General features: G+C 71.0%; 58 protein-coding genes and 1 tRNA gene (1 of these 59 running past the window's edge). 33 read left to right on the top strand and 26 right to left on the bottom strand.

Features of this window, described 5'->3' with window-relative positions; translation table 11 throughout:
- Positions 1–130 precede the first annotated feature (130 nt).
- The gene (locus ACWDEX_RS28315; RefSeq protein ID WP_450467057.1) at positions 131–406 is read left to right on the top strand and encodes a type II toxin-antitoxin system Phd/YefM family antitoxin; all 276 of its coding nucleotides are present in this window, start codon (positions 131–133) and stop codon (positions 404–406) included.
- Between the two features lie 522 nt (positions 407–928).
- Positions 929–2527: an alpha/beta hydrolase gene (locus ACWDEX_RS28320; RefSeq protein WP_450467058.1), complete on the top strand. Its 1599-nt coding sequence runs from the start codon at positions 929–931 to the stop codon at positions 2525–2527.
- A gap of 168 nt (positions 2528–2695) precedes the next feature.
- Here the strand turns inward: ACWDEX_RS28320 and ACWDEX_RS28325 are convergent, their stop codons facing one another.
- From ACWDEX_RS28325 to ACWDEX_RS28340, 4 genes are all read right to left on the bottom strand, one after another.
- The gene (locus tag ACWDEX_RS28325) at positions 2696–2824 is read right to left on the bottom strand and encodes a hypothetical protein (RefSeq protein WP_450467060.1); all 129 of its coding nucleotides are present in this window, start codon (positions 2822–2824) and stop codon (positions 2696–2698) included.
- 355 nt (positions 2825–3179) lie between these two features.
- Positions 3180–4400, bottom strand: a complete 1221-nt coding sequence (rocD, locus tag ACWDEX_RS28330; RefSeq protein ID WP_450467062.1) for an ornithine--oxo-acid transaminase — start codon at positions 4398–4400, stop codon at positions 3180–3182.
- Complete coding sequence (gene ddaH, locus ACWDEX_RS28335; protein WP_450467063.1) at positions 4397–5209, bottom strand: dimethylargininase; 813 nt, start codon at positions 5207–5209, stop codon at positions 4397–4399. Before ddaH ends, rocD begins: the two co-directional genes overlap by 4 nt.
- 123 nt (positions 5210–5332) lie before the next feature.
- Positions 5333–5848, bottom strand: a complete 516-nt coding sequence (locus ACWDEX_RS28340) for an Lrp/AsnC family transcriptional regulator (RefSeq protein WP_450467064.1) — start codon at positions 5846–5848, stop codon at positions 5333–5335.
- A gap of 100 nt (positions 5849–5948) precedes the next feature.
- Here ACWDEX_RS28340 and ACWDEX_RS28345 point away from each other — a divergent pair, with 100 nt between their 5' ends.
- From ACWDEX_RS28345 to ACWDEX_RS28360, 4 genes are read left to right on the top strand one after another with little or no spacing between them, the layout of a single operon-like run.
- Complete coding sequence (locus ACWDEX_RS28345) at positions 5949–6707, top strand: LytR/AlgR family response regulator transcription factor (RefSeq protein ID WP_450467065.1); 759 nt, start codon at positions 5949–5951, stop codon at positions 6705–6707.
- Positions 6708–6712: 5 nt separating this feature from the next.
- Entirely contained in the window at positions 6713–7069 is a 357-nt protein-coding gene (locus ACWDEX_RS28350) for a hypothetical protein (protein WP_450467066.1), read from the top strand.
- Positions 7070–7078: 9 nt separating this feature from the next.
- Positions 7079–8791, top strand: a complete 1713-nt coding sequence (locus ACWDEX_RS28355) for a sodium/solute symporter (protein ID WP_450467067.1) — start codon at positions 7079–7081, stop codon at positions 8789–8791.
- Positions 8788–9993 carry a sensor histidine kinase gene (locus ACWDEX_RS28360; RefSeq protein ID WP_450467068.1) on the top strand — a complete coding sequence of 402 codons (1206 nt, stop codon included), beginning with the start codon at positions 8788–8790 and terminating at the stop codon, positions 9991–9993. The genes ACWDEX_RS28355 and ACWDEX_RS28360 overlap by 4 nt, the downstream gene beginning before the upstream one ends.
- Positions 9994–9996: 3 nt before the next feature.
- Here ACWDEX_RS28360 and ACWDEX_RS28365 read toward each other — a convergent pair whose 3' ends face one another.
- From ACWDEX_RS28365 to ACWDEX_RS28385, 5 genes are all read right to left on the bottom strand, one after another.
- Positions 9997–10155: a hypothetical protein gene (locus ACWDEX_RS28365; protein WP_450467069.1), complete on the bottom strand. Its 159-nt coding sequence runs from the start codon at positions 10153–10155 to the stop codon at positions 9997–9999.
- 159 nt (positions 10156–10314) lie between these two features.
- A complete protein-coding gene (locus ACWDEX_RS28370) occupies positions 10315–11274 on the bottom strand; it encodes a cytochrome c oxidase assembly protein (protein ID WP_450467071.1) in 960 nt (319 codons plus the stop codon).
- 199 nt (positions 11275–11473) lie between these two features.
- Entirely contained in the window at positions 11474–12499 is a 1026-nt protein-coding gene (locus ACWDEX_RS28375) for a 6-phosphofructokinase (protein ID WP_450467073.1), read from the bottom strand.
- 277 nt (positions 12500–12776) lie between these two features.
- Positions 12777–13505, bottom strand: a complete 729-nt coding sequence (locus ACWDEX_RS28380; RefSeq protein WP_450467074.1) for a type 1 glutamine amidotransferase — start codon at positions 13503–13505, stop codon at positions 12777–12779.
- Between the two features lie 29 nt (positions 13506–13534).
- The gene (locus ACWDEX_RS28385; protein WP_450467075.1) at positions 13535–14773 is read right to left on the bottom strand and encodes a MurT ligase domain-containing protein; all 1239 of its coding nucleotides are present in this window, start codon (positions 14771–14773) and stop codon (positions 13535–13537) included.
- 142 nt (positions 14774–14915) lie between these two features.
- Between ACWDEX_RS28385 and def the strand changes: the two genes are divergently transcribed.
- Positions 14916–15473, top strand: coding sequence for a peptide deformylase (gene def / locus ACWDEX_RS28390; RefSeq protein ID WP_450467076.1), 558 nt, complete (start codon positions 14916–14918; stop codon positions 15471–15473).
- A 29-nt stretch (positions 15474–15502) separates the two neighbouring features.
- On the opposite strand, the gene ACWDEX_RS28395 is transcribed toward def, so the two are convergent.
- Complete coding sequence (locus ACWDEX_RS28395) at positions 15503–16147, bottom strand: TetR family transcriptional regulator (RefSeq protein WP_450467078.1); 645 nt, start codon at positions 16145–16147, stop codon at positions 15503–15505.
- Positions 16148–16337: 190 nt separating this feature from the next.
- Between ACWDEX_RS28395 and ACWDEX_RS28400 the strand changes: the two genes are divergently transcribed.
- Positions 16338–17564, top strand: a complete 1227-nt coding sequence (locus tag ACWDEX_RS28400) for an acyl-CoA dehydrogenase family protein (protein WP_450467079.1) — start codon at positions 16338–16340, stop codon at positions 17562–17564.
- A gap of 19 nt (positions 17565–17583) precedes the next feature.
- Here the strand turns inward: ACWDEX_RS28400 and ACWDEX_RS28405 are convergent, their stop codons facing one another.
- The 6 genes from ACWDEX_RS28405 to ACWDEX_RS28430 form a co-directional block, all read right to left on the bottom strand.
- Positions 17584–18123: a cupin domain-containing protein gene (locus ACWDEX_RS28405; protein ID WP_450467081.1), complete on the bottom strand. Its 540-nt coding sequence runs from the start codon at positions 18121–18123 to the stop codon at positions 17584–17586.
- A gap of 11 nt (positions 18124–18134) precedes the next feature.
- The gene (locus ACWDEX_RS28410; protein WP_450467166.1) at positions 18135–19259 is read right to left on the bottom strand and encodes a type III polyketide synthase; all 1125 of its coding nucleotides are present in this window, start codon (positions 19257–19259) and stop codon (positions 18135–18137) included.
- A gap of 282 nt (positions 19260–19541) precedes the next feature.
- Complete coding sequence (locus ACWDEX_RS28415; RefSeq protein ID WP_071366487.1) at positions 19542–19772, bottom strand: DUF6213 family protein; 231 nt, start codon at positions 19770–19772, stop codon at positions 19542–19544.
- Positions 19773–19798: 26 nt separating this feature from the next.
- Positions 19799–21184 carry an NADP-dependent succinic semialdehyde dehydrogenase gene (locus ACWDEX_RS28420; RefSeq protein WP_450467082.1) on the bottom strand — a complete coding sequence of 462 codons (1386 nt, stop codon included), beginning with the start codon at positions 21182–21184 and terminating at the stop codon, positions 19799–19801.
- 104 nt (positions 21185–21288) lie between these two features.
- Positions 21289–21759, bottom strand: a complete 471-nt coding sequence (locus ACWDEX_RS28425) for an NUDIX domain-containing protein (RefSeq protein ID WP_450467084.1) — start codon at positions 21757–21759, stop codon at positions 21289–21291.
- Positions 21756–23294 carry an ATP-dependent DNA ligase gene (locus ACWDEX_RS28430; protein WP_450467085.1) on the bottom strand — a complete coding sequence of 513 codons (1539 nt, stop codon included), beginning with the start codon at positions 23292–23294 and terminating at the stop codon, positions 21756–21758. The genes ACWDEX_RS28425 and ACWDEX_RS28430 overlap by 4 nt, the downstream gene beginning before the upstream one ends.
- Before the next feature lie 214 nt (positions 23295–23508).
- Between ACWDEX_RS28430 and ACWDEX_RS28435 the strand changes: the two genes are divergently transcribed.
- The 4 genes from ACWDEX_RS28435 to ACWDEX_RS28450 all read left to right on the top strand — a co-directional run bounded on the left by ACWDEX_RS28435 (position 23509) and on the right by ACWDEX_RS28450 (position 26446).
- A complete protein-coding gene (locus ACWDEX_RS28435; protein ID WP_450467086.1) occupies positions 23509–23685 on the top strand; it encodes a hypothetical protein in 177 nt (58 codons plus the stop codon).
- Positions 23682–24899, top strand: coding sequence for an acyl-CoA dehydrogenase family protein (locus tag ACWDEX_RS28440; RefSeq protein WP_450467087.1), 1218 nt, complete (start codon positions 23682–23684; stop codon positions 24897–24899). The genes ACWDEX_RS28435 and ACWDEX_RS28440 overlap by 4 nt, the downstream gene beginning before the upstream one ends.
- Positions 24896–25993, top strand: coding sequence for an acyl-CoA dehydrogenase family protein (locus tag ACWDEX_RS28445; RefSeq protein WP_450467089.1), 1098 nt, complete (start codon positions 24896–24898; stop codon positions 25991–25993). The genes ACWDEX_RS28440 and ACWDEX_RS28445 overlap by 4 nt, the downstream gene beginning before the upstream one ends.
- 258 nt (positions 25994–26251) lie before the next feature.
- Positions 26252–26446, top strand: a complete 195-nt coding sequence (locus tag ACWDEX_RS28450) for a hypothetical protein (RefSeq protein ID WP_450467090.1) — start codon at positions 26252–26254, stop codon at positions 26444–26446.
- A 3-nt stretch (positions 26447–26449) separates the two neighbouring features.
- Here the strand turns inward: ACWDEX_RS28450 and ACWDEX_RS28455 are convergent, their stop codons facing one another.
- A complete protein-coding gene (locus ACWDEX_RS28455) occupies positions 26450–27679 on the bottom strand; it encodes a phosphodiester glycosidase family protein (RefSeq protein WP_450467091.1) in 1230 nt (409 codons plus the stop codon).
- Positions 27680–28040: 361 nt separating this feature from the next.
- On the opposite strand from ACWDEX_RS28455, the gene ACWDEX_RS28460 reads away from it, so the two are divergent.
- Both ACWDEX_RS28460 and ACWDEX_RS28465 read left to right on the top strand, forming a co-directional pair.
- A tRNA-Pro gene (locus ACWDEX_RS28460) sits at positions 28041–28114 on the top strand.
- Positions 28115–28491: 377 nt separating this feature from the next.
- Positions 28492–28617 (top strand): hypothetical protein, encoded by a 126-nt coding sequence (locus ACWDEX_RS28465; protein ID WP_450467092.1) that lies wholly within the window; start codon positions 28492–28494, stop codon positions 28615–28617.
- A 114-nt stretch (positions 28618–28731) separates the two neighbouring features.
- Here the strand turns inward: ACWDEX_RS28465 and ACWDEX_RS28470 are convergent, their stop codons facing one another.
- Positions 28732–29712 carry an amidohydrolase family protein gene (locus ACWDEX_RS28470; RefSeq protein WP_450467094.1) on the bottom strand — a complete coding sequence of 327 codons (981 nt, stop codon included), beginning with the start codon at positions 29710–29712 and terminating at the stop codon, positions 28732–28734.
- A 63-nt stretch (positions 29713–29775) separates the two neighbouring features.
- Here ACWDEX_RS28470 and ACWDEX_RS28475 point away from each other — a divergent pair, with 63 nt between their 5' ends.
- Positions 29776–30900: an MFS transporter gene (locus tag ACWDEX_RS28475; protein ID WP_450467095.1), complete on the top strand. Its 1125-nt coding sequence runs from the start codon at positions 29776–29778 to the stop codon at positions 30898–30900.
- A gap of 118 nt (positions 30901–31018) precedes the next feature.
- On the opposite strand, the gene ACWDEX_RS28480 is transcribed toward ACWDEX_RS28475, so the two are convergent.
- Positions 31019–31384 (bottom strand): MerR family transcriptional regulator, encoded by a 366-nt coding sequence (locus ACWDEX_RS28480; protein ID WP_450467096.1) that lies wholly within the window; start codon positions 31382–31384, stop codon positions 31019–31021.
- Positions 31385–31443: 59 nt separating this feature from the next.
- Here ACWDEX_RS28480 and ACWDEX_RS28485 point away from each other — a divergent pair, with 59 nt between their 5' ends.
- Positions 31444–32706, top strand: coding sequence for an MFS transporter (locus ACWDEX_RS28485; protein ID WP_450467097.1), 1263 nt, complete (start codon positions 31444–31446; stop codon positions 32704–32706).
- Between the two features lie 46 nt (positions 32707–32752).
- On the opposite strand, the gene ACWDEX_RS28490 is transcribed toward ACWDEX_RS28485, so the two are convergent.
- Together ACWDEX_RS28490 and ACWDEX_RS28495 are read right to left on the bottom strand one after the other, a co-directional pair.
- Complete coding sequence (locus ACWDEX_RS28490; RefSeq protein ID WP_450467099.1) at positions 32753–34342, bottom strand: acyl-CoA carboxylase subunit beta; 1590 nt, start codon at positions 34340–34342, stop codon at positions 32753–32755.
- 229 nt (positions 34343–34571) lie between these two features.
- The gene (locus ACWDEX_RS28495) at positions 34572–35366 is read right to left on the bottom strand and encodes an AfsR/SARP family transcriptional regulator (RefSeq protein WP_450467100.1); all 795 of its coding nucleotides are present in this window, start codon (positions 35364–35366) and stop codon (positions 34572–34574) included.
- Between the two features lie 314 nt (positions 35367–35680).
- Here ACWDEX_RS28495 and ACWDEX_RS28500 point away from each other — a divergent pair, with 314 nt between their 5' ends.
- From ACWDEX_RS28500 to ACWDEX_RS28515, 4 genes are all read left to right on the top strand, one after another.
- Complete coding sequence (locus ACWDEX_RS28500) at positions 35681–35860, top strand: hypothetical protein (RefSeq protein ID WP_450467101.1); 180 nt, start codon at positions 35681–35683, stop codon at positions 35858–35860.
- Positions 35857–38118 (top strand): TOMM precursor leader peptide-binding protein, encoded by a 2262-nt coding sequence (locus ACWDEX_RS28505; protein ID WP_450467102.1) that lies wholly within the window; start codon positions 35857–35859, stop codon positions 38116–38118. Before ACWDEX_RS28500 ends, ACWDEX_RS28505 begins: the two co-directional genes overlap by 4 nt.
- Before the next feature lie 192 nt (positions 38119–38310).
- Positions 38311–39552 (top strand): sensor histidine kinase, encoded by a 1242-nt coding sequence (locus ACWDEX_RS28510; RefSeq protein WP_450467103.1) that lies wholly within the window; start codon positions 38311–38313, stop codon positions 39550–39552.
- Positions 39553–39582: 30 nt separating this feature from the next.
- On the top strand, positions 39583–40191 hold the full coding sequence (locus ACWDEX_RS28515; protein ID WP_450467167.1) for a response regulator transcription factor: 609 nt from the start codon (positions 39583–39585) through the stop codon (positions 40189–40191).
- 99 nt (positions 40192–40290) lie between these two features.
- Here ACWDEX_RS28515 and ACWDEX_RS28520 read toward each other — a convergent pair whose 3' ends face one another.
- The 4 genes from ACWDEX_RS28520 to ACWDEX_RS28535 all read right to left on the bottom strand — a co-directional run bounded on the left by ACWDEX_RS28520 (position 40291) and on the right by ACWDEX_RS28535 (position 44479).
- Positions 40291–41526 carry an acyltransferase domain-containing protein gene (locus tag ACWDEX_RS28520; protein WP_450467104.1) on the bottom strand — a complete coding sequence of 412 codons (1236 nt, stop codon included), beginning with the start codon at positions 41524–41526 and terminating at the stop codon, positions 40291–40293.
- Between the two features lie 72 nt (positions 41527–41598).
- Entirely contained in the window at positions 41599–43344 is a 1746-nt protein-coding gene (locus tag ACWDEX_RS28525; protein ID WP_450467105.1) for a fatty acyl-AMP ligase, read from the bottom strand.
- Between the two features lie 125 nt (positions 43345–43469).
- Complete coding sequence (locus ACWDEX_RS28530) at positions 43470–43694, bottom strand: acyl-CoA carboxylase subunit epsilon (RefSeq protein WP_450467106.1); 225 nt, start codon at positions 43692–43694, stop codon at positions 43470–43472.
- Positions 43695–43855: 161 nt separating this feature from the next.
- Positions 43856–44479, bottom strand: coding sequence for a hypothetical protein (locus tag ACWDEX_RS28535; protein WP_450467107.1), 624 nt, complete (start codon positions 44477–44479; stop codon positions 43856–43858).
- Between the two features lie 197 nt (positions 44480–44676).
- On the opposite strand from ACWDEX_RS28535, the gene ACWDEX_RS28540 reads away from it, so the two are divergent.
- The 9 genes from ACWDEX_RS28540 to ACWDEX_RS28580 all read left to right on the top strand — a co-directional run bounded on the left by ACWDEX_RS28540 (position 44677) and on the right by ACWDEX_RS28580 (position 51273).
- On the top strand, positions 44677–44946 hold the full coding sequence (locus tag ACWDEX_RS28540) for a hypothetical protein (protein ID WP_450467109.1): 270 nt from the start codon (positions 44677–44679) through the stop codon (positions 44944–44946).
- Positions 44947–45001: 55 nt separating this feature from the next.
- Positions 45002–46723 (top strand): acyl-CoA dehydrogenase family protein, encoded by a 1722-nt coding sequence (locus ACWDEX_RS28545; RefSeq protein WP_450467111.1) that lies wholly within the window; start codon positions 45002–45004, stop codon positions 46721–46723.
- A gap of 19 nt (positions 46724–46742) precedes the next feature.
- Positions 46743–47582, top strand: a complete 840-nt coding sequence (locus ACWDEX_RS28550) for a 4'-phosphopantetheinyl transferase family protein (RefSeq protein WP_450467113.1) — start codon at positions 46743–46745, stop codon at positions 47580–47582.
- Between the two features lie 75 nt (positions 47583–47657).
- On the top strand, positions 47658–48434 hold the full coding sequence (locus ACWDEX_RS28555) for a thioesterase II family protein (RefSeq protein ID WP_450467114.1): 777 nt from the start codon (positions 47658–47660) through the stop codon (positions 48432–48434).
- A 28-nt stretch (positions 48435–48462) separates the two neighbouring features.
- Positions 48463–49293, top strand: a complete 831-nt coding sequence (locus ACWDEX_RS28560) for an AfsR/SARP family transcriptional regulator (RefSeq protein ID WP_450467116.1) — start codon at positions 48463–48465, stop codon at positions 49291–49293.
- 142 nt (positions 49294–49435) lie between these two features.
- Positions 49436–49696, top strand: coding sequence for an acyl carrier protein (locus tag ACWDEX_RS28565; RefSeq protein ID WP_450467169.1), 261 nt, complete (start codon positions 49436–49438; stop codon positions 49694–49696).
- Positions 49693–50433 carry an SDR family NAD(P)-dependent oxidoreductase gene (locus tag ACWDEX_RS28570; protein ID WP_450467118.1) on the top strand — a complete coding sequence of 247 codons (741 nt, stop codon included), beginning with the start codon at positions 49693–49695 and terminating at the stop codon, positions 50431–50433. Before ACWDEX_RS28565 ends, ACWDEX_RS28570 begins: the two co-directional genes overlap by 4 nt.
- Before the next feature lies 1 nt (position 50434).
- Positions 50435–50824 (top strand): SchA/CurD-like domain-containing protein, encoded by a 390-nt coding sequence (locus ACWDEX_RS28575; RefSeq protein ID WP_450467120.1) that lies wholly within the window; start codon positions 50435–50437, stop codon positions 50822–50824.
- Positions 50821–51273, top strand: coding sequence for an anthrone oxygenase family protein (locus ACWDEX_RS28580; protein ID WP_450467121.1), 453 nt, complete (start codon positions 50821–50823; stop codon positions 51271–51273). The genes ACWDEX_RS28575 and ACWDEX_RS28580 overlap by 4 nt, the downstream gene beginning before the upstream one ends.
- A gap of 98 nt (positions 51274–51371) precedes the next feature.
- Here the strand turns inward: ACWDEX_RS28580 and ACWDEX_RS28585 are convergent, their stop codons facing one another.
- Positions 51372–51755 (bottom strand): SchA/CurD-like domain-containing protein, encoded by a 384-nt coding sequence (locus tag ACWDEX_RS28585; protein ID WP_450467123.1) that lies wholly within the window; start codon positions 51753–51755, stop codon positions 51372–51374.
- Between the two features lie 175 nt (positions 51756–51930).
- Here ACWDEX_RS28585 and ACWDEX_RS28590 point away from each other — a divergent pair, with 175 nt between their 5' ends.
- The 4 genes in view from ACWDEX_RS28590 to ACWDEX_RS28605 are tightly spaced (at most 2 nt apart) and all read left to right on the top strand, a layout consistent with a single transcriptional unit that may run on beyond the window.
- The gene (locus tag ACWDEX_RS28590; protein ID WP_450467125.1) at positions 51931–52266 is read left to right on the top strand and encodes a TcmI family type II polyketide cyclase; all 336 of its coding nucleotides are present in this window, start codon (positions 51931–51933) and stop codon (positions 52264–52266) included.
- On the top strand, positions 52263–52700 hold the full coding sequence (locus tag ACWDEX_RS28595) for a cupin domain-containing protein (RefSeq protein ID WP_450467127.1): 438 nt from the start codon (positions 52263–52265) through the stop codon (positions 52698–52700). Before ACWDEX_RS28590 ends, ACWDEX_RS28595 begins: the two co-directional genes overlap by 4 nt.
- The gene (locus ACWDEX_RS28600; RefSeq protein WP_450467129.1) at positions 52697–53983 is read left to right on the top strand and encodes a beta-ketoacyl-[acyl-carrier-protein] synthase family protein; all 1287 of its coding nucleotides are present in this window, start codon (positions 52697–52699) and stop codon (positions 53981–53983) included. Before ACWDEX_RS28595 ends, ACWDEX_RS28600 begins: the two co-directional genes overlap by 4 nt.
- Before the next feature lie 2 nt (positions 53984–53985).
- Positions 53986–53999: the beginning of a ketosynthase chain-length factor gene (locus tag ACWDEX_RS28605; RefSeq protein WP_450467131.1), read on the top strand. 1207 nt of this gene lie beyond the right edge of the window; 14 of the gene's 1221 nt are visible here — the first part of the coding sequence; its start codon is at positions 53986–53988; the stop codon falls past the right edge of the window.

The raw sequence follows: 53999 nt of genomic DNA on the forward strand, positions 1-53999 counted from the left end.
GCCGCTCGCGGCGTTGCCGAAATGTCCTAGTAGCTCCGCTACGAGGACCTTCCGGCGCCTTGCGATCGACCGCACCGGACGCCGCTCCTTCACCCACTCCCCATTGCCCCCAGGTCGTAAGCTGGACGACATGGCCTACGAGATTCCGGTGACGCAAGCCAGGGCTGAGCTTGCCGATCTGATCAACCGTGTCGTGTACGGCGGCGAGCGTGTCGTCGTCACGCGGCACGGGAAGCCTCTCGTCGCCCTGGTCTCCGCCGCCGACCTCGAGCGGCTCGCCGAAGTCGACGCCACGGAGGAGCAGGTGATCAGCTCGGTCTCCAGCGTCCGCGAGGTGGCCCCGGTGCCGCGCGAGCGACACCGCTTCGGCATCGCCGCCGAGCACCGAGGACCCAACGCTTCCTGACCACGACGTTCGGGAGACCGGGCCCCGGTGCCATGCCCGGTCGGCAACTCGCGTCCTCCTGCGATGACGACCACCGCGCCGTCTGCGGTCCAGTCCTCGATGGCGTCCCGGGCGGTGGCCTCGTCGGCGTAGCGATGGATTTCGAACGCACCCTCGTACTGCGGGAGTTGCCGCTCCCGGCACGGGTCGTGAACACGACCGCCGATGGGTTCGCGGCGCGGATGGTCCAGTCCGGCGACACGCCCCCGAAGGTGCTTTCCAAAGGGGCTGCGGGCGTTGACGAACGTACGAGACCCCGAGGTCGGAGAATCGCGCTGAACCCCGAAGCAGTTGATCCCGACATGAGAACGGTGCTCCGGCGACTCGCCGTCGTACGACCTGGCATGGCCGGTCTCCGCACAGCGGGCGGCCGTTGTATGCCTATCAGATTGGTAAAGAAGCCAGGTCGCCCTCTGTTCCGGTGACCGCACAGCAGAAAGGATCCCCCTGTACCAATCGCAACGATGTGCGGGGAGGTCCCACTTGAGGGGCATCAGATCGACGAGACGGGCGACCGCGCTCGGTTCCGCGGGGGCGCTCGTCTTCGCCACGCTGATAGCCGGCGCCATGGCCGCGCCGTCGGCCGCCGCCGACGCGGGCCAAGGCCAGGACAGGGAGGCGCGCGGCACCGCGATCGCCGCCGAGCGGGCCGCCAAGGCCGGGATCGACTGGCAGGACTGTCCGGCCGGCTGGGGGCTGGCGAAGCCCATCCAGTGCGGCTGGGTCAACGTTCCGCTCGACTACGCCCACCCGGATGGCAAGCAGATCAAGCTCGCCGTCGACCGCATCGGGAACACGGGCACCCAGGAGGAGCGCCAGGGCGCCCTCGTCTACAACCCGGGCGGCCCCGGCGGCTCCGGGATGCGCTTCCCGACCCGGGTCACCAACAAGAGCGCCGTCTGGGCCAACGCGGCGAAGGCGTACGACTTCGTCGGCTTCGATCCGCGCGGTGTCGGCCACTCGACGCCCATCTCCTGTGTCGACCCCCAGGAGTTCGTGAAGGCGCCCAAGGCGGACCCGGTGCCCGACTCCGAGGCGGACAAGCTCGCCCAGCGCAAGCTCGCCCGTGAGTACGCCGAGGGCTGCCTCGAGCGCACCGGCCTCGCGATGCTCCAGCAGATGACCACGCCCAACACCGCGCGCGACCTGGACGTCATCCGTGCCGCGCTGGGCGAGAAGAAGCTCAACTACCTGGGCGTCTCCTACGGCACGTACCTCGGCGCCGTCTACGGCACCCTCTTCCCGGACCATGTGCGCCGCATGGTCGTCGACAGCGTGGTCAACCCCTCGCACGAGAAGATCTGGTACCAGGCCAACCTCGACCAGGACGTCGCCTTCAACGGCCGCTGGAAGGACTGGGAGAACTGGGTCGCGGCCAACGACGCCACCTTCCACCTGGGCACCACGCAAGCGGCGGTGGAGGCGAAGTGGCTCGAACTGCGTGCCACCGCGAAGAAGAACCCCATCGGCGGCATCGTCGGCCCGGCCGAGCTGATCAACTTCTTCCAGAGCGCGCCCTACTACGACTCCACGTGGGTGTCGATCGCCACCGTCTTCAGCAAGTACGTCGCCGGTGACACCCAGGCGCTCGTCGACGCCGCCGCGCCCGATCTGTCCGACACGGCCGGGAACGCCTCCGACGAGAACGGCAACGCCGTCTACACGGCCGTCGAGTGCACCGACGCCAAGTGGCCCACGAACTGGCAGAAGTGGGACCGGGACAACACCCGGCTGCACAAGGACTACCCGTTCATGACGTGGGCGAACGCCTGGATGAACCTGCCGTGCGCCACCTGGCCTGCCAAGCAGCAGACCCCGGTGAACGTGAAGACCGGCAAGGGCCTTCCGGCCGTCCTGATCGTGCAGTCCACCCGTGACGCCGCGACGCCGTTCGAGGGCGCGGTCGAACTGCACCAGCGCTTCCAGGGCTCCCGCCTGATCATCGAGAAGGACGCGGGCTCGCACGGCGTGACCGGTCTGGTCAACCCGTGCATCAACGACCGGGTGAACACCTACCTGCTGACCGGCAAGACGGACAGCGCCGACGTGACGTGCGCGCCGCACGCCACGCCGAAGCCGTAGGTAACCGGCAAGCAGGAAAGGGGCGGCCGGATGCCCGGCCGCCCCTTTCGCGTGCGTTCGGCCGACTGCTCCGCCCTGGCGAGCAAGGCCGCTTCCAGACAGGCGGCGTGCTCGGGCGTGGTGGTGCCGTCGGCTGTGGTCCGACAGGGGCCTTGCGGAGCTGCCCCCTCAAAGACGGTCGTCGTCTTCCGGTTCGGAAGGGGACTCGTCCGCCGGACGGCCGCGCTGCTGTTCCTCCTGCCGGTGCTGGCGTTCCTGTCGTGCCTGCTCCTGGGCGCCGAGGGTCTCCTCGGTCATGTCCCTGATATGGCCTGAGTCGTCCACAAAGCGATCACTTCTCCGGTCGATCATGTCGGCTCACTCCTCGATGACGGAGATGGGGCCGTTACGCCCCTGATCAGCGTGGCACGAGTCGCATTTCTGTGCATACCGGTCAGGTGGGTGCTGTGACGTGCGTCAGGCTCCGTCTGCGGAGGGCGCGACCGTCTCCGGTCTGCTCGCTCTCGTCTTCTTGCCCGGCGTGACGGGCAACGCGGTCGCCGACCGATGGACGGCTGACCACGAGGCCCTGCAAGGTGGAGCAGCCCCTCGGATGCCGACGGGCTCGGCATCCGGGGCCACCGGTCCGGACCGGCCCCGGATGCCGAGCCTCTCACGCAGCCAGCACCTTCTCCAGCGCCCCCAGCGCCGACCCCAGCTCCTCGCCCGTGACCGTCAACGGAGGCGCGAGGCGGACGGTGGAGCCGTGGGTGTCCTTGACCAGGACTCCCTCACGCATGAGGCGCTCGCTGATCTCGCGGCCCGTGCCGATCGCCGGGTCGATATCGACGCCCGCCCACAGCCCGCGCGCGCGGAAGTCCACGACGCCCTTGCCGACGAGCGCGGCGAGCCCGTCCCGCAGCACCACGCCCAACTCGGCCGCCGTGCGCTGGAACTCACCCGTCTCGAGAAGGCCGATGACAGCCGAACCGACCGCCGCCGCAAGGGGGTTGCCGCCGAACGTCGACCCGTGCTCGCCAGGCCGCAGCACACCCAGGACGTCCCGGCCCGCGACGACCGCGGACACCGGCACGATTCCGCCGCCGAGCGCCTTGCCGAGCAGCAGGACGTCCGGTACGACCGCTTCGTGTTCCACCGCCAGGGTCCTGCCCGTGCGGCCGAGGCCCGACTGGATCTCGTCCGCGATGAACAGGCATCCGGCGCGGCGGGTGAGGTCGCGGACACCGGTGAGATAGCCGTCGTCGGGGATGATCACGCCCGCCTCGCCCTGGATGGGCTCGATCAGCACGGCGGCCGTCGTCTCGTCGACGGCCGCCTCCAGCGCGGCGAGATCGTTGTAGGGGACGATCCGGAAGCCCGGGGTGAAGGGTCCGAAGCCCGAACGGGCCGTCTCGTCGGTCGAGAAGCTGACGATCGTCGTCGTACGGCCGTGGAAGTTATCGGCCGCCACCACGATCGTCGCCCGGTCGGCGGGCACGCCCTTGACCTCGTAAGCCCATTTACGGGCCACCTTGACGGCGCTCTCCACCGCCTCAGCGCCCGTGTTCATCGGCAGCACCATGTCCAGGCCCGTCAACTCGGCCAGGGATTCGGCGAATTCGGCCAGCTGGTCGTTGTGGAAGGCGCGGGAGGTCAGGGTCAGACGGTCGAGCTGACGGTGGGCCGCCTCGATCAGCACGGGGTTGCGGTGCCCGAAGTTGAGGGCCGAGTAGCCGGCGAGCATGTCGAGGTAGCGGCGGCCCTCCACATCCTCCACCCAGGTGCCCTCGGCGCGGGCGACGACCACGGGCAGCGGATGGTAGTTGTGTGCGAGAACCGGCTCCTCGGCACGGATCAGCTCGGCGGACGAACGGGTAACGACGGGTGCGGTCATGGACGGATCTCCTGGGTGCAGCACTTGATGCCGCCGCCGGCCTTGTGGAACTCGGAGAGGTCGACGGGGACGGGGACGTATCCGCGGAGTGCGAGCCGGTCGGCGAGGGCGGTCGCCGTCGGTGCGATGAAGACGTGCAGGCCGTCCGAGACGGAGTTGAGGCCGAAAGCCAGGGCGTCCTCGCGGGTGGCGAGTACGGCGTCCGGGTACAGCCGCGCCAGCACCTCGCGGCTCCCCGGAGAGAACGCCTCCGGGTAGTACACGATGTTGTCGTCGTCGAGGACGAACAGCGCCGTGTCCAGATGGTAGAAGTATGGGTCCACCAACTGGAGGCTGATCACCGGGACCCCGAAGAACTCCTGCACCTCGCGGTGCGCCTCCCACGTCGTACGGAAGCCGGTGCCGGCCAGCACGTACCGGCCGGTGGGGACCAGATCGCCCTCGCCCTCGCACACCGACTCGGGACGGTGGACGTCGAAGCCCGCCTCCTTGAACCAGGTGTCGTACGCGGTGGACTCCGGGCGGCGTTGCGGGGCGTGGAAGAGCGAGCCGAAGACCCGTCCCTGAAGGACGAGCGCGGAGTTGGCCGCGAACACCATGTCCGGGAGATCGGCCACCGGCTCCACGCTCTCCACGGTGTGGCCGTGGGCGCGGTATGCGTTGATCAGCGTCTGCCACTGGTTCTGGGCGAGATCGACGTCGACCCGGGTGTCGGGGTGCATCCAGGGATTGATCGCGTACTGCACGGCGAAGTGTCTGGGTTCACAGACGAGGAAGCGCCGCAAGCGCGGCACACGGCTTTCAGGCACAGAAAGGCTCCTCCACTTCCTGCGGTGTCGGTTGGGAATGACACCACGGTAGGAAGCGGAGGAGAGGGGCGACAAGCGGCGAAAGCTGCGTATGCGCGCAGGATCGCTGCGTTGTCGCCGAGGTCAGCGCACGTCTGCTGCGTCCCCCGGCGGGTCCTCCGGTGCGGGATGGCTGGCGCCCGCTTCCGGGCTCTCCGGGAGGAGATGGGTCAGCACCATGTAACTGACCGTCTTCCGGATGAACGGCTGGGTACGGATCCGCTCCAGCACCTCCTCGAAGTGCTCCACATCCGTCGCCCGCACGTGCAGCAACGCGTCCGCGTCGCCGGTCACCGTCATCGCCGCGGTGATCTCCGGGTGGTCGCGCACGACTTGCGCCAGCCGCCGGGGCGGCGCCGCGCCCTCGCAGTACACCTCGACGTACGCCTCCGTACGCCAACCCAGTGCCGACGGCTTCACCGTGGCCGTGAACCCGGTGATCACGCCGGTCTCGCGCAGTCGGTCAACGCGGCGCTTGACCGCGGTCGCGGACAGCCCGATCGTCGCGCCGATCTCCGCGAAACTACTCCTCGCGTTCGCCGTCAACGCTGTGATGATCTTGCGGTCGAGTTCGTCGAACGCGGTCGGCCTGCTGTTCATGCGGGCACTGTAACCACAGCCACGCCACCACCGTATCCAGCGAGAACGTCCATGCCCGACGCATGTCCAGACGTGCGGATTGCTCCTACACTCCACGTTCATGCTGCGCGCCCTTGCCGTCGACGACGAACGTCCCTCGCTCGAGGAACTCCTCTATCTGCTGAACGCGGACCCCCGGATCGGCAGTGCGGAGGGCGCGAGCGACGCGACCGAGGCGCTGCGCCGCATCAACCGCGCCCTGGAGTCCGGCCCCGACGGCCCCGACGCCATCGACGTCGTCTTCCTCGACATCCACATGCCCGGACTCGACGGACTGGAGATGGCCCGGCTGCTCACCGGCCTCGCCCGGCCGCCGCTGGTCGTGTTCGTCACCGCCCACGAGGGCTTCGCCGTACGGGCCTTCGACCTCAAGGCCGTCGACTACGTCCTCAAACCCGTGCGGCGCGAGCGGCTCGCGGAGGCCGTGCGCCGCGCCGCGCACCTGCGGGATGCCGCACCCCTGATCACCGTGCACGAGCCCGATCCCGACCACATCTGTGTCGAACTCGGCGGAGTGCGGCGGTTCGTGCCGGTCGAGGGCATCACGCATGTGGAGGCACAGGGCGACTACGCCCGCCTGCACACCCTCCAGGGCAGCCACCTCGTCCGGATCCCGCTGTCCACCCTGGAGGAGCGCTGGCGCTCACGCGGCTTCGTCCGCATCCACCGCCGCCACCTCGTCGCACTGCGCCACATCGATGAACTCCGCCTGGACACGGGTGCGGTGAGCGTCCTCATCGGCCCCGTCGAACTCCAGGTCAGCCGACGGCACGCCCGCGAACTGCGGGACCTGCTGATGCGCCGGACCGCGGGGCGGTGAGGTCGATGCCCCAGGACCCCAGCGAACGCCGTGTCGTCGTCACCGGGCCGCCCCGGCGCCCCCTCCATGCCTCCGGCTACTACCGGCCCCGTACCGAGATCGACGAACAGACCACGCTCGGCCACACCTACGTCCGCTCGCTGATGCGCAGCCAACTCAAGGCGGCACTGGCCGTGTTCGCCGTACTGGTGCTTCTGGTGGGGCCCCTGCCCCTGGTCTTCGCCACCACCCGGCACAGCGGCCTGCAATGGGCCGTCCTCGGCTTCTGCCTCTTTCCGCCGCTCGTCCTGCTCGCCCGCTGGTACGTACGCCGTGCCGAGCGCAACGAGCGGGACTTCGTCCGCCTCGTCGAGGACCGCTGAGGCGCGAGCATGAACCAGAACTACGCCGTTCCCGCGGTCGCTCTCGTCGTCCTGGCGACCGTCCTCGTCGGTGCCTTCGGCCTGCGCATATCCCGCACCACCTCCGACTTCTACGTCGCCTCCCGGACCGTCGGCCCCCGCCTGAACGCGGTCGCGATCAGCGGCGAGTACCTCTCCGGCGCCTCTTTCCTGGGCATCGCCGGCCTCGTCCTGGTCCAGGGCCCCGACATGCTCTGGTACCCGGTCGGCTACACCGCCGGCTATCTGGTCATACTCCTGTTCGTGGCCGCCCCGCTGCGCCGCTCGGGCGCCTACACCCTGCCCGACTTCGCCGAGGCCCGGCTGGCCTCGCAGCAGGTCCGACGGCTCGCCGGAGCCTTCGTCCTCGGCGTCGGCTGGCTCTACCTGCTGCCCCAACTCCAGGGCGCCGGGCTCACGCTGGCCGTGCTGACCGGGGCACCCGACCTGCTCGGCGGGATCATCGTCGCGGTCGTGGTGGTCGCGACCGTCGCCGCGGGCGGTATGCGCAGCATCACCTTCGTCCAGGCCTTCCAGTACTGGCTCAAGCTCACCGCCCTGCTCGTCCCCGCGCTCTTCCTGGTGCTGGCCTGGCAGGGCGACGGTGCGCCACGCCGGGCCTTCGCCGAGCCGGTGACCTTCCGCGAGCACCGCGTCGTACGGATCGACGACAGCCTCGACCTGACACTGGCCCGCCCGCTCGGCGTCACGGCGACGGGCACCATCGACGGCCGGCGGTACGCGGGAGGGCGCGTGAAGCTGGACGCCGGCACGCACCGCATCGAACGCGGCACCCGGCTGGCCTTCGCCCAGGGCGACCCCGTCCCCACCGCCGACCACGGCAGCAACGGCGGCATGTCGACCTCGCTGGTGTCCGGCCGCCGCGAACGCCCGCTGTACGCCACCTACGGACTGATCCTCGCCACCTTCCTCGGCACCATGGGCCTGCCGCACGTCGTGGTCCGCTTCTACACCAGCCCGCACGGTGTCGCCGCCCGCCGCACCACCGTTGTCGTGCTCGGTCTGATCGGCGCCTTCTACCTTCTGCCGCCGGTCTACGGGGCCCTGGGCCGGTTGTACGCCCCGGACCTCACCCTCGCCGGGGACGCCGACGCCGCCGTGCTGCTGCTGCCCCAGCGGATGATCGGAGGGCTCGGCGGGGACCTGCTCGGCGCGCTGGTCGCGGGTGGGGCCTTCGCCGCCTTCCTGTCCACGGCGTCGGGGTTGACCATGGCGGTGGCCGGTGTCCTCACGCAGGACGTGCTGCCGTCGCGGGGCGTCAGGCACTTCCGGCTCGGCACGCTGATGGCGATGGCGGTGCCGCTGGCGGCGAGCGTGCTCGTGGGCGGGCTACCGGTCGCCGACGCGGTGGGCCTCGCCTTCGCCGTGTCCGCGTCGTCGTTCTGCCCGCTGCTCGTGCTGGGCATCTGGTGGCGGCGGCTGACCCCGCCCGGGGCGGCGGCCGGGATGCTGGTCGGGGGCGGCTCGGCGTTCGTGGCGGTGGCGGCGACGATGGCGGGCTGTCCGGTCACCGGCACCCTGCACGCCCTGCTCGCCTGGCCCGCGCTCTGGTCGGTGCCGCTCGGGTTCCTGACCATGGTGCTGGTGTCCCTGGCCACGCCGGGGCGGGTGCCGGCCCGGACGGCGGCGATCCTGGCACGGTTCCACCTACCCGAGGAACTGCGGGCGGAGGTGAAGGCATGAGCGGGTTCCTCGCCGGCCTGTGCGTGGCCGTCCTCCCTCTGCTGGCGGCCGGTTTCTGGGCCGGCCGGCGCACCGCGCGCCCGGAGAGCCTCGGTGGGCTCGGCACCCCTGTCGAGCACGCCACCTTCCAGACCCTGCACACCGCCTCTCTGGCCGCACCCCCGCTGCGCGGCGGTCTCACCGAGGAGACGGCCCGCAAGTCCGCGCGGCGGCTGCGCACCCTGCTCGGTACGGACGCTCTGTGTCTCACGGATCGCGAGACCGTGCTGGCCTGGGACGGCGCGGGGGAGCACCATCGCGACGAAGTGCTGGAGCGGCTCGCCGGCCCATGGGAGACCGGCCGCGGCGAGGCCTTCCGCCTGCGCTGCGACGCACCGGACTGCCCGCTGCGCTGGGCCGTCGTCGCCCCGCTCACCGTCGACGACCGGGTGCACGGGGCGCTGGTGGCGTGCGCGCCCCGCGAGTCCGCCGTCCTCGTCCGGGCCGCGGGCGAGGTCGCCCGGTGGGTGTCGGTGCAACTGGAGCTGGCGGATCTCGACCGGTCCCGTACGCGGCTCATCGAGGCCGAGATCAAGGCGTTGCGCGCCCAGATCTCCCCGCACTTCATCTTCAACTCACTCGCAGTGATCGCCTCGTTCGTGCGCACCGACCCCGAGCACGCCCGGGAACTCCTGCTGGAGTTCGCGGACTTCACCCGCTACTCGTTCCGCAGGCACGGCGACTTCACCACGCTCGCCGACGAACTCCACGCCATCGACCACTACTTGGCGCTGGTGCGGGCCCGCTTCGGCGACCGGCTGTCGGTCACCCTGCAGATCGCGCCCGAGGTGCTGCCGGTCGCCCTGCCCTTCCTCTGCCTCCAGCCCCTCGTGGAGAACGCGGTCAAGCACGGCCTGGAGGGCACCGTCGACAAACGGCACATCAGCATCACCGCCCAGGACGCCGGCGCCGAGGCCCTGGTCGTCATCGAGGACGACGGCGCCGGAATGGACCCCGTGCTACTGCGCCGCATTCTTGCCGGAGAGGTCAGCCCGTCGGGCGGTATCGGCCTGTCGAACGTCGACGACCGGCTGCGCCAGGTCTACGGCGACAACCACGGGCTCGTCATCGAGACCGCGATGGGCGCGGGTATGAAGATCACCGTCCGGTTGCCGAAGTACCAGCCGGGAGTGCACTCGGCGGGACGGCTGCCCCGGGAGTGATCCTCAGGTGTCGCCGGAGACCACCATGCCGAGGGTGATCAGGCCGAGAACGGCCCAGCCGAACCACAACCAGCCGTTGCTGCCGAGCGCCACCGTGTAGGCCGTCACCGCGACGAGTCCACCGACGGTGAGGACCCCCATCGTCTTCGTTGAACCAGGCATCGCAACACCCTCCTCAGGGTTCGTTCCCCCATGGTGCCTGGTTCTGCGCACGGTGCACCGGACAAAACCAACATCCGGCGTAGACGGAAGGGGGCTGTCCGGCTCATCAGCCGGACAGCCCCCTTCAAGACCAACGGGATTTCAGCGGTGTCGCGGAACTCAGCGACCCTGTGCGTTGAGCGAGGCGAGATAGGCGTTGTACGCCTCGAGTTCCTTGTCGCCGTTGCGCTCCGCGGCCCGGTCCTTGCGCTTGGCCTGCCGCTCCTCGGAACTGCGCCACTGGAAGAGCAGCGCGAGCAGTACCAGCACGGAGGGGATCTCGCTGAACGCCCAGGCGATACCGCCCGCCGAGGACTGGTCCGAGAGGGCGTCGATGCCGAGCGAGGCGGGCGGGTGCATGTAGGTGCCCACCATCGGCGTGGACGCCATCATCAGGGCGATGCCGAAGAACGCGTGGAACGGCATGCCCGCGAACAGTTCCAGGATCCGCATCATGAAGCCGGGGCGGTGCGGTCCCGGGTCGACCCCCATGATCGGCCAGAAGAACACCACGCCGACGGCGAGGAAGTGCACCATCATCGCGATGTGCCCGGTCTTGGACTCCATCAGGAAGTCGAAGAGCGGGGTGAAGTACAGCCCGTACAGGCTGGCGATGAACATCGGGATCGTGAACCCCGGGTGGGTGATGAAGCGCATGTAGTGGCTGTGCAGCAGCATCAGCAGCAGTTCGCGCGGCCCCTTGCGGCCGCGGCCCGCGGTCGGCAGCGCGCGCAGCGCCAGGGTCGTCGGCGCGCCGAGCAGGATCAGGATCGGCGACAGCATGCTGATCACCATGTGCTGCACCATGTGCACGCTGAACATGACCATGCCGTAGTCGTTCAGCTTGGTGCACATGACGAGCATGATCGTCAGGACGCCGGTGACGAACCAGAGCGTGCGGCCCACCGGCCACTTGTCACCACGCCGGACCAGTCGTGTGACGCCCCAGAGGTACAGCCCGATCCCGAGGAGACAGGTGATGAGGAAGAACCAGTCCGTGGACCATTCCAGACCCCGCCCCAGCGTGAACGGCGGCAGATCCATGTTCATGCCGGGCATGCCGTGTCCGCTGTGATCCATCCGCCAGCTCCTGTTTCATGGGTTATGCGCTGTTTGTCCGCAGCAGAGTAGAACCGCCCCACCAGGGTAGAACCGCCCCCGGTCGCAGCTTCGACCGGGGGCGGTGTGGTACGTCCGTAAGGGATGCGGGGTCTGTGCGACAAGCCATGGACGACCACAGTGGGTGGAGCACCGGCGCTGCGGCGCTCTCACCGCTGTGTCACATGACGCACTCCGCCTCGGCGTACCGTTCCTGAGGAACCGTCTTCAGCGTCTGCACCGCCTGGGCCAGGGACACCATGACGATGTCGGTGCCGCGCAGCGCGGTCATCATGCCGAACTCGCCGCGGTGCACGGCCTCCACGGCGTGCCAGCCGAAGCGGGTGGCGAGGACGCGGTCGTACGCCGTCGGCGTGCCGCCGCGCTGGACGTGCCCGAGGATCACCGGACGGGCTTCCTTGCCGAGGCGCTGCTCCAGCTCCCGGGAGAGCTGGCGGGCGATGCCCGCGAAGCGCTCGTGGCCGTAGACGTCCTTGCCGCCCTCGTCGAAGTCCATCGTGCCCGGCCTCGGCTTGGCGCCCTCGGCGGCCACGACGATCGCGAACCGCTTGCCGGCCGCGAACCGTTCGCCGACGCGGGCGGTCAGCTCCTCGATGTCGAAGGGGCGTTCCGGCACGACGATCGCGTGGGCGCCGGCGGCCATGCCGGAGTGCAGCGCGATCCACCCGGTGTGGCGGCCCATGACCTCCACGATCAGCACGCGCTGGTGGGACTCGGCGGTGGTCTTCAGCCGGTCCAACGCCTCGGTGGCTACGCCCACGGCGGTGTCGAAGCCGAAGGTGACGTCCGTGACGGCGATGTCGTTGTCGATGGTCTTCGGCACGCCCACGATCGGAAGACCGCCGTCGGACAGCAGTCGGGCCGCCTTGAGTGTGCCTTCGCCGCCGATCGGGATGATCGCGTCCAGTCCCAGCTCCGCGACATGGGCCCTGGCCCGCTCCACGCCGTCCCGCAGATGCTCGGGACGGACCCGGGAGGAGCCGAGGACCGTGCCGCCGCGCGCCAGGATGCCGTTCACCGCGTCGAGGTCGAGCTTGAGGTAGTCGCACTCCAGAAGGCCCTTCCAGCCGTCCCGGAAGCCGATGACCTCGTCGCCGTGGTCGACGACGGCGCGGTGCACGACGGACCGGATGACGGCGTTCAGGCCGGGGCAGTCACCACCGGAGGTGAGGACACCAATGCGCATGGACCCAGATACCTTCTCCATGTGGGCCGGGTACCGGACCACGCTGTCCGGATCGATCCCCGCCACCCTAGGGCGGCAAGGGCGGGACCGCACCGTCCGTCCGTCTGCTGGACGCGCCCGCTCAGCTGTGCGGGCGCCCCGACAGACGGGCTAGGGTCTTTCGTTCGGGTCAGGCCGGGCTCGCGGGGTCTGGTGCCGCGCCTCGCCGCGTTGTCGTCGGTTGGCAGGGCTCCACCCTGCCGCCCTCCTCCGCCTTGCGATCCACGAACAAAAGACCCTAGGCGGGCTGCTGTGCGGCTGCGATGCGCTCGTCGCGCAGCGCCTCGTACCAGCGGTCGTCGACCGGCGGCAGTGCGTTGACGTCCAGCGCCAGCTTCAGCAGCAGGTCGGCGATCTGCGGGTTGCGGGCGAGGACGGGACCGTGCATGTACGTGCCGAAGACCGTGTCGTTGTACGCGCCCTCCGTGCCGTCTCCCGTGCCGTTGCCCCGGCCCTGCCGGACCTGCGCGAACGGGCGGGCGGTCGGACCGAGGTGGGTGACGCCCTGGTGGTTCTCGAAGCCGGTGAGCGGCGGCAGGCCCAGGCGCGGGTCGATGTCCCCGAGGACGTCGCCGACGCAACGCTCGCCCTCGCCGCGCACCGAGACCACGTCGAGCAGGCCGAGGCCCGGCTCGCGCTGCCCGAGGTCGTTGACGAACTCGTGGCCCAGGATCTGGTAGCCGGCGCAGACGGAGAACACGATCGCGCCGTTCTGCACGGCCTGGTACAGGTGCCCGTCGCGGCGCAGCCGCTCGGCGGCGAGCCGCTGCGGACGGTCCTCGCCGCCGCCGATCAGATAGATGTCGCCGGAGGTCGGGATCGGCTGGTCGCTGCGCACGTCGAGGCGGGCCACGTCGAGGCCGCGCTGCCGGGCCCGGCGCTCCACGACCAGCGCGTTGCCCTGGTCGCCGTAGGTGCTGAGCAGGTCGGGGTAGATCCACACCAACCGGAGGCTGCTGTCACTCATCGATGATCGTCCTTAGTTCGGTGCGGGGATCAGTTGCCGACGCGGCGTCGCAGGTCCTGGAACGCGGTGTAGTTCGCGATGACCTCGATCCGGCCCGGCGGAGCCTGCTGGACGGCCTGGTCGAGGTTCTCGCAGACCTGGAAGGACTGGTTCGCGACCTCCAGGCGCACGGCGAGGTCCAGCTTCCGGTCGCCGATGACGAAGATCGGGTGGCCGGTGAGCCGCGTGTAGTCGACGTCCCACAGCCAGGAGGTGTCGGTGCCGTCGGCGCCGCGCGCGTTCACGGAGAGGATCACGGGGGTCGGCGGCGGGTCGATCAGCGAGAAGGTCTCCAGCCAGCCGGCCGGGTTCTTCGCCAGCAACAGCCGCAGGTCGCGCTGCATGAACTGGACCACGTCGTAGCGCCCGGCCACCGCCTGCACCTGGTACATGCGCTCAAGGGCGACCTGCGGGGGAACGCCGAAGACGGCGGCGACGGCCGCGGAGCTGGCGGCGTTGGCCTTGTTGGCGCGGCCCGGCAGCTGGAGGTGGATCGGCCAGGCCGAGCCGTGCGGGTCGAGGACGTGGTCGCCGGACAGCGCCCAGCTCGGGGTCGGCCGGCGGAAGCCGCACTCGCCGCAGTACCAGTCGTCGCCCGGTCGCTGCATCACACCGCCGCAGGACGGGCAGGACCACGCGTCGTCCTTCCACATCTGACCGGCGGCGACCCAGACCACGTTGGGAGAGGCCGAGGCGGCCCACACGACCAGCGGGTCGTCGCAGTTGGCGACGATGACGGCCTTGCTGCCCGACAGACCCTCGCGCCAGTTCTCGGCGAGCATCCGGGTTTCGGCGGCGCGGTCGAGCTGGTCACGGGAGAGGTTGAGCAGCGCGATGCACTTCGGGTCGGTGTCCCGGGCGACCCCGGCGAGGTACTTCTCGTCGACCTCTATGACACCGAACTTGGCGTCCGAGCCGCCCGCCAGCGCCGAGGTGATACCGGCGGGCATGTTGGCGCCGAGAGCGTTGGAGACGACCGGACCCGCGGCGCGCAGCGCTTCCGCGATCAGGCGGGTGGTCGTGGTCTTGCCGTTGGTCGCCGAGACCAGGACGACGTCCAGGTGCTGGGCGAGCCGGGCGAGGAGATCGGGGTCGAGTTTGAGCGCCACTCGGCCGCCGATCACCGATCCGCTGCCGCGCCCCGCGGCGCGCGATGCCGCAGCGACCGCCTTGCCCGCGGTCACGGCGAGCTTGGCCCGCGGCGTCAGCGGGTCCGAGTTGCCTGCCATCAGTTCCCGATCCTCCTTGTTACGGCGCGCAGCCCTGTCCCGGCAACGTGCGAGCCTCAGCCTATCGAGATCCGGTCACACTCCCGAATCGCGGGACCGCCCCGGTGCCCGCGCGACATGCAAGGACCGTACCCTTGCCGCCATGCGACACCGCTCCATCCCGGGCGCCCGCGGGCGCGTCCGGCCCCTCACCCTGCTCGGCGATCGCGTGCTGCGTACGCCGTGCGCGGAGGTCACCGCCTTCGGCCCCGAACTGGCCCGGCTCGTCGAGGACATGTTCGCCACGATGTACGCCGCGCGGGGCGTGGGGCTGGCCGCCAACCAGATCGGGGAGCCGCTGCGGGTGTTCGTGTACGACTGTCCGGATGACGAGGACGTGCGTCATCTGGGACACGTGGTCAACCCGCGGCTCGTGGCGGCCGACGGTGTGGTGCTGCGCGGTCCGGAGGGGTGTCTGTCCCTGCCGGGTCTTGAGGCGGGAACCGAGCGCTACGACCAGGCGGTCGTCGAGGGCTTCACGGTGGACGGCGAACCGGTGCGGGTGCACGGCACGGGGTGGTTCGCCCGGTGCCTGCAGCACGAGTGCGACCACTTGGACGGGGGCCTTTATGTGGACAGGCTCGGCGGCCTGCGCCGGCGGAGGGTGATGCGGCAGGTGGCCAGGGCCTCCTGGAACCGCCGGGACGTCGCACCCCGGTAGTCCCCGGCCGGCCGGGGACTACCCGTGCGTCAGAACCCGGGGCCTCCCACGCGGTTCCCGGCGGCGGCCAGCCGTCCCCACAGCAGATCCGCCAGGCTCCGCACCAACTCCGCCCGTGAACAGGGCCGTTCGCCGAGCCACCAGTCACCGGCGGCGTGCATCATGCCGACGATGCCATGTCCCCACACGCGGGCGAGCCGGTGGCTGTCCGGGCCGAGGTCCACCCGTTCCTCGATGACCTGGGCCAGGTCCTCGCCCATGCGGCGCAGCAACGGAATGGAGTGTCTGCCCGTGTCGAAGCCCTGGTCGCTCTGGGAGCCGCCCTCCGCCGGATGCATCAGGAAGCGGTACACCTGCGGCCGTGCCTCGATCGCCGCCAGATAGGTGTCCAGCGTGGCCTCGACCCGCTCCCGTCGTTCGGCCGGGGCGTCCAGCGCCGCCCGCAGCGAGTCGAGCAGGGCGTCCGTGTGGCGCTTGGCGAGCGCGGCGTACAGCCCGCCCTTGTCGCCGAAGTGGCGGTAGAGGATCGGCTTGGTGATGCCCGCCTCGGCGGCGATGGCGTTCATCGAGGCGCCGGGACCGTCGCGCAGCACCACTCTGTCGGCGGCCTCCAGCAGCTCGCGCCGTCGGTGGTCGGCGGACCGCTGTTGATCGGTCCGCTGCCTGGTGTCCATGATCTCTCCCCACCTGCGCTGATCTGTGACGCCTGCGCAAACTAACACCGAAAGGCGGGTAGTCATCGAACGAGCTGCCGACCCCGCTCGTGGGCGCCTCACCGCCGGCTTGGGAGTTGACTTCTCCTACTGGCGAGTAACAGACTGCGAGTTACCGCAAGTAACATGCTAGCGCAGTGCTGGAGGGGACATGGCCGAGTTCACCATGGAGCTCAATGACGAACAGAAGGAGGTCCGGGACTGGCTGCACGGCTTCGCCGCCGATGTGATCCGCCCCGCCGCCGCCGAATGGGACGAGCGTGAGGAGACTCCCTGGCCGGTCATCCAGGAAGCCGCGAAGACCGGCATCTACTCCCTCGACTTCTACGCCCAGCAGTACTTCGACCCCACCGGCCTCGGCATACCGATGGCCATGGAGGAGCTGTTCTGGGGCGACGCCGGCATCGCCCTGTCGATCGTCGGCACCGGCCTCGCCGCCGTGGGCGTGCTCGCCAACGGCACCGAGGAGCAGATCGGCACCTGGATTCCCCAGATGTACGGCGACGCCAACGACGTCAAGGTGGCCGCGTTCTGCTCCTCCGAGCCCGACGCCGGTTCCGACGTCGCCTCGATGCGCACCCGTGCCGTGTACGACGAGGCCAAGGACGAGTGGGTCATCAACGGCACCAAGACCTGGGCGACGAACGGCGGCATCGCCAACGTCCACGTGGTCGTCGCGGTGGTCGACCCGGAGCTGGGCTCCAAGGGCCACGCCTCCTTCATCATCCCGCCGAACACGCCCGGCCTGTCCCAGGGCCAGAAGTTCAAGAAGCACGGCATCCGCGCCTCGCACACCGCCGAGGTGGTCCTCGACGGCGTCCGCCTCCCCGGCTCCTGTCTGCTCGGCGGCAAGGAGAAGCTGGACGAACGGCTGGCGCGCGCCCGCGAGAAGGCCAAGAAGGACGGCGAGCGCGTGAAGAACGCGGCGATGGCCACGTTCGAGGCGTCCCGTCCGGCGGTGGGCGCGATGGCCGTGGGTACCGCCCGGGCCGCGTACGAGGTGGCCCTGGACTACGCGAAGACGCGTGAGCAGTTCGGCCGACCGATCATCGACAACCAGGGCGTGGCCTTCCAGCTCGCGGACATGCGCACCCAGATCGACGCAGCCCGTCTGCTGGTGTGGCGCGCCTCCTGGATGGCGGTCAACGGCAAGCCGTTCACGGCGGCCGAGGGGTCGATGTCGAAGCTGTTCGCCAGTGAGACCGCGAAGAAGGTCACCGCGCAGGCGATCCAGATCCTCGGTGGCAACGGATACACCCGGGAGTACCCGGTGGAGCGGATGCACAGGGACGCGGCCATTTACACGATCTTCGAGGGGACGAGCGAGATCCAGCGGCTGGTGATTTCCCGGACTCTGTCGGGGATGCCGATCCGTTAGCGCCGTGGGGCGCCGGAGCTCACCGGTGCCTCAAAGGCGTCAGCTGTTCGATGTCGTACCGCCGCCGCAGCGCCTCGATCGCCTCGTGGTCCGGCGGACCCCCGTCGCGCAGGATCTCCAGCAACTCCTCGAAGTAACGCTCGTGATCCGGGGGCGGGGACGCCTGGAAGAACATCTTCGCGGGGGCCTCGGTGGGGTTCGCGAAGGCGTGCGGGCAGCCAGGGGGTACGACGATGACCGTGCCGGGCGTCGCGCGTACCACCCGGTTGCCCGTCCTCGACTCCCACTTCTGCCAGTGGTCGGGGGTCCGTACGCGCGGCTCGAAGGCGAGCACGTCCAGCTCGCCCTCGAGTATGTAGAACAACTCCTCGCTGCGCGTGTGCACATGGGCGCCGACGTCGAAGCCCGGCGGCACGAGCACCTCGAACGTGGACGAGATACGCGAGTGCGAGCCGGTCACCTTGAACGTCACGTGCTGGGCCGGTGTCTGCACGACGCGTCCGTGCCCCGGCGGCACGAGCAGGCCTTCGATGGCCGCCACGCCTTCCGTCGCCGTCATCAGTGGCTCACTCACTTCTTCGGCTTCGCGTTCTCGGAGCTCTGCCAGCGGCCCAGGGCCATCTCCGCGGTGATGCCCGGCCCGAAACCGGCCAGCAGCCCGCGCGAGGTGTCCTCGACACCGCCCGCCTCGAAGAGCCGGCGCAGCGCGTCCAGGACGACGGCGCTCGCGATGTTGCCGTACTCGGTGAGCGTGGCCCGGCTGAACCGGAAGGCCTCGTAGGGCACATCGAGGAACGTGCTCAGATCGTCGAGGATCCGCGGGCCACCGGCGTGGACGATGTAGAAATCCAGGTCGGAGGCGTCCCAGCCGTGGTGCCTCGCCAGTTCCTGAAGTGCCGGGGCGAGCGGTTCCATGGTGGTCGGCACCCGCTTGTCCAGGAGGAAGTGGAATCCGGTGGCGCGGACGTCGTACATGATCCACTCTTCGGTCTTGGGGATCAGGTACGAGCCGTTGAGTTCCAGCTTGACGCCGGTGCCGCCCTTGCCGCGGACGGCCGCGGCCGCGATGCCGTCACCGAACAGGCCGTTGGACAGCAGCGAGCCGACGCCCAGGTCGGTGGGCTGGTAGCACAGCGAGCAGAACTCGCAGGCCACGATGAGCGCGTTGGCGTCCGGGTAGGCGGTGCAGAAGTCGTGAGCCCGGTTGATGGCCGCGCCGCCCGCGGCGCAGCCCAACTGGGCTATCGGTATCTGCCGGGTGTCGGTGCCGAAGCCCATGGTGTTGATCAGCCACGCGGTCAGCGAGGGCATCATGAACCCGGTGCAGGACACGTAGATGATCACGTCGATGTCGGAGGCGAGCAGCTCGGCGTCGTCCAGCGCCCGCTGGACAACCGCGGGGACGCGGGCCTTGGCCTCGGCCTCATAGAGGTTGTTGCGCTCCTCGAAACCCGGGTGCTTCAGGGTTTCCTCGATGGGCTGCACGATGTGCCGGGTGCGGACCCCGGTGTTCTCGATCAGTCGCAGTGCCAGCGGGAGTTGGGGGTGGTCGGCGTGGCGGGAACGCGCGAGTTCGAGCGTCTCCTCCATCGTGATCACATGTTCCGGAACGGAAACCGCGGGTCTGCACAGAGTCGCCATGGGGCGCGCCTTCTTTCGCCTTGGCGAGGGACTCTCGTCCCCCGGCGGAAGGATGGGTCACCCCTACATCCGGGTGACCCACCCACGATCACCCCGCGGCGCCGGGATATCGCGTCGGATTACTCCACTCCAGCGATCGACGCAGAGTGAAGGTCAGGCACGAAGAGTGGCGGAGACGGGGCCGGGGGAGGCCCTGCGATGACGCGGAGCGTCAGAGAGCCGTTGGAGACGAGCACGGGGAAGTGCGCTCCTGGCCCGCACGGCGATCGGCTGCCCGACCTGAGCAGGCCCCGGCAGGGGCGCGCGGGACTGTCAGGCCCCAGCCGGCGCAACCGGCTAGCGCAGAGAGCTGTGCGCGATGCAGGCGACGTCGATCCGATCGGCGAGCTTCGCGAGCTCGATCGTGAGCGCGGCCACGGTGTCCTCGTCGAGCCCGTCCTCGCCGGCTTCCACCAGGCGCAGCCACCGGCCGCCCACCGTGCGCAGCAATTTGCTGACGTCGGCCGCCGCCACTTGCAACGTGCCGCGGTCGTCGACGATGAGCGGGAGGGTCACTTCGCGGTTCACAGGAGCGATCGTAGCCCGCGGAACGCTCACGCCCCGTGCCATACGGTGGTGATGTTGCAGAACTCCCGGATTCCGTGTCCGGACAGCTCGCGGCCGTAACCGGACCGCTTGACCCCGCCGAACGGGAACGCCGGATGGGACGCCGTCATCCCGTTGACGTACACGCCACCTGCCTCCACATCCTGTACGAAGCGGTCGACCTCAGTGCCGTTGTGCGTCCACACGTTGGAACTCAGCCCGAACGGCGCGTCGTTCGCGATCGCCACCGCCTCGTCGAGGTCCGCGGCCCGGTAGAGCGTGGCGACCGGACCGAACGCCTCCTCGTGGTGGATGCGCATCTGCGGGGTGACGTCGGCGAGAACGGTCGGCGGGTAGTACCAGCCGGGCCGGTCGGGACGCTCGCCCCCGCACAGTACCGTCGCGCCGTTCTCCACCGCGTCGGCGACGAGTTCCTCCAGATCGGCGCGCCCCTGCTTGCTGGAGAGCGGCCCGACGTCGGTCTCCTCATCCATCGGGTCACCGGTCTTCAGCGCCTTCATACCGGCCGTGAACCGCTCGGCGAACGCGTCGAACACATCCGTGTGAGCGATGAACCGCTTGGCGGCGATGCAGGACTGCCCGTTGTTCTGCACACGTGCCGTCACCGCTACCTCGGCGGCCCGGTCGAGGTCCGCGGACGGCATGACGACGAAGGGGTCGCTGCCGCCCAGTTCCAGGACCGTCTTCTTGACCTCGTCCCCGGCGACCGACGCGACGGCACGGCCGGCCGGTTCGCTGCCCGTGAGGGTGGCGGCTTTGACCCGGGGATCGCGCAGGACCTTCTCCACCGTGCCCGAGCCGACGAGCAGGGTCTGGAAGCAGCCCTCGGCGAAGCCCGCCCGGCGGAACAGGTCCTCCAGGTACAGCGCGGTCTGCGGGACGTTCGAGGCGTGCTTGAGCAGCCCCACGTTGCCCGCCATCAGCGCGGGCGCGGCGAACCGGACCACCTGCCACAGCGGGAAGTTCCAGGGCATCACGGCGAGCACCGGGCCGAGCGGCCGGTAGCGCACGATCACCCAGGAGGCGCCCGATTCCTTCACGTCCTGCTCGCCGGGTTCCTCGTCGGCCAGTAGTTCCTCGGCATGGTTGGCGTACCAGCGCATCGCCTTGGCGCACTTCGCGGCCTCCGCGCGGGCCTGCCGGACGGGTTTGCCCATTTCGGTGGTCATTGTCCGGGCGATGTCCCGCTCGTCCTCCTCGAGCAGGTCGGCGGCCCTGTGCATGCGCAGCGCCCGTTCGGCGAACGTGGTCGTGCGATGAGTACGAAAGGCGGTGTCGGCGGCGGCGAGCCTGCGCTCGATCTCCTCCGCGCTCAGGGCGTCATACGTCTTGAGTGTCTCGCCGGTCGCCGGGTTCACGGTGGCGATGGGCATGGCCGACCTCCTGGGAACGCGCTCTGCCTCGACCTTCCCGCGCCGCGGTAGCCACCGCAACGCGGAGGTGCTCCCGGTTCGCCTGCCGGGCGCTCCTTCGGCTCTCAGACCGAGTGCTCCGCGAGCTGGTCGAGAAACACCGCCTGCGCCTTCACGATGACATCGCGGGCCCGGTCGAGACCGATCCACTCCATGCGGTCCAGTTCGGGGAACTCCTGGACGCGCCCGGATCTCGGTGGCCACTCCATCGTGAACGTGCCGGGCTCGACCGACGCCGGGTCGAGGTCCGCCTCGACCGCCCAGGCCGTGACGATCTTGCCGCCCGTCTGTCGCACCTCGCCGAGCGGGACGGCTTTCCCCTCGGGCGGCGGCAGCCCCAGCTCTTCCCGGAACTCGCGGCGCGCGGCGTCCCACGCGGACTCGGCGGGGTCGTACTCGCCCTTGGGTATGGTCCACGCCCCGGCCTCCCGGCGGGCGAAGAACGGGCCGCCCATATGACCGAGGAGGACTTCCAGACCGTGTGCGGTATGCCGGAACAGCAGGAGCCCGGCGCTGCGCCTGTTCCGATCGCTCATGGCAGCAGCCCAGGGTGCGCGGCCAGTACCGTCTCCACGGAGTCGGCCTCCTGCGGCCGCTTGTCCTCCCGGTAGCGCACGACCCGGGCGAAGCGCAGGGTGACGCCGACCGGGTAGCGGCTGGACCGCTGCAGCCCGTCGTAAGCGATCTCGACCACGAGCGCGGGGCGTACGGTCACCACCCAGCCGTCGTCCTCGACGGCCAGCTCCTTCAGCCGCTCGGTCTGCCAGGCGAGCATGGCGTCCGTCATGCCCTTGAACGTCTTGCCGAGCATCACGAAGGAACCGTCCGGGGCGCGGGCACCGAGGTGCAGGTTGGAGAGCTTGCCGGTACGCCGGCCGTGGCCCCACTCGGCGGCCAGCACCACCAGGTCGAGGGTGTGCACAGGCTTGATCTTGAGCCAGGAGGCGCCGCGTCGGCCCGCGCTGTACGGGGCGTCGAGTGCCTTCACCACCACACCTTCGTGACCGCGGCGCAGGGTCTCGGCGAGGAAGGCCTCCGCGGCGGCCACCTCCCCGGGTCCCCGGACGAGTGCGCGCCGTACCCGCATCGGCTCGGGTACGAGCCGGGCCAGCTCGGCGTGGCGCTCCGTGAACGGCAGGTCCAGCAGGTCCCGGCCGTCAACGGACAGCGCGTCGAAGAAGACGGGGGAGACGGGGACGGCCGCGGCGGCCGTCGTCACGTCCACCCGGGAGCCGACGCGCCCGGAGGTCTCCTGGAACGAGCGCGGCCGCCCCTCCTCGCCCAGGGCGATGACCTCGCCGTCCAGGATGAACCGCTCACCCGACAGCCCCAGCGCCGCGGAGGTGAGTTCGGGCAGTCGGTCGGTGATGTCGTCGAGGGTGCGGGTGTGGACGTGGACGTCGTCGCCGTCCCGGTGCACCTGGACGCGGATGCCGTCCAGTTTCTCCTCGACGGCGCACGCGCCCAGCCTGCCGACGGCCTCGGCTACCGAGGACGCGGTCTGCGCGAGCATCGGCAGGACCGGTCGGCCGATCGTGAGCCGGAACCTGTCGAGGGCCGGCGGACCGTCCGCAAGCAGGACCCGTGCCACGGTCTGGAGCGATCCGGCGAGCATGACGGCCCGCCGTACGTCCGCCGCAGAAGCTCCGGCCGCCTCCGCCAGCCCCTCGACGGCCAGGGCGTCGAGCGCGCCCTGGCGCATCTCACCGGTGATCAGACCGAACAGGAACCGCTGCTCGTCCGCGGTGGCCGCCGCCAGCAACTCGCCCACCAGGCGCTTGCGTTCGGCCTGCGATCCGGCGCCGGTGACGGAACCGATCCGGGTCAGCCGGGCATCCACCTCGCGCACGGTGAGCGTGGGCTCCTCGGCGGGCGGAATTCGCTGGTCGAGAAGCCTCCACCCGATACCGAGCCGTCCCTGGGGCAGACGGCCCGCCAGATACGGGATGACGATCGGTACGTCGTCGGCGTCGGCGTCCCGGAACAGCTCACCGAGCAGCGCGATCTTCCGGGACCGCGCCGAGGAGGCGGCGACTTCCCGGGACACATGGGCGAGCCGGGTCAGCAGCATGCAGCCATGGTGCACCGGCCGCGGCCGCCATGCGCCCGGCGGCACCGGTGCGGGGGTGGCGGAGCACCTCGGACTGGCCCGCGGTGCGTGCGAATGCACGTTCGCGCGCGACCCGCCGGTGGATGACGTGCACGATGTGTTCCCGATTGGCAAGCGACCGCTTAGTATGCGATCGACTCCGGTCAGACGCAGCAGTCCCCCGTGGAGGCCCCGCATGCAGGCATGGCGCGTGTACGAGAACGGCGAGCCGAGCGAGGTGACGCGGCTCCGTGAGGCGGCACGGCCGACGCCCGGCGAGGCCCCGGCCGTGCTGAGGGCATGTACCGCCGCCATCGACTTCCTGGCCACGGGCCGGGTCACCGAGGTGCTGGAGCACGGAGCCGCGGTATGACCGAAGCCACCGAACTCCTGGTACGCACGCGGAAGTTGCTGGCCGCGCACCCTCCCGCCGGCACCGGCCGACTCGACTTCCTGAGGGCCCGCTTCGACGCCGGACTGGCCTGGGTGCACTACCCGGAGGGCCTCGGCGGACTCGGTGCCCCGCGCTCGCTCCAGGCCGTCGTCGACGCGGAACTGGAAGCCGCGGGCGCGCCCGACAACGATCCGCGACGCATCGGCATCGGACTCGGCATGGCCGCGCCGACGATCCTCCGCTTCGGCACCGAAGAGCAGAAGCGGCGCTACCTCAAGCCTCTGTGGACGGGCGAGGAAGTGTGGTGCCAGCTTTTCAGCGAGCCCGGTGCCGGATCCGATCTCGCGGCGCTCGGCACGCGGGCCGTCCGCGACGAGCAGGGCCCCTCGCGCTCGAGCGAAGCCGAGACCGGGGGAGGATGGGTGGTCAACGGCCAGAAGGTGTGGACGTCCAGCGCCCATCTGGCCCGCTGGGCCATCCTCATCGCCCGCACCGACCCGGACGTGCCCAAGCACCAGGGCATCACCTACTTCATCTGCGACATGACCGACCTCGGCGTCGAGGTCCGGTCGCTGCGGCAGATCACCGGCGAGGCCGAGTTCAACGAGGTCTTCCTCACCGACGTCCGCATCCCCGACAGCTGTCGCCTCGGCGAGGTCGGCGACGGCTGGCGGGTCGCACAGACCACCCTGATGAACGAGCGTGTGTCCATCGGCGGTATGCGTGTCCCCCGGGAAGGCGGCATGATCGGCCCGGTCGCGAAGACCTGGCGCGAGCGCCCCGACCTGCGCACCCACGACCTGCATCAGCGGCTGCTGGAGCTGTGGGTCCAGGCCGAGGTCGTCCGCCTCACCGGCGAACGGCTGCGCCAGCAACTCGTCGCGGGCCAGCCCGGTCCCGAAGGCTCCGGCATGAAGCTCGCGTTCGCCCGCCTCAACCAGGAGATCAGCGGTCTGGAGGTCGAAATCCTCGGTTCCGAAGGCCTGTTGTACGACGACTGGACCATGCGCCGCCCGGAACTGGTGGACTTCACCGGCCGTGAGGCCGGTTACCGCTACCTGCGCGCCAAGGGCAACAGCATCGAGGGCGGGACCAGCGAGGTCCTGCTGAACATCGTCGCAGAGCGGGTCCTGGGCCTGCCCGCCGAGCCACGCACCGACAAGGACATCCCCTGGAAGGACCTGGCCCGATGACGACGCAGCCCGATCTGCTGTACTCGGAGGAGGAAGAGGCGCTGCGCCGCGCCGTCCGGGATCTCCTCACGGACCACTGCGACCCGGCAGGCGTCATCGCGCGCATCGCCTCGAACGCCCCGCACGACCGGTCGCTGTGGAAGACGCTCGCGCAGAGCATGGGACTCGCCGGGCTGCTGGTGCCGGAGTCCCTGGGCGGCCAGGGCGCCTCACACCGTGAAGCCGCCGTCGTCCTGGAGGAGTTGGGGCGGGCCGTCGCTCCGGTGCCGTACCTCACGAGCGCCGTCGTCGCGACCGAGGCGCTGCTCGCCTGCGGCGGCGACGAGGCCGCCGGGCTCCTCGCGGAGCTGGCGTCCGGACGGACCGTGGGAGCACTCGCGGTCGGGCTCGCTGTCCGGCCCGGCGGTGCCTATCGCGTCGTACGCCATGAAGAGGGGTCGCTGTACGGCGAGTTGACTACCGTCGCGGACGCGGCCGTCGCCGACGTGCTGCTGGTCCCGGCGCGGGACGGCGGTCTGTACGCGGTGGACGCGGATGCGGCGACCATCATCCCGCAGGTTTCCCTGGACCTCACCAGGCCGCTCGCCACGGTCACCTTCGACGGGGCGGCCGGGCGCCTGCTGACGGATGACGCACAGACATCCGTACGACGGGCCCTGTGTGGCGGCGCCGGACTGCTCACCGCCGAGCAACTCGGAGTCGCCGAATGGTGTTTGACCCAGACCGTGCGCCATCTGAAAGAGCGCAGGCAGTTCAACCGGCCGCTCGGAGGCTTCCAGGCACTCAAGCACCGGCTCGCCGAGCTGTGGCTGGAGGTCGCCGGCCTGCGGGCCGCGGCGCGCAACGCCGCCGACGCGCTCGCCACCGGCAGTGAGGACATGGACATCGCGGTCGCCGTCGCCCAGGCGTACGCGGCACCCGTCGCCGTCCATGCCGCCGAGGAGGCAGTGCAACTGCACGGCGGTGTCGGTATGACGTGGGAGCACCCGGTTCATCTGTATCTGAAGCGGGCGAAGGCGGATTCGATCGCGTACGGAACCGCCGGCAGCCATCGCGCGACACTGGCCGAACTGGCCGATCTCCGCGCGCCCTGACACCTCCCTGACGGGGCCCGCCCTACTTGGGGCGGGCTTTTCGCGTGTGCCGACGACGAAGTGACCACATGCGGATCCTGGAATTGCCTACGCCGTAGGGGAATTGGTCCGCGTGGAAGGCCCGGTGGTTTCCCCGATATTCACGAGCGGTCGCAGAACCACACGTTCGGGGGACACGTCAGCCGCCCGGACCAACCCTCCACTACGCCACACTTGCGGCCGAAAGCCGCGAAGCGGGCGTGGTGGAGGAGGACGACGATGGCGATTTCCATCTCTATGGTGCTGCTACTCCTGGTTTTTGCGGTGATTTTCCTACGCAACGGCGCGTTGAAGATCTCGCACGCCATCATCTGCGTTCTGCTCGGCTTCTTCCTGGCCAGTTCGAGCATGGCCCCTCCCCTTCACGAGGGGCTGGCGGCGACGGCGGACCTCGTCAGTGGCCTGCGTCCCTGACCTTCAGGAGACGGAGAAGACCCCGATCCCGTTCGGGACCGGGCGTTCGACGCCCACGCTGGGGTGGTTGCGCACGGTTGCGGCGCTCGCTTTCGGGGCCCGGGTGACCAGCGTTGTGGAGCCGCCGCCGTCCAGGTTGAAACCGTCCGTGGCACCCAACTTGCGCAATACCCACGCTACTTCGGCGACGGTCAGGCCGCTGCGGTAACGGGCCGCGCCGTCGAGCGCGAGGAGCAGCAGACGATGGCCGCTGTCCTTGATGCCCACCGCGGTGCGTACGGCGGAGGTCGTGGCGTCGAGTCCGGGCAGTGGCGTGCCGTGCCGCAGTACGGGGAAGCCGCCGATGGCGAAGGTGTACGCGACCTGGGACCCGGCCGCCACCAGGCGGTGGCGCACCTGGACCCGCTCGCCCTTGAAGAGACGGCGCAACTGCCGCGCCCCCGACTCACGGCCCACGAGCACCGTGGTGCCTGCCGCGATGGGGCCGGCGCCGGGTCGGTTGGCCGTGGCGACGACCCGGCCGTTCCTGATCGTCACCTCGTAGGTGTCCTTGGTGCACCGCGCGGCCCTGCTGGTGTCGGTGCCGCAGGTGGCCCGCATCCGTGACGCACTGCCCCAGTCCGAGGTGTAGGCCCCGATCGAACCCTGCGGCAGCGCGTACTGGTTGAGCCCACCGAGCTTCAGCCGCCCCCGCAGCGTGCTCACGGAACCGGCCAGGGCCAGCCGGCCGAGCCGGGCCCTGTGATCCACGCCCACCCCGAGCACGTCCTTGGTGCTCGTACCGGGCGGCAGGGCGGGCCCGAACCGCTGACCGTCCGGGACGGCGGCCTTGAGTGTGCGCCCGTTGGCGACCGCGGGGCCGTCGGACGAACCGGTCGCCGCGACTCCCGGGTGCTGGGTCTCGGTGATGTCGAAGAAGTCACCGTTGATTCCCGCGACCGCGTTCTGAGCGTCGGCGAGCCGTGAGACGCTGGCCCGCGCCGCCATGGCCCCCGGATGCAACAGGCCGACCCGTACGCGCGGATTGCGCAGGTCGACGCTGAGCAGGTGCGCGCGGGTCACGCCCTTGGCCGCGAGGATGGTGAACTCGCTGTACTGGACGCCCGGTGCGATCGTTCTGGTGCTCTGCGCGCCACTGGCCGGTGCCGCTCCCATGAGGGCCGCGCCGGCCAGCACGCTCCATGCTGTAAGAGCCGTCAGTGCCGTTCTGAGCCGCCTGTCGCGACGTGTCATCGCTCCCCCTGATGCCTTGTCCACTTCCCCGGCGATCGGGGGAAGTGCAGCAGAACGCGAGGGTGCCGCGTGGTCTTATCGCCTCAAGGACGCGGGAACGGGTGAGGAAACGCACTCCTTCGAGTGCTTCTGAGGGAAGCTCTCGCGCAGCGGCCCGGGGTTGGTCGACGGCCACACCGCGATCCTGCCTCCGTCGCCCCGCTCGATGGCGCTGTGCGCCACCCGTGGTGCCTTCCCTGTGGTCGCGGGTCCGTACGCCTGGTGTCGTGCTGCGGTTCGGGGCCGTCATGCGTGTGGGTGCCGGGGTTCCGGTGCGGTAGTCTTTACCTGCGCGATCACGTGGAACACCGTGGGAGCGCATCGGGACGTGGCGCAGCTTGGTAGCGCACTTGACTGGGGGTCAAGGGGTCGCAGGTTCAAATCCTGTCGTCCCGACTCGTAAGAGTCGCAGGTCAGGGGCCGTTTCGGAGGCATCCGAAATGGCCCCTTGCTTTTCCCGGGGACCATTTGGGGACCAGCGCCGGCTGTGCGGACCGTCTCTCTCCGCTGAGGTGGACCTTACTGGTCTGCGGCGGCAGCAGTTCCTGCCCGGAGGCTGAGCCTGCCGCCGGGCCCGGCAACCGGAGCCGGGCTCACCCGAAAAGCGGTGCTGGCGCGGCCTCGCCCGCCAGGATTCGCCACGTGGTCACCCGCAGGCACCCGCCTACTGTCAAGTCCGTCTGTTGGTCGGCTACTGACCGTCTCCAGGGTGCGAGCCTCGTGCAGGTCCACAACTCGTTCAGTGCGGGCTTCGTCGCGGAGATGCCGTCCAGGTGCAGCGAGAGCACCTCGCCCGGCCGCAACCCGCCGTCCAGCGTCAGCACCGCAGCCCGGCGCCCGGCACTCGCCCGCTGCGATACCCGCACGCCCTCGACCAGGACGACCGTGGCGACGAGTGATTCCAGGCCGTCACGGGCGCGAGCTGGATGGGACGGCTTCGGCCCAGCCTGCAGGACGGCCAGGTCAGGGAAGTGGCCCCTTTCCCGGGCCGTTCCCGGACGGCTTTCCCCTGCTCACAGGCCGAACAGCCTTGCCGCGTTGTCGTGGCACACGGCCCGCAGCCACTCCTGTCCGACGTCCAGGCGCTCCAGAACGTGGAGTTGGTGTAGGTAGGGGTAGGGGATGTTGGGGAAGTCGGAGCCGAGCAGGATGCGGTCGCCGAGGTCGGCGAGCCGTGGCAGGGCCCGGCGAGGGAAGGGCATGAACGCCTCGGTGAAGTCGGTGAACGCCATCGTCGTATCGAGCCGCACCTGCCCGTACCGCTCGGCGAGGGAGAGGAACTCCTCGTACTCGGGCATCCCCATGTGCGCGACGATCAGCCGCAGCTTCGGGTGCCGTGCCAGCACCTGCGCGATCGGCTCGGGGCCGGTGTGCTTGCCGGGAGCGGGCCCGGAGCCGCAGTGGACCACCACGGGGACCTGGGCCTCGGCCAGCAGGCCCCATGCCTGCTCGAGGAGTTCGTCGGCCGGGTCGTATGCCCCGACCTGTACGTGCGCCTTGAACACGCGCGCGCCCGCTTCGACGGCCTCGCGGACGTAGGTATCGACGCCCGGTTCCGGATAGAGAGTTGCGGTGTGCAGGCACTCGGGGGTCCGGCGGGCGAAGTCGGCCGCCCATCCGTTCAGCCACCGAGCCATGCCGGGCTTGTGCGGGTAGAGCATGGCGGTGAAGGCCCGGACGCCGAACTGCCGCAGCACGGCCGCCCGTTCCGCCTCCTGCTGCCGGTAGGTGATCGGCCACTCCAGTCCGCCGATCAGCGGCCCCTGCGTGTCGAAGTAGTTCCAGACCTTGTGCAGGACACGCTCGGGCATGAAATGCGTGTGGACGTCGACCAGGCCGGGAAGCCCGAGCCGACCCCAGAAACGACGGACCTCACCGGCCTCCTCACCCGAACCCGAAGCCGCATCACTCTCGGCGCCTCGCGAGCCTGCGGCGCTCGACCCTGGAGACCCGGCAACGGACGAGCAGCCGGAGGCCGGGTGGTGATCGTTCATATGGGCCAGGATGGGGCCTGGTGAGGGGGAGGTCCACCCCTTTCCGCCTGGGGTGTGTGAGGGATGCTGCCGGTGGGCCTGCTCACGCCCATCAGCGGTTCGCTGAACGTGAGCGAGGGCACGGCCGGGCTGACGCTCACCGTCACCGGCCTGATCGGTGCGTTCTCCGCGCCACTGATCACCGCGGCGGTGGGCCGGATCGACCGGCGCGTGGTCCTCTGTTCCCTGCTGGTGCTCTTGGCTGCGGCCAATGTACTGGCTGCCTGGTCGCCGAACTTCGCGGTCATGATGGCGGCCCGCGTGCTGGTCGGCATCGGACTGGGTGGAGTCTGGTCGTTCGCGGGCGGCCTGGGGGTGCGGCTGGTCCCGGCCACGTCCGTCGGGCCGGCGACCTCCCTGATCTTCAGCGGTATCGCCATCGCCTCGGCGGTGGGCGTGCCGGCCGGCGTGTACATCGGTGAACTGGTGGGCTGGCGCGAGGCGTTCGTCGCCATCGGCGGGCTGGCCCTGCTTGTGACCGTGGCCATGGCGGTGTTGCTGCCGTCGCTGCCCGCCGAGGAGGCGGTCGCGCTCGGTGGTGTGATGCGGCTGTTCGGCAACAGCCGGGTGGCCACTGGGCTCGCGGTGGTGGCGCTGCTGGTGACGGGCCACTTCGCCGCGTACACGTACGTGCGGCCGATCCTGGAGGGTGTCTCGGGCGTCGGGGTATCGGTGATCGGAACCCTCCTGCTGGCCTACGGAATCGCCGGTATCGCGGGCAACTTCATGGTTGGCGCCCGGGTGAGCCGGTCGGTGCGCGGCACCGTGCTGATGACCAGCGCCACCCTTGCCGCCTCCCTGCTGCTCGCGCCGCTGCTCGGACTGTCCGTGGCGGGTACGGTGATCCTGCTGGTCATTTGGGGCCTGGCCTACGGCGGCGTGTCGGTGAGCACCCAGACCTGGCTGGCCCTTGCCGCCCCGAAGGCCCGGGAGGGTGCGACCTCTCTGTTCGTGGCCGTATTCAACGGGGCCATCGCCCTGGGTGCCTTCGCGGGCGGCCGGATGCTGGACGGTTTCGGCACCCGCTCGGTGCTGTGGCTGGGCGGCGCGCTGGCGCTGGGCGCCCTCGTGGTGACCGCGCTCGGGCGAGTGCCCTCGGCGGAAGTCCGACCGACCCGGAAGAGGTACTCCAGCTCATCGTCCGGGTGACGCCGCAGAAGGTCACCGCCTTCTCCCTCTGAGCCCAGACCACCCCCGGGAGCGGGCCCGGAATTCGCTTGCTCATACTCCGTGACGCCAGAGCCTCACACTGGTATGAGAGTCAAGCTCAGGAAGCCAGAGGTCTGGGGCTGGCGGTGATGACCGTTTCCAGTGCCTCGACTGACGTGCGCAGCGTGTCGATACGCCCCAGTAGTTCATCGCGCTCGGTGACGAGCGCGTCGTACAGGTCGGAACAGGTCAAGGCCAGGCCGTCGTCGTGCCGGGTGAGGCAGGGCAGGATGCGCTCGATCTTGCGACTGCTCAGCCCGGCTGCGTAAAGCGCCTGGATGCGTTGCACCCGGGTCACGTCGGCCTCGTCGTAGACGCGGTATCCGGAGGGTTGCCGGAGCGGGTGCAGCAGGTTCTGTTCTTCGTAGTAGCGCAGCGACCTCACGCTCACGCCCGCGCGTCGCGACAGTTCCCCGATCCGCATCGTCGTCTCCCCCTCCGGACTTGACTCTCACGCCGATGTCAGAGTTTAGCGTCGAGCCCATGACCGCCTCTTCTCCTACCGCTCGGCCTGTCGGTGTTCCACGACTGCTCTCGTTCGCGTTCGTGCTCGGCGCGTTCGCCCTGGGAACCTCCGAGAACGTCATCGCCGGCGTCCTTCCGCGACTATCGGAGTCGTTCGGGGTGCCGGTTTCCGATGTGGGGCTGCTTGTGACCGCCTACGCGGGAACCGCCGTGATCGCCGGCCCGGTGCTCTCACTGCTCACCGCACGGATGCCGCTGCGCCACCTCACCATCCTGGCCGTCATCCTCTACGCCGCCGGCACCGTGCTGGCCATGTGCGCGCCGTCGTACCTGGTGCTCATGGCCGCGAGGATCGTCACCGGAGCGATGCACACCCCTGTCCTGGTGGCGTTCATGCTCACTGCCGTCCGGCTCGCGCCCGAAGACCAGCGCGGCCGGGCGGTCGGCCGCATCACCCTGGGCCTCGGGGTCGCCACGGTCATCGGTGTCCCTATGGGCAACGCGCTCGCTGAGGCACTGCGCTGGCAGTGGGCGTTCGCATTCATCGCGGCTCTGATTGCCATCACACTGGCGATCGTGGTCACCGTGTTCCCCGACGACCGCACGCCGCGCGGCGAGTCCGGCTGGCGGTCGCTGCGCGTACTCGCGCGGGGTCCGGTGATCGGCGGCGTCACCATGAGCGCACTCGCAGGCCTCGGCGCGATGGTGCTGCTCGCGTTCGCCGTGCCCTTCCTCACCACCACCGGCGTCAGCGAGAACAGTGTGGCGCTGCTGCTGCTCATTTACGGTGCCGCATGCCTCGCGGGCAACGTCCTCGGCGGCAGGCTCGCTGACCGCGGCCTCGGGCGAGCCCTCACGCTGACACTGTCCGGGACCGGCGTTGCTCTCCTCCTCGCCGGCCTCATCGCTGTCAGCACCACCGGCGCGGTAGCGGGTCTGGCCCTGGTCGGGCTGGCCTACTTCGCCACATTCCCGCCGCTGAATACCTGGGTTGCCACCCACGCCGACGGCATCGCGCCCGACCTCGCGCTTGCCGTCAACAGCTCCGCGTTCAACATCGGCATCGCCGCCGCCGGTTGGCTCGGCGGCACCGCCCTCACCGCAGGACTCGCACCCGCCGACCTGCCCTACCTCGGCATCGCAGCACTCGTCATCGCGACCGGCCTATCAGTGCTGCTCAGCCGCATGGACAGGCCCCAGCCCAGCTCCTGGGTCGAAGAAGCCCCAACTGATGGCCAGAAGTCTCTGGACACCACGAGGTGTGCAGAACCTTCCCCTTGATGGGCTGTCGGGTAGGGGACCGGTTGGGGGCACTCCCACTTCCGTGTCACATCGGCGGGTTGCCGTGCTTCCGCTCCGGGAGGGCGGCGTGCTTTGCGCGGAGCATGGCCAGGGAGCGGATCAGGACCGCGCGGGTGTCGCCCGGGTCGATGACGTCGTCGACGAGGCCGCGCTCCGCCGCGTAGTACGGATGCATCAGTTCCGCCTTGTACTCCTTGATCAGGCGGGCGCGGGTGGCGTCGGGGTCGTCGGAGGCGGCGATCTCGCGGCGGAAGACGACGTTGGCCGCGCCCTCGGCGCCCATCACCGCGATCTCGTTGGTCGGCCACGCGAAGGAGAGGTCGGCGCCGATCGAGCGCGAGTCCATGACGATGTAGGCGCCGCCGTAGGCCTTGCGGAGGACCAGGGAGATCCGGGGGACCGTGGCGTTGCAGTAGGCGTAGAGCAGTTTGGCGCCGTGGCGGATGATGCCGTTGTGCTCCTGGTCGACGCCGGGTAGGAAGCCCGGGACGTCGACCAGGGTGACCAGCGGGATGTTGAAGGCGTCGCAGAATTGCACGAAACGGGCGGCCTTCTCCGAGCCGTGGATGTCGAGGACGCCGGCCAGCGCGGTGGGCTGGTTGGCGACCAGGCCCACGACATGGCCGTCCAGGCGGGCGAGGGCGCACACCACGTTCTGCGCCCAGGCCTCGTGGACCTCGAAGAAGTCGCCGTCGTCGACGATCTCCTCGATCACGGACCGCATGTCGTACGCCTGCTGGGCGCCGGCCGGCACCAGGGAGGTCAGTGCGTCGGTACGGCGGTCGGCAGGGTCGTCGGTGCGCTCCATCGGGGGCATCTCGCGGTTGTTCTGGGGCAGCAGCGACAACAGGTGGCGCACGTCGGCAAGGCACTCGGCCTCGTCGTCGTAGACGAAACCGGACACGCCCGAGAGAGCGGAGTGCACGTCGGCGCCGCCGAGGCCGTCGTGGCTGATCTGCTCGCCGGTCACTGCCTGCACCACGTCCGGGCCGGTGATGAACATCTGTGAGGTGCCGCGCACCATGAACACGAAGTCCGTGAGCGCGGGGGAGTAGGCGGCGCCGCCCGCGCACGGGCCGAGAATCACGCTGATCTGCGGAATCACGCCGGAAGAGCGGGTGTTGCGGCGGAAGATGCCGCCGTAGCCGGCGAGCGCGGTGACGCCTTCCTGGATCCGGGCGCCGGCGCCGTCGCTCAGGCCGACGACGGGCGCGCCCGCAGCCTCGGCCAGGTCCATCACCTTGTGGATCTTCTCCGCGTGGGCCTCGCCCAGGGCGCCGCCGAAGACACGGAAGTCGTGGGCGTACGCGAAGACCGTACGGCCGTGTACCAGCCCCCAGCCGATGGCCACCCCGTCGCCGTGCGGCTTGCGGGTCTCCAGGCCGAACCCCGAGGCGCGGTGCCGGCGCAGCGGCTCGATCTCGGTGAACGTGCCCTCGTCGAAAAGGAGTTGCAGCCGCTCGGGCGCGGTGAGTTTGCCTTTGGCGTGCTGGCGCCGGGTGGCTTCCGGGTCGGGGCCCCGGCTCAGTTCCTCCTTCAGCCGTTTCAGCTCGTCGGTGGAACGGTGCAGGTCCGGAGCGGGCGCCTGCGCGAGCAGTTCGTCGAAGGTCGTCATTGCCGCACCGTAGGGAGGCGGCCTCGAAGGCCTCGGCATGTCGCCTGGAGAACCGCTCGATCGCCCCACGGCTCGACGGCGGCTCGGCGGTCGGCCGACCGATCGCGCGGCTCGCTGTTCGGCCGCCCCGATCGATCCCGCCAGGCCCCTGGCCCTGGCCCCGGATCCGACCGGCCCCCGCCGCCGGTCGGATTCCCCCAGGCCTCGGGCCCTGGTCGGCCCCACCCGCTCAGTCCGCCGTCGCCGGGTGCAGCGCGTGGTCCGGGTCGCCGGACAGGACCGCCTGGTGCAGTCCCTGCAGTGCCGCGGAGGGCTCCAGGCCCAGTTCGCGTACGAGCGAACCGCGCAGCCGCTGGTAGGCCTCCAGCGCGCGCCAGCTGCCGCCCGTACGGTGCAGGGCCCGCATCAGCTGGGCGCAGAAGCCCTCGTGCAGCGGGTGGCGGGCGGCGAGCACCCGCAGTTCGGGCACCACCTCGGCGTGCCGGCCGAGCCGCAGGTCCGCCTCGATGCGGCGTTCCAGCGCGGTCGTGCGCTCCTCGTTGAGTCGCAGCACCTCCAACTCGAGCACCGGCCCGGCCGGTACGTCGACCAGCGCCGCGCCCTGCCACAGGGCCAGGGCGCGGCGCAGCAGGTCGGAGGCCGACCGGTGGTCGCCGATCTCGAAGGCGGTGCCGCCGGCCGCGGCGAGCCGCTCGAACTCGTGGGCGTCCACCCGTCCGGGCTCCACCTGGAGCAGGTAGCCACCGAACCGTGTGACCAGGACGTCCTTGGCGTCCCGGCGCGAGTCCCCGTCCAGCGCCGCGGCGATCCGTCGGCGCAGTTGGAGGATGTACGTCTGCAGCGTCGTGGAGGCGCTGCGGGGGATGCTCTCCCCCCAGATCTCCTCCATCAAGGTCGGCACCGACACCACGCGGTCGGCGTGCAAGGCCAGTACGGCCAGGAGTTGGCGCGGCTTGCCGGCGCTCGGCACCACTGAGACGCCGCGTTCCTGCGCGGCGAGCGCCCCCAGGATCTGGATGTCCATCAGCTGTCTCCCCCTTGGGCCACGGCCGTCGGCGGTCGCCGTGACGGCCCGTTCGGAGTACGGCTCACCAGACTCCCATCGGGGCCGGGTCCGGGCCCAGTGAGGGGAGCACGACCCCCCGCATGAAAATGTCATGGGTCGCCGATGAGTGGCGCACTGACGGAAGCTTGAGTTCCGACAGCAGACTCTCGACCCAGACGCCGAACCCCCGACGGTCCGGCGCCGCTTCCGAAGCGGGCGACGCGGTCGGCTCCTCGCCGCCTCGAATGCCCGTTGCCAAGGTCGTTCAGTCAGTTCATTCACTGGGGGTACACATGAACATCTGCGAAGACATCCTGCGCCTCTCCGAGTCGGACCTGCGGGTCGGCGAGTCCGGGCCGGCGGGCGGGCCACTCGAGGAGATCCTCGTCGAGAGCCTGAGCCGCCCCGACAGCACGCGGGCGAGCTGGTGCTATTGCATCGCTTCCGTGCTCGACACCCGGGTGGGTGCGTGACCGAGGCGCAGCGCCCGGCAGACGGCCCGTTCGTGGCGTTCAAGCGCCACGTGCGGGCCGTCTCGGTCCCGGGGGAGGCCGTGTTCGTGTGGTCCGATCAGGACGTGACCGCCGTGCGAGGTGCCGGCGCGGAGAAGCTCGTCGACCTGCTCGACGGCAGCCGCACGTTGCCCGAGCTGCTGCGGGAGGCCGCGGCGACCATGCCCGACGGCATGGCGGGCCGGGTGGTCCGCCGGCTCGCCGAGGCCAACCTCGTGGGCTACCGTCATGGCGGCCCGGGCCGGTGCGTCTCCGCCGAGCGCGGCCTGGCGGAGGCCTACTGGGACCGCGCCGGGCTTGACGGGGCCCTCGCCGAGGGCGAGGTACGCGCCCGGCCGGTGGCAGTGATCGGGGTCGGGGACGTGGACGTGGCGGCGGCCCGGGCCGCGTGCCGGGCCTCGGGCGTCACCCCGGTCGGCGCGGACGCCGACGCAGACTTCGCCCTCGTCCTGTGCGAGGACTACCTGATGCCCGAACTCCAGGACGTGGCGGCCCGGTTGCGGGCCGAGCGGCGCCCGTGGCTGCTGGCCCGGCCGTTCACGGCCGAGCCCTGGACCGGACCGATCTTCGAGCCGGACGGGGAGGGGGCGTGCTGGTCCTGTCTGGCGCACCGACTGCGCGAGCACCGGCGCGGCGAGCTGTCGGTGCAGCAGGCCCTCGGCCTGGACCGGCCCGCCGTCCCGCCGGCGCCCTCGCTGGCCGCCGTACGCGCCATGGGACTGCACAGCACCGTCCTGGAGACGGCCAAGTGGCTCGCCGGGCTGCGCAGTCCGGAGCAGCGGGCGGTCTGCGTCCTGGACAGCCTCACCCTGCGCACCGTCCACCACCCCGTGCAGCGCCGCCCGCAGTGCCCAGGCTGCGGCGACCCGTCGCTGGTCGCCGAGCGCACCCGGCGGCCGGTGGTGCCGGTCTCCCGACCCAAGGCCGAGGGCGCGGGCAGCAACGACCGGGCGCTGTCCGCCGAGCAGATGCTGGCTGCGTACGGCCATCTCATCGGGCCGGTCACCGGCATCGTGACGGAGGTCCGCCCCATGGCCGGGCTGCCCGACGGGTTGCACGCCTACGACTCCGGCCACAACCTCGCCCTGCGCGGGCACTCTCCGGCCGGCATGCACCGCGTGCTGCGGGCGCGCAGCTCGGGCAAGGGGGCGACGGCGGCCGAGGCCCGGGCGAGCGCCCTGTGCGAGGCGGTGGAACGTTACTCCGCCACGCGTCAGGGCGACGAGCTGACGATCACGGACACACTGGTCGGCCTCGGCGAGGCGGCCGTCCATCCCAACACGTACCAGCTCTTCCACGAGCGGCAGTACGCCGACCGGGCCCGCTGGAACGCCTCGAACAGTCCGTTCCACCACGTCAGCGCGCCCTTCGACCCGCAGCGGCCCACCCAGTGGACCCCGGTGTGGTCGCTCACCGCCGGTGCCCGACGGCTGTTGCCCACCTCCACCCTGTACTTCGATGGCACGCCCGGCGGGGCCGCGGACGGGCTGTGGGCCGACTCCAACGGCAACGCGGCCGGCAGCAGCCCCGAGGACGCCGTCGTTCAGGGCTTCCTGGAACTCGTCGAGCGGGACGCGGTGGCCGTGTGGTGGTACAACCGGCTCCGCCGGCCGGCCGTCGACCTGGACGCCTTCGACGAGCCGTGGCTGACCGGGCTGCGTGACGCCCTCGGCCGGGCGGGCCGCGAGGTGTGGGCCCTCGACCTCACCTCCGACCTGGGCATCCCCGTCGTGGTGGCGGCCTCTCGGCGCACGGACGAGCACGTCCCTGACGTGCTCTACGGGTTCGGCGCCCACTTCGATCCCCGGCGCGCGCTGCGCCGGGCGCTGACCGAGATGGTGCAGATGCTGCCCGCGGCAGCCGCGGGGCCGGCGGCTCCCTCGTCGACCCCGTCGCCCGAGCAGCCTCAACTGCTTCCTGACCCCGGGCACTTGGCTCGGACACCGGCTTCATGGGGGTCGCACGTGCGCCATGGTGACCTGCTGGCCGATGTCGAGGCCGTCCGTGAACTCGTCGCCGGGCACGGTCTGGAGCTGCTCGTGCTCGACCAGACCCGACCGGACGTGGGGATTCCGGTCGTCAAGGTCCTGGTGCCCGGACTCCGGCACTTCTACGCCAGGTTCGCGCCGGGCCGCCTGTACGATGTACCGGTCCGTCTCGGCCAGTTGAGCCGTCCGACGCGTTACGAGCAACTCAACCCGGTACCGCTCGCGCTGTAGATCGTGTGAAGGCGGAGTGGAGGTCCCGAACCAGCGTGCGTCGGCTTATAGTTCGGTCACATACCCCCGCCACCCCACGCGAGGAGTCGACAAATGCCGGGCCGTTTCCGGACTTCGGGCAACGACCTCAGCCGCGTCACGAATCAGACGGAGGGGGCGCGTCCGGAAGTGGGGAACAGCACCCCGCCGGGCATGACGGGGCCCGAGGAGGGCGGCGGCCGGAGCGGGGTGCGGGACATGCTCGCGCCGCGGCTCGCCCGGGGCATCAGCGTGGTGGCGTTCTCGGGATACGGCGTCGTCACCCTGCTCAACGTGCACAACGTCGTCTCGAGCACGCTGGGCCTGATCCTCTGCTCGATCGCCGTGGCCGCGCTCTACGCGGTGCAGATCACGCTCACCTCGCCTAGCGCCCGCCGGTGGTCCGGTCGGCGCCGGGCGGCCGTGCTCGTCGCCCAGGCGCTGCTCACCTTCGGGCCCATGGCGTGGCTGGGCATCGGCTGGGGGAGTATGGCCGGACCGCTGGCCGGATCGATTCTCCTCATGCTGCCCGGCCGGATCGCCTGGCCCTGCTACGGCGCTGTGTCGTCGGCGATTCTCGCCTGGGCCGCCGTCTCGGGTGAGCGCGCGCTCGCGACCGGCTACTTCGCCGTGTCCACGGCCCTCACCGGACTGGTCATCTACGGCATGACCCGGCTCACCGACCTCGTGCGCGAAGTCCACGACACCCGCGCTGAGATGGCCCGGATGGCGGTCACCCAGGAGCGGCTGCGCTTCGCCCGTGACCTGCACGACCTGCTCGGCTACAGCCTGTCCACCATCACGCTGAAGAGCGAGCTGATCCACCGCCTCGTCCCGGTCAACCCCGAGCGGGCCCGCACCGAGGTCGCCTCGGTGCTCGGCGTCTCCCGGCAGGCCCTCGCCGACGTACGCCTGGTGGCCAGCGGCTACCGGGACATGTCGCTGGCGGCGGAGGCCGAGTCGGTGGCCGACGTGATGGCGGCGGCCCACGTCGTCGTCGAGGTGGACATCGACTGCGGCCGGCTCCACCCGCTGGTGGACACCGTGCTCGCGACCGCCCTGCGTGAAGGGGTCACCAACATCCTCCGGCACAGCAAGGTGCAGTTCTGCACCATCAAGGTCAGGACCGAAGGGGAGGAGGTGCGCCTGGAGCTGGTCAACGACGGCGTGTTCGCGCCGGACGGGCCGGACTCGCCGGCCCGCGGCAGCGGTCTTGGCAATCTGCGCACCAGGCTCGCCGCGATCGGTGGCCAGATGACGGCCGAGGTCGTCGCCGGGAACCGGTTCCGGCTGACCGCGGTCGCCCCGCTCAGGCCGGCCACGGGCGAGGGCCCGGAGCCGCTGCTGCGGCGCGGACACCGGGAGGCCGGCACTGCGGCGTGCTGGAGCGGCGAAGCGGGCAGACCCGCGGTCTGACCGCACACGGAACGGGGGAACCACATGCTGTTGATCAGGATCCTGCTGGCAGAGGACGTGCACATGGTCCGTGGCGCGCTCGTCGCCCTGCTGGAACTGGAGCCGGACCTCCAGGTCGTTGCCTCGGTCGCGCGCGGCGACCTCATCGTCTCCTCAGCCCTCGAGGCCCGCCCGGACGTCGCCGTCATCGACATCGACCTGCCCGGGGTCGACGGGCTGACCGCGGCGGCCGAGCTGCACGAGAAGGTGCCGGAGTGCCGCACCCTCATCCTCACCAGCCTGGGTCGGCCCGGGACGCTGCGCCGGGCGATGGCCGCCCGGGTCTCCGGTTTCCTGCTCAAGGACTCCCCGCCGTCCCGGCTGGCCCAGGCGGTGCGCTCGGTCGCCGCCGGTCAGCGGGTCATCGACCCCGAACTCGCCCTCAGTGCCTGGGAGGCGCCGGACAACCCGCTCTCCCCGCGGGAGACCCAGGTGCTGCGGCTCGCGGCGCGGGGCGCCGACGCAGCGGAGATCGCGGACCATCTGTACCTGACCCAGGGCACGGTACGGAACTACCTCACGGCCATTGTGGACAAGCTCCATGCGCGTAACCGGATCGACGCGATACGTATCGCCGAGGAAGCGGGCTGGATCCCGTAGGACACCGCCCGCCCGGCCGGGGCTCGTAGCACCTGGCGCGTGATCCCCGGCTCGCCCGGCCCCGGAGTCCGCATCGCCCACTCCCGACTCGCGCCCGCGTCAGATCTCCGCGAGCGGGCCCGCGTCCAGCTTGGACAGCACGCCCGCCAGGTCCACCGCGTTGCTCTCCGGACTGCGGCACACCGCGAGGCAGACGGGTCCGCGCGCCCCGGCCATCCGACGCAGGAAGGGCGTGAGCACCGCCTTGGGGCCGATCTCCACCACATGGCTGGGCGCCTGCTGCGCCAGCATCCGGCGGGCCGCGTCGGCGAACCGCACCGGTGCGGTGATCTGCGCCGTCCAGTACGCGGTGGTCAGCGGCTCGCCGTACTCCCTGCCGTACACGGTGGAGTAGTACGGCAGGGTGGGCCGGCCACCCGCCACGTGGCGGGCCGCGGCCTCGAAACGGGGCGCCACCGGCTCCATCAGCGGGGACTGGAAGGCGTGGGTCACGGGCAGGAAGGTGCTGGCGATGCCGACCTCCGCGAGCCGCTCTCGGACCCGTTCCAGACCGTCGACCGGGCCGGAGAGTACCGTGGCGCGGGCCGCGTTGACCGCACCGATGGCCACCTGCGGCTCGCCCGCCGCCGCGTCGGCGGCCTCGAACGGGCTGGCGCAGGTCGCCATCATCCCGCCGCCGGAGGGCAGGTACTGCATGCAGGCGCCGCGGAAGCAGACCAGCCGGGCCGCGTCGGAGAGGGTCAGCGGCCCGGCGACCACGGCCGCCGCGAGTTCGCCCATGCCGTGACCGAGCACTGCGACCGGACGCACCCCTTCCTCCTCCTGGAGCGTCATCGCCAGGGCGTAGCCGACGGCGAAGAGAGCAGGCTGGGCCAGTGCCGTCTGCTGCACCCGGGTGTCCCCGTCGAGGATCAGTTCACGGACCGACCGGCCGAGGTAGGGGCCGATCGCCTCGTCGGCCGCGGCGAGGTGCCGCTGGTAGGCCGTCAGCTCACGGTACAGACCCGCGGTCATCCCGGGGTGCTGGCTGCCCTGCCCGGTGAACACGAACGCAGCTCTGACGCACCCGGGGTGCCGGTTCATGCCCCGCCGCATCGCCAGATAGTGGGCGAGGTCGCGGATGGTCGGGTGGGCCCACATGTCCGCGGGGTCGAACAGCGGGCCGAACGAGGCCTCGATGTCGGCGAACAGGCCCAGCAGGGCCACGGAGTCGAGCCCCCAGGCAGACATGTCCTCGTCGGCGCCGACCTTCCGCTGCGCGTACCGGCCGATCCGGTCGGCGAGCCAGGCGACGAAGGCCCCCTCGTCGGGATCGCCGGGTGCCGTTCCGCTCACGTCTTCCCCCTTTCCAGGGTGGTGCTTCCGAGATGGTGCCTGCCGGAGGTCCGCCGGCCAGGTCGCCCGCCGCTAGCGGCGCGGGCCCGCCGCTGTCGGAAGGTCGTCGGCCAGGTACTGGTGCAGGGGCTGCAGCCCGCCGTTCAGGAACAGCCGTCGCATCGCGACCCGTTCGACCTTGCCGCTGGTGGTGCGCCGGACGGTGCCGGGGCGGACCAGCAGCACGCCCGCGACCCCCACCTCGAACTCCTCGCTCACACACCGCCGTACGTCCGACACGAGCTCCTCCAGGTCCAACGTGTACCGCTGGTTCGTGCGCAACTCCTGGACGATGACGACCCGTTCGCACTCCCCGGGCACGGCGAACGCGGAGCCCGTACCGAACAGCGAGTTGATCCGCTGGACCGTGCGCTCCACGTCCTGCGGGTAGAGATTGCGGCCCGCGACCACGATCACGTCCTTCAGCCGGCCGGTGACATAGAGCAGCCCGCCGTCCACCGCGCCGAGGTCGCCGGTGCGAAGCATCCCCGCCGCCGTACCGTCGGCCGTCACGGCCCCGAACCGCTCCCCGCTCGTCGCGCGGTCGCGCCAGTAGCCGCCGGCCACGCCCGGCCCGCTCACCCAGATCTCGCCGATCTCCCCGTCCGGCAGTACCGCGCGCGTCTCCGGGTCCACGATCAACACCCGGCCGGCCCTCGCGTTCCCGTCCACTGTGCCGCACGGTACGAGGGTGTGCGTCGGCCGTCCGGGCCGTGGTTCGCTCAGTCGGCCCTGCTGCAGGGCCTCGGAGTCGACGGTCCGCTCACCGGACTCGGCCGGACCGCCGGAGACCAGCAGAGTCGCCTCGGCCAGGCCGTAGGCCGCGTACATCGCCTCCGCCCGCAGGCCCGCGGCCGCGAACCGCTCGGTGAAGGCCCGCCGGGTCTGGGCACGCACCGGCTCGCCGCCGGATATCGCGACCCGCCAGCCGGAAAGGTCGAGCCCGGCCAGCTCCTCGTCGGTGACCCGCTGCACGCACAGGTCGTACGCGAAGTCCGGCGCGGCGCTCACCTCGATGCTGTACCGCCCGATGGCCTCCAGCCAGCGAGCCGGCCGCCGGACGAAGGACTCCGGTGACAGCACCGCGCAGGTCGCGCCGAGCCACAGCGGATGCAGCAACTGACCGACAAGCCCCATGTCGTGGTGGAACGGCAGCCAGCCGCCGATCCTGGAGTCCGGTCTCGCGCCCACCAGCGCGGCGAGTGCCTCCTGGTTGGCCAGCAGGTTGCGGTGGGTGACGACCACGCCGTTCGGGCTGCCGGTGGAGCCGGAGGAGAACTGCAGATAGGCCACCGTGTCCGGACCCGGCTCGGGCAGCTGTACGTCGACCGGCCCGGACACCGCGTCCGCGGCCAGGCACGGAACCGAGCCGTGCCCGCTCCGGGCCAGCAGCCGCGAGACGTCCGGGGCGAGTGCCGCGTCGGTGAGCACCGCTCGAGGGGAGGTCTGCCGGACGATCCCGGTCACCCGCTCCTCGTGGTGGCTGCGGCCGCCGTACGGAGGTACGGGCACGGCCACGGCACCCGCGTACAGACACGCCAGAAAGGACACCACGAACTGGCTCCGGGACACGTGCAGCAGCAGCACCGGCTCCCCGGTGGCGCCATCGGCGCACAGCCGGCCGGCCAGCCGCCGGGCCTGGGCGTCGAGCGTGCGGTACGAGACCGATGCGGTGCGGCCGCGCTCGTCGCTGTCCGGCAGCAGGAGAAGTGCGATGCGCTCGGGCGTACGCCCGGCCCTCTCCATCATCAGTTCGGTGAACGTGCGACTGCCGTCCATAGTGGACCCCCTGTCAGTTGTCCGGCCGGGTGGCGTCCCCCGTCTTCGGCGCCTGGTTCCGCCCGGTGGAGGACGGTAGGTGCGCTCTCTCGAAGGGCGCTCGACCCTGGCTGGGACGCGGGGGATCAGCGCCCCGTCGCCCAGCCGACCCGCGGCCGGGCGCGGGCCGGCCGGCCCCAGGGGGCCCGCGGCGCGTCGTCGGCCTCGTCGTCGCAGTTCTCCAGCGCCCGCAGCCGGGCCATCAACACGCCGGTCAGAGCGGCCAGTTCATGCGCGTCCGGCCGTCCCCGGACAATGACGAAGGTCGGCTCTGCGGCGCCGACTTCGGTGGGTTCGGTGGGCTCGTCCATGGGGTCGATGCTGGGGGCGCGCGCTTGAGGGACGCTCGGGGGTGGGACGCGCGGGGTGCGCGGAATGGGCGGAGAGGAAGGCTCGGGGCCGAGGGGCGCGCGGTGCCCACTCGCGCCCCGTTGGGGGGCCTTCGCCCGTGAGGCGCAGCGGTCAGCGATACTCAGGACGCCGACAGGGGGCGGGCCGGCTCCTCGGTGACGCTCGCCGTGTTCGCCAGCCGGGCGCGCCGGGCGCGGTAGGCGTCGCTGTGCCGGGTCCGCTCGCACGCGGCGGCGTCCTGCCACGACAGCAGCCCCATGTAGGAGTACGCGTCACTCACCGAGCGCAGCAGATCGCTGCCGCCGAAGGCCTCGTCGGACACGCACTGGCCGACCAGGGCACCGAAGTCCAGCTCGAAGCGCTCCGGATCGTCCGCCACCCGGGCCCGTACGAGGATCAGCCGGGCGGCCTCCGTCGGGGTGCCGGAGCCGGCCGCCCCCGCCATCCGCCCCACGCTGACCAGGATTTCCGACTCCGTGCGGAGCATGGACGAGAGCCTGTGCGCGCCAGAGAGAGCGGCCGGGTCCTGGTGCACCACCCGCAGCAGACTGTCCAGTCCGGTCCACTGTTCCAGGTGCACAAAGCTGCCGGGTCGTTCGGTCAGGGTCGCGGTCACCCGGGAGACGAGGCCCTTGCGGGACTCCCGGTAGCGGGCGTACCCGAGGAGTTCGCGGTCCAGCCCCGGCCGGGCGGACGTGGCCGTGAAGCGCTCGACGACGGTCAGTTCCCGCTCGCGCTGGTACACGGACCGTTCACCCCTCTCTGACTTGGCGCCTGCACGCGCCCGGGACATCCGACCACACGTCGCTCGAGTCCCACTCGAGCGCGGGCCGCGCGGCCAGCGCATGCCGTTCATGTGTGCGAGGCGCGAGAGTTCCTCGAGGAGCTGCCGAGTAGATGCGGCGATCGTGTCTTTTTCCACCTCAGAAGGGACGGCACGAGATGTCCGCAACAGCAAGGAGCGACAGCACGGTCGCCCGAGGCGTACTCGAGCGGCTGGTGCGGCCGGTCTGGAACTCCCTCGTGATCTATGGCGCCATGTGGCTGCCCGTGGACGAGAACAACCCGATCGTGCAGCACTACCGGTTCGCCGGTCGGCCGGCTGCCCGGCCGGTCACGCCGTTGACGCCGATCACCCCGCTGAAGCCGGTTGCCCGGTCCGGCGGAAGCGAAGGCAATGAGTCTGGCCGGACGACCTTGAGCGCGTCTTGAGCCATGGCGGTCGGGCAGGCAACCGCGGGAACGGGGACGAGGACGGAGACAGGTCATGACGACGGCGGTGGACACGGTGAGCTCCTCGGAAGCCGCTGTGCAGGAACGCATCGCCCGGCTCGAACACGACCTCGGAGACCTCGACGACCTGGGCAATCCGCTCGGCGCCCAGCAGTTCCTCGCTGCCGACGAACAACAGCGGCTGCTGCCGGCCGCCGAGCGGCTGCTCGACTCCTTCGGTCTGAACGCCGAGTTCGTGCCCACGGAACTGGGTGGGCGGCTCGACCGCCTCGACGCGCTGGGCCGGGTGTTGCGGGCCGTCTTCCGGCGGGACGCGGCACTCGGCCTCGGCTACGGCTGGACGTCGTATCTGGCCGCCGCCGTGGTGTGGGCGGGCGGCAGCCCGGATCAGCGGCGGGCCACCACCGACCTGTTGCTCGCCGGGGGCCGGATGGCCTGCGGCTATCCGGAACCGCCGCAGGGCAACGACTTCCTGCGCAACGCGCTCACGGCGGTGCCGGACGGCGCCGGGCACCGGCTCAGCGGCCGCAAGGAGGCCGTCAACAACGCCGCCCGCGCCGGGGCGCTGGTGCTGTTCGCCGACACGCCCGAGGGGCCGAGCGCATTCCTGACGCCCGGGCCCGGGGTGGGGCCGGGGCAGCCCGGCCCCGGGCCGGGAATGGCGCTGCTGCCACGCCGACGGACCGTCGGCGTGCGCGGCTGCGCCATCCAGGGCCTGACGTTCGACGACCATTGGCTGGGCGCCGGACAGCTCGTGTCGGCAGCCGGCGACGGGGCACGGCTGGCCGAGCGCGTCTTCCCGCTCACCCGCAGCGCCGGTCTGTCGATGGCCCTGGGCTGTACCGACACCGCTCTGCGCACCACCACCGCCTTCGCCCGCTCGCACCGGCTGCGCAGCCCCGCTTCGCTGCACTCCGCCCGCACGCGTACGGCGCTGGTGAACGCCTTCGCCGACCTGCTGGTGTGTGACTGTCTGTCGCTGGTCGCCACCCGGGCGGTCCACCTGCTGCCGCGCGAGTGCGGGACGCTGGGCGCGGTGGCGAAGTATCTGCTGCCGACGATCCTCAACGAGACGATGGACGACCTGTCGATCGTCCTCGGCGCCGAGGCCTATGCCACCAGCGGCAGTTACGGGATCTTCCACAAGACCGCCCGCGACCTGCCGATGATCGGCCTCGGCAGTGCGGGCGCCTCGGCCAGCCGGACCGTGCTCATCGCGCAGCTGCTGCGGCTGCCCGGGCTGACCGTGCCCGTGGACGGCGCCGGACTCGCCCCGCTGTTCCGGCCGTTCGACGCCGCTCTGCCGCCCTGCGAGGTGTGGGAGAACGTGCACCCGGCCGACCAGGACTCGCTGCTCGGCTCCTTGGAGGAGTCGGCGCGGCACGCGGGCGGGCCGCTCGGCGAGGCCGCCGGCGTGCTGGTCGACCAGCTGCGGGTGCTCCGCGAGGGCTGTGCCGAACTCGCCGCGCGGCCGGTCGGGGAGCCGGTCAGCCCGCGCGCGTACGCCCTGGCCGACCGGTACGCCCTGCTGGTCGCCGGGGCCGCCTGCCTCGGCGTGTGGCGCCACCGCCCCGCCGGTGGCTTCCTCGCCGACCAGGCCTGGGCGGCCATGGCCCTCGCCCGGATCGCCGGCCGCCTCGACCGCGCGGCTGTCCGTATGCCGGAACAGGCCGCGGACCGGCTCCTCGCCGAACTGCTGCACCGCTTCGACGACGCCCGCAGCTATGACTTGTACGCGACGGCGATCGGCCGTTGAACACCGGAGGTACCGCCTCATGCGCCCCCTCGTATCCACCCCGCCCCCCGCGGCGCCCGGGCTGCGGCCGTTGCGGCAGCGGGGGCCCGGGGAGTCCTGGCAGTCGGTGCGTCGCGCGGTGGTCGCGCGGGGCACCTGTGTGATTTACGCGGATGTCGACGACTGGCTGCCGCACGACCTGGACTCGCCGCGTCTCCTCGACGATCTCGGGCTCGATCACCGGCGGTTGCGGCGGATGCCCGCGTCCCGGAACCGGGACCGGTTCGTCGCGTCGCGGCTGCTCCTGAAGTCCGCGGCCGCCGCCGTGCTCGGCACGCTGCCCCGTGAGCTGGAGCTGGCGTACAAGCCCGGCGGACGGCCCTTTCTGCGGGGGATCGACCTGCTCGACGTCAGCCTCAGCCACACCGAAGGGCTGCTCGTGGTGGGCCTGACCCGCTTCGGCCGGCTCGGGGTGGACACCGAGCCGGCCGACCGTCGCATGCTGGACCTCGGCACGGACGTACGGGTGTGCACCCCGTACGAGTTGGAGGCGCTCGACCTGGTGCCACTGGCGCAGCGCAACCGCGAGCTGGTGCGGCTGTGGACGCTCAAGGAGGCCTACAGCAAGGCCATCGGGCAGGGGCTGCGGTTCCGTTTCACCGAGTTCGGCTTCGGGCCGCGCGACGCCCGGATGCGGATGCTGCGGCCCGATGGCACACCCGGCACCGGGCAGGAGTGGTCCTTCCACAGCTGGCTGGTCGAGGACGCCTACACCGTCAGCGCCGCCGTCTACGACCCCGGATTCGGCGACCGCGAGCAGGCCGGCGCCGTACTGCCGCTGCTCCCGGCCCTCCCCGACCCGCGCTCCAGTACGAATTGAGCCGGTACCGAGGCCCTGCGGTGACGCTCGGATCGCGCATCTGACCGAAAAGGTGCGGAGCGAAGGGGGATTGGGGTGCAGCGCTATCTCGCGGTCCGGCCGGTGTGCGGCGTCGACGGCATCCGGCTGTTCTGCTTCCACCACGCCGGCGGCGGCGCCATGAGCTTCGCCGGCTGGAGTCGGCGGGTCGGCCCCGGGGTCTCCGTACTGCCCGTGCGGCTGCCCGGCCGGGAGTCCCGGCGCAAGGAACCCCGGATCACCGACGGCGCCCGGCTGATCGAGGAGCTCGACGCGGACCTCGCACCGCTGCTCGACGAGCCGTACGCCTTCTACGGGCACAGCCTCGGCGCCCTGGTCGCCTACCGGTTCGCCGAACACCGGGTGCGCACCGGGCAGCGGCCGCCGGAGCTCCTCGCGGTCGGCGCCTGCTCCCCGCCGCAGCTGCCGTCGCTCCTGGTGGACGCGCTGCTGACGCCCGGACTGCCCGACGAGGAGCTGATCCGGCACCTCGGCGACCACGAGAGCATCCCGGCCGCCCTGCGGAACCGGCTCGCCTGGCTGCACGGCACCCTCGCCACACTGCGCGCCGACCTGACGCTCGCGCAGAGCCTGCGCTCCACCCCCATGACCCCGCTGCCCAGCCCTGTCGCGGCCTACGCCTCGGAGGTCGATCCGCTGGTCTCCACCACTGAGGTCCGCGGCTGGGAGCACTGCACCACGGCCCGGTTCACGTTCCGGACCGTCCTTGGCACGCACTTCTTCGTCCGCGGCCGGGAAGTGCCCCGCGCCGTCGGCGAGGCGCTGCGCTGCGAGGCGGCGACGTCCGACGTGACGCCGTATCCGGCCGGCTGATCCCGCAACCCGAAGGAGATCCACGCGCATGGACATCAGCGTGCTCGGCCCGTTCCGGGCCACCCTGTCCGGGGTGCCCGTGCACCTCACTGCCGTCAAACCGCGCAAGGTCTTCGCGCTGCTCGCCCTCCAGGCGGGCCAGGTCGTCTCGGTGTCCTCGCTGGTGGAGGAAGTCTGGGGCGAGAGCCCACCGCGCAGTGTGCAGACCACCCTGCAGACCTACGTCCTGCAGATCCGCAACGCCATCGCGGCCGCGATCGACGGCAACGGCGCCGGACTGCCGAACGGCGCCAAGAGCATCCTTGTCACCGAGTCCGGCGGCTACCGGCTCGACGTGCACGGCGGCCTCCTGGACGCGCACGAGTTCGACGCGCTGTCCTCGGCCGGTCACCGTGCCCTGGACCACGGCGACTGGGCCGAGGCGTCCTCGTTCCTCGGCCGGGCGCTGTCGCTGTGGCACGGCCACGCGCTCGCCGACGTGCAATGCGGCCCACTGCTCGAGGTGGAGGCCACCCGGCTCGACGAGTCGCGGATGAGCGTCCTTCAGCGCCGGATCGAGGCGGACCTGAGGCTCGGCCGTCATCATGAACTCGTCGGCGAGCTCTCCGGACTCACCTCGCGGCACCCGCTGCACGAGGCGATGCACGAGCAACTGATGCTCGCGCTCTACCGGGTGGGCCGCCGCAGCGACGCCCTGACGGTCTACCGGCAGCTGCGCCGCTGCCTGAACCAGACCCTCGGACTCGACCCCTCGTCCAGCGTCGAGCAACTGCACCGCGCGGTGCTCGACTCCTCGCCGCAGCTCGATCTGGACACGCCGTCGCACGCCGGCGGCCCCCTGCTGGCGCGGGCCAACTGACCCGTCGAGCGGGCCGACCGGCCCCTCGAACCGACGGGTCCGTCGAAAACCGACGGACTCGTCGGCCGGCCGACCCGTCAAGCGAACCGACCCGTCAAGCGACCCACCCGTCAAGGAAGTGAGAGGAAGCATCGTGAGCGACATGACCCTGTCCGAACTCGGCGAGCTGCTGCTCGAATGCGTCGGTGCCCCGGAGGAGGGCATGGCACTGGAGGGCGAGGAGGCCCTCGACACCCCGTTCCTGGAGTTCGGCTACGACTCCCTCGCCCTGCTCCAGGTGACGAGCGTGATCAACCGTCGCCACGGCATCGTGCTCGACGACGACGCCGTCAGCGAGGCCGAGACCCCGCGGATGCTGCTGCAGATGATCAGCGTCGCGCCGCGCGCCGGGGCGGTCCGGTGACCTCTCCCACCGCACAGCGGGTCGTGGTGACCGGCGGGACCAAGGGCATCGGCCGGGCGACGGCACTCGCCTTCGCCCGGGCCGGTGCCCGGCTCGTCGTCTCCTACGGCCACGACGGCGAGGCCGCCAAGGCACTCGGCGTCGAACTGGACGCGCTCGGCGCCGACTTCGAGACCGTCCAGGCCGATCTGACCACCCGCGAGGGCGCCGAGACGCTCGCCCGCGCGGTCACCGGCCGTTTCGGCGGCGGCGGTCTCGATGTCCTGGTGAACAACCTGGGTGTCGACGGGCACACGCCCTTCGGGCAGCTCTCCGACGCCGAGTGGCGCCGAGTGCTCGACCACAACACCACGTCCGTGTACCTGGTCACCCAGACCCTGCTCGGCGCGCTGGCCGAGGGTGCGTCCGTGGTCAACATCGGCGCCTCCGTGGCGCTGCGCGGCCGCCCCCTCGGCGTCCACTACACCACCTCCAAGGCGGCCCTGATCGGCTTCACCCGGGCGCTCGCCAAGGAACTCGGCCCGCGGGGCATCCGGGTCAACCTGGTAGCGCCCGGCGTGACCGAGACCGAGCCGGGCGCCGGACTGCCGCCGCAGCTGGCCGAGAAGCTGGCCGGCCTCACCGCGCTCGGGCGGCTCGGCCGCCCGGAGGACGTGGCGGGCGCGGTGCTGTACCTCGCCGGGGCGTCGGCTGCCTACGTCACCGGCACCACCATCGAAGTCGACGGAGGGATCTGAAATGCCGTACGCAGCCATCACCTACCGGGTCAAGCCCGGGTACGAGGACGAGATCGCCGAGATCTTCGGCAACTTCCAACGGGTCGACACCCCGAACTTCACGGGCACCGACGGCGAGCAGGCCGGCCGGCTGCTCGGCACGGCGGTGTTCGTCAAGGACGACATCGTCGTCCGGGTCATCCACTACGAGGGCGACTTCGCGGCCATCGGCCGGCACATGGCCGCCCAGCAGGGCGTGCACTCCGCGGAGGACGCGTTGGCGCCGTACCTCGCCGAGGAGCGCGACACCAGCTCGCCGCAGGCGTTCGCCGCGTACTTCCGCGACGCCACCATGCGCACCGTGGCCCAGCTGACCGTGGACACCCACCCCGCGGGGGCCTCGGCGTCATGACCGACGTGCTGGCCGTCGCGGCCCTGCTCGGCAGCGGTCTCACCGCCGGAGTGCTGTTCGCCGTCGCGCTGAGCGTGCTGCCCGCGCTCTTCGCGATGGAGACCGGCACCTATGTGTACGCGCACAAGCTGCTCGGCCGGAACTGGGACCCCACCATGCCGGTCATCGTGCTGAGCAGCATGCTGGTCGACGTGGCGTTGGCGGTGGTCGCCGACAGCGCCGCGCGGCCGCTGTTCGTGGTGGCCGCGGTGCTGATGCTGAGTGTGTCCGGGGTGTCCCACCTGTGCAACGTACCGATCAATCGTCGGGTCAAGGCGATCACCGACCCGGCCGTCATCCCGGCGGACTGGGAGGACCCCCGTCCGCTGTGGCGCCGCTTCCACTATCTGCGGACGACCCTGTCCGTGCTGGCCCTGGCGGCCAACGCAGCCGCGGTGACGGCGATGTGAGCGCCGCCCGCACATGAGGGCGCGGGGCACGGTCTTCGGACCGTGCCCCGCGCCCTCATGTGCGTCCCCGGGCTGTTCACCCGGCCGGAGAGCAACTGCTAGGCAGCGGCTGTCGGGACGTCCCGCGCCGAGATCTGGGCGACGGTGTTCAGCAGGCTGCGCCGGAACGTGGCCACGAAGCCCTCGACCGTGTCCGTGTCGCGCGGCTTGGTCAGATACGGCTTCAGCTTCTGCTCGACCTCGCGCACGCCCGGCTGCATCGCCATGTGCCGGGCCACGGCCTCCAGGTCGCCGGTGTACTCGATGACCCGGACCAGTGTGTCGTCGCGCAGGAAGACCGCGGTGGCCAGGATCGTGCCGGCCTCCTGACCGGCGGCGTTCTCGACCCGGCTGCCCTTGACCCGCCGGAAGTTGCCGAAGATCTCGGTGAGCTCCTTCTCGTAGCCCGGCTTGATGTCGTATGTGATGGCTGCGAACGGCATGCGCTCTGCCCCTTCTCGGGTGACTTCTCGGGTGGACCGACGGTCCGCGGCGCCCAGCACAACCGTCCTGCCTCGGGTCCCGCTCGAAGCACCCTCACTGGACAGTTCTTCGAGCGGCGCTCCAGACCGCGGTGCGACCTTCCGTTGCGACCACCGACCCGTTGGGAGGCGCCACGTGCACCGCACTCTGATCGTCGCGAAGCTCCGGCCGGAGAAGACCGACGACATCGCCAGGATCTTCGAGGACTCCGACTCGACCGACCTGCCGCACATGATCGGCGTCGATCGCCGCACCCTCTTCAAGTTCCACGGCCTGTACTTCCACCTGGTCGAGGCCGAGCAGGACATCGGCACCAACCTCTACCGGGCTCGCAGCCACCCGCTCTACGACGACATCAACACCCGGCTCGCCCAGTGCGTGGAGCCCTACGACCCCAACTGGCAGGAGCCGAAGGACGCCATGGCCGAGCCCTTCTACATCTGGACCAAGGACGGAGGACGGATCAAGTGACCACCGCCATCACCCGCAACGTGAAGGTGGCCGTCGACGACGTCGAGGCCAACACCAAGCGCGGCGGCGACATCCGCGTCACGCTCAGCCCCAAGACGGTCGGCTGCACCTCCGGCTTCGGCGGCACGCTGACCATGGAGCCCGGTGACTACATCACCGAGCACTACCACCCGTACTCGGAGGAGTTCCTGCACGTCGTCGAGGGCACCCTGGAGATGACCCTGGACGGCCGCGAGGTCGTGGCGCTCGCCCCCGGCGACTCCCTGTGCGTGCCGATCGGCGTTCGCCACCGCCTGGTCAACACCGGTGAGATCACCGCCCGGTGCGCCTTCCATCTGTCGCCGCTCGCGCCGCGCCCCGAGTTCGGCCACGTCGACACCGAGCAGGCCCAGCACCCCGACCGGGCCAACCCCGACGTCGGTGGTGCCCGGTGACCCGACGCGCCGTCATCACCGGCATCGGCGCCGTCGTGCCGGGTGGCGTGGGCCGGGAGGCCTTCTGGGGAACGCTGTCCGAGGGACGGACCGCGACCCGGCGCATCTCCCTGTTCGATCCGGCGGCGTTCCGCTCGCAGGTCGCCGCCGAGGTGGACTTCGACCCGGCGGTCGCCGGCCTCACGCCCCGGCAGGTCCGCCGCATGGACCGGGCCGCCCAGTTCGCCGTGGTCTCCGCCCGGGAAGCGATCGCGGACAGCGGCATCGAGCTGCCGGCCGTCGACCCCGGGCGGGTCGCGGTCTCCCTGGGCAGCGCCGTCGGTTGCACCATGGGCCTGGAGGAGGAGTACGTCACCCTCTCCGACAGCGGCCGCAAGTGGCTCGTCGACCACGAGTACGGCGTGCCCCACCTGTACGGCTACATGGTGCCCTCCACCCTCGCGGTGGAGGTCGCCTGGGAGGCCGGGGCCGAGGGACCGGTCGCCCTGGTCTCCACCGGCTGCACCTCGGGTCTCGACTCCATCGGGCACGCGGTGCAACTGATCGAGGAGGGCACGGCCGACGTCGTCATCGCCGGCGCCACCGACGCCCCGATCTCCCCGATCACCTCGGCCTGCTTCGACGCGATCAAGGCGACCACGCCGAACAACGCCGATCCGGAGCACGCCTCCCGTCCCTTCGACGGGGGCCGCGACGGCTTCGTGCTCGGCGAGGGCTCGTCCGTCATGGTGATCGAGGAGCGCGAGGCCGCGATCGCCCGCGGGGCCCGCATCTACGCCGAGATCGTGGGCTTCGCCGGCCGCAGCAACGCGTACCACATGACCGGTCTGAAGCCCGACGGCCGCGAGATGGCCGAGGCCATCGGCGTCGCGCTCGACCAGGCCCGCCTGGACCCGACCGCCGTCGACTACATCAACGCGCACGGCTCCGGCACCAAGCAGAACGACCGCCACGAGACGGCCGCGTTCAAACGCAGCCTGGGAGAGCACGCGTACGACATCCCGGTCAGCTCGATCAAGTCCATGGTCGGCCACTCGCTCGGCGCGATCGGCTCCATCGAGGTCGCGGCCTGCGCCCTCGCTCTCGACCGGCAGGTCGTGCCGCCGACGGCCAACCTGAAGACCAAGGACCCGCTCTGCGACCTGGACTACGTGCCGATCACCGCGCGGGAGCACGCCATGGACGTGGTTCTCACGGTCGGCAGCGGCTTCGGCGGCTTCCAGAGCGCGATGGTCCTCGCGCGACCCGGCACCGCCGCGGCCGCCGCGGGACGGGGGGAGTGACCATGAGCACCTCGAC

The sequence above is a fragment of the Streptomyces sp. NPDC001020 genome (assembly GCF_053599115.1).

Coding starts and splice junctions, on each gene's coding strand:
- ACWDEX_RS28425 (WP_450467084.1), bottom strand. CDS start 21,759: ATGAGCGATCGGAACAGGCGCAGCGCCGGGCTCCTGCTGTTCCGGCAT.
- ACWDEX_RS28370 (WP_450467071.1), bottom strand. CDS start 11,274: ATGGATCACAGCGGACACGGCATGCCCGGCATGAACATGGATCTGCCG.
- ACWDEX_RS28380 (WP_450467074.1), bottom strand. CDS start 13,505: ATGAGTGACAGCAGCCTCCGGTTGGTGTGGATCTACCCCGACCTGCTC.
- ACWDEX_RS28355 (WP_450467067.1), top strand. CDS start 7,079: ATGAACCAGAACTACGCCGTTCCCGCGGTCGCTCTCGTCGTCCTGGCG.
- def (WP_450467076.1), top strand. CDS start 14,916: ATGCGACACCGCTCCATCCCGGGCGCCCGCGGGCGCGTCCGGCCCCTC.
- ACWDEX_RS28435 (WP_450467086.1), top strand. CDS start 23,509: ATGCAGGCATGGCGCGTGTACGAGAACGGCGAGCCGAGCGAGGTGACG.
- ACWDEX_RS28315 (WP_450467057.1), top strand. CDS start 131: ATGGCCTACGAGATTCCGGTGACGCAAGCCAGGGCTGAGCTTGCCGAT.
- ACWDEX_RS28430 (WP_450467085.1), bottom strand. CDS start 23,294: ATGCTGCTGACCCGGCTCGCCCATGTGTCCCGGGAAGTCGCCGCCTCC.
- ACWDEX_RS28400 (WP_450467079.1), top strand. CDS start 16,338: ATGGCCGAGTTCACCATGGAGCTCAATGACGAACAGAAGGAGGTCCGG.
- ACWDEX_RS28525 (WP_450467105.1), bottom strand. CDS start 43,344: ATGGACGGCAGTCGCACGTTCACCGAACTGATGATGGAGAGGGCCGGG.
- ACWDEX_RS28485 (WP_450467097.1), top strand. CDS start 31,444: ATGACCGCCTCTTCTCCTACCGCTCGGCCTGTCGGTGTTCCACGACTG.
- ACWDEX_RS28455 (WP_450467091.1), bottom strand. CDS start 27,679: ATGACACGTCGCGACAGGCGGCTCAGAACGGCACTGACGGCTCTTACA.
- ACWDEX_RS28565 (WP_450467169.1), top strand. CDS start 49,436: ATGACCCTGTCCGAACTCGGCGAGCTGCTGCTCGAATGCGTCGGTGCC.
- ACWDEX_RS28325 (WP_450467060.1), bottom strand. CDS start 2,824: ATGACCGAGGAGACCCTCGGCGCCCAGGAGCAGGCACGACAGGAACGC.
- ACWDEX_RS28530 (WP_450467106.1), bottom strand. CDS start 43,694: ATGGACGAGCCCACCGAACCCACCGAAGTCGGCGCCGCAGAGCCGACC.
- ACWDEX_RS28470 (WP_450467094.1), bottom strand. CDS start 29,712: ATGAACGATCACCACCCGGCCTCCGGCTGCTCGTCCGTTGCCGGGTCT.
- ACWDEX_RS28550 (WP_450467113.1), top strand. CDS start 46,743: ATGCGCCCCCTCGTATCCACCCCGCCCCCCGCGGCGCCCGGGCTGCGG.
- ACWDEX_RS28350 (WP_450467066.1), top strand. CDS start 6,713: ATGCCCCAGGACCCCAGCGAACGCCGTGTCGTCGTCACCGGGCCGCCC.
- ACWDEX_RS28405 (WP_450467081.1), bottom strand. CDS start 18,123: ATGACGGCGACGGAAGGCGTGGCGGCCATCGAAGGCCTGCTCGTGCCG.
- ACWDEX_RS28420 (WP_450467082.1), bottom strand. CDS start 21,184: ATGCCCATCGCCACCGTGAACCCGGCGACCGGCGAGACACTCAAGACG.
- ACWDEX_RS28575 (WP_450467120.1), top strand. CDS start 50,435: ATGCCGTACGCAGCCATCACCTACCGGGTCAAGCCCGGGTACGAGGAC.
- ACWDEX_RS28540 (WP_450467109.1), top strand. CDS start 44,677: ATGTCCGCAACAGCAAGGAGCGACAGCACGGTCGCCCGAGGCGTACTC.
- ACWDEX_RS28375 (WP_450467073.1), bottom strand. CDS start 12,499: ATGCGCATTGGTGTCCTCACCTCCGGTGGTGACTGCCCCGGCCTGAAC.
- ACWDEX_RS28475 (WP_450467095.1), top strand. CDS start 29,776: ATGCTGCCGGTGGGCCTGCTCACGCCCATCAGCGGTTCGCTGAACGTG.
- ACWDEX_RS28560 (WP_450467116.1), top strand. CDS start 48,463: ATGGACATCAGCGTGCTCGGCCCGTTCCGGGCCACCCTGTCCGGGGTG.
- ACWDEX_RS28445 (WP_450467089.1), top strand. CDS start 24,896: ATGACGACGCAGCCCGATCTGCTGTACTCGGAGGAGGAAGAGGCGCTG.
- ACWDEX_RS28450 (WP_450467090.1), top strand. CDS start 26,252: ATGGCGATTTCCATCTCTATGGTGCTGCTACTCCTGGTTTTTGCGGTG.
- ACWDEX_RS28510 (WP_450467103.1), top strand. CDS start 38,311: ATGACGGGGCCCGAGGAGGGCGGCGGCCGGAGCGGGGTGCGGGACATG.
- ACWDEX_RS28480 (WP_450467096.1), bottom strand. CDS start 31,384: ATGCGGATCGGGGAACTGTCGCGACGCGCGGGCGTGAGCGTGAGGTCG.
- ACWDEX_RS28345 (WP_450467065.1), top strand. CDS start 5,949: ATGCTGCGCGCCCTTGCCGTCGACGACGAACGTCCCTCGCTCGAGGAA.
- ACWDEX_RS28340 (WP_450467064.1), bottom strand. CDS start 5,848: ATGAACAGCAGGCCGACCGCGTTCGACGAACTCGACCGCAAGATCATC.
- ACWDEX_RS28495 (WP_450467100.1), bottom strand. CDS start 35,366: ATGGACATCCAGATCCTGGGGGCGCTCGCCGCGCAGGAACGCGGCGTC.
- ACWDEX_RS28440 (WP_450467087.1), top strand. CDS start 23,682: ATGACCGAAGCCACCGAACTCCTGGTACGCACGCGGAAGTTGCTGGCC.
- rocD (WP_450467062.1), bottom strand. CDS start 4,400: ATGACCGCACCCGTCGTTACCCGTTCGTCCGCCGAGCTGATCCGTGCC.
- ACWDEX_RS28360 (WP_450467068.1), top strand. CDS start 8,788: ATGAGCGGGTTCCTCGCCGGCCTGTGCGTGGCCGTCCTCCCTCTGCTG.
- ACWDEX_RS28365 (WP_450467069.1), bottom strand. CDS start 10,155: ATGCCTGGTTCAACGAAGACGATGGGGGTCCTCACCGTCGGTGGACTC.
- ACWDEX_RS28500 (WP_450467101.1), top strand. CDS start 35,681: ATGAACATCTGCGAAGACATCCTGCGCCTCTCCGAGTCGGACCTGCGG.
- ACWDEX_RS28395 (WP_450467078.1), bottom strand. CDS start 16,147: ATGGACACCAGGCAGCGGACCGATCAACAGCGGTCCGCCGACCACCGA.
- ACWDEX_RS28580 (WP_450467121.1), top strand. CDS start 50,821: ATGACCGACGTGCTGGCCGTCGCGGCCCTGCTCGGCAGCGGTCTCACC.
- ACWDEX_RS28545 (WP_450467111.1), top strand. CDS start 45,002: ATGACGACGGCGGTGGACACGGTGAGCTCCTCGGAAGCCGCTGTGCAG.
- ACWDEX_RS28585 (WP_450467123.1), bottom strand. CDS start 51,755: ATGCCGTTCGCAGCCATCACATACGACATCAAGCCGGGCTACGAGAAG.
- ACWDEX_RS28490 (WP_450467099.1), bottom strand. CDS start 34,342: ATGACGACCTTCGACGAACTGCTCGCGCAGGCGCCCGCTCCGGACCTG.
- ACWDEX_RS28385 (WP_450467075.1), bottom strand. CDS start 14,773: ATGGCAGGCAACTCGGACCCGCTGACGCCGCGGGCCAAGCTCGCCGTG.